Source organism: Paenarthrobacter nitroguajacolicus (assembly GCF_029952445.1).
GTDB lineage: Bacteria > Actinomycetota > Actinomycetes > Actinomycetales > Micrococcaceae > Arthrobacter > Arthrobacter nitroguajacolicus_B.
Genome location: NZ_JAQPPK010000021.1, coordinates 1 through 55,573 on the forward strand (window position 1 = coordinate 1; position 55,573 = coordinate 55,573).

General features: G+C 63.4%; 54 protein-coding genes (1 of these 54 cut by a window edge). 28 read left to right on the top strand and 26 right to left on the bottom strand.

Annotation, left to right across the window (positions count from 1 at the left end; genetic code table 11):
• The first annotated feature begins 641 nt into the window (after nucleotides 1-641).
• Nucleotides 642-2,285 carry an MFS transporter gene (locus tag PJL15_RS15500; protein ID WP_281452037.1) on the top strand — a complete coding sequence of 548 codons (1,644 nt, stop codon included), beginning with the start codon at nucleotides 642-644 and terminating at the stop codon, nucleotides 2,283-2,285.
• A 128-nt stretch (nucleotides 2,286-2,413) separates the two neighbouring features.
• Here PJL15_RS15500 and PJL15_RS15505 read toward each other — a convergent pair whose 3' ends face one another.
• Nucleotides 2,414-2,908, bottom strand: coding sequence for a MarR family transcriptional regulator (locus tag PJL15_RS15505; protein WP_281452038.1), 495 nt, complete (start codon nucleotides 2,906-2,908; stop codon nucleotides 2,414-2,416).
• A gap of 108 nt (nucleotides 2,909-3,016) precedes the next feature.
• Between PJL15_RS15505 and PJL15_RS15510 the strand changes: the two genes are divergently transcribed.
• Nucleotides 3,017-4,294, top strand: a complete 1,278-nt coding sequence (locus PJL15_RS15510; RefSeq protein WP_281452039.1) for an FAD-dependent oxidoreductase — start codon at nucleotides 3,017-3,019, stop codon at nucleotides 4,292-4,294.
• On the opposite strand, the gene PJL15_RS15515 is transcribed toward PJL15_RS15510, so the two are convergent.
• Nucleotides 4,257-5,672 carry a PLP-dependent aminotransferase family protein gene (locus PJL15_RS15515; RefSeq protein ID WP_281452040.1) on the bottom strand — a complete coding sequence of 472 codons (1,416 nt, stop codon included), beginning with the start codon at nucleotides 5,670-5,672 and terminating at the stop codon, nucleotides 4,257-4,259. The genes PJL15_RS15510 and PJL15_RS15515 overlap by 38 nt on opposite strands.
• Between PJL15_RS15515 and PJL15_RS15520 the strand changes: the two genes are divergently transcribed.
• The 3 genes from PJL15_RS15520 to PJL15_RS15530 are packed head-to-tail and all read left to right on the top strand — an operon-like array spanning nucleotide 5,671 to nucleotide 7,660.
• A complete protein-coding gene (locus tag PJL15_RS15520; RefSeq protein WP_281452041.1) occupies nucleotides 5,671-6,603 on the top strand; it encodes a DMT family transporter in 933 nt (310 codons plus the stop codon). The genes PJL15_RS15515 and PJL15_RS15520 overlap by 2 nt on opposite strands.
• Before the next feature lie 22 nt (nucleotides 6,604-6,625).
• Nucleotides 6,626-7,249 (top strand): FMN-binding negative transcriptional regulator, encoded by a 624-nt coding sequence (locus PJL15_RS15525; RefSeq protein ID WP_281452042.1) that lies wholly within the window; start codon nucleotides 6,626-6,628, stop codon nucleotides 7,247-7,249.
• Nucleotides 7,250-7,258: 9 nt separating this feature from the next.
• Nucleotides 7,259-7,660 (top strand): VOC family protein, encoded by a 402-nt coding sequence (locus PJL15_RS15530; protein WP_281452043.1) that lies wholly within the window; start codon nucleotides 7,259-7,261, stop codon nucleotides 7,658-7,660.
• A gap of 32 nt (nucleotides 7,661-7,692) precedes the next feature.
• Here the strand turns inward: PJL15_RS15530 and PJL15_RS15535 are convergent, their stop codons facing one another.
• Nucleotides 7,693-8,208 carry a GNAT family N-acetyltransferase gene (locus tag PJL15_RS15535; protein ID WP_281452044.1) on the bottom strand — a complete coding sequence of 172 codons (516 nt, stop codon included), beginning with the start codon at nucleotides 8,206-8,208 and terminating at the stop codon, nucleotides 7,693-7,695.
• Nucleotides 8,205-8,690, bottom strand: a complete 486-nt coding sequence (locus PJL15_RS15540; protein ID WP_281452045.1) for an SRPBCC family protein — start codon at nucleotides 8,688-8,690, stop codon at nucleotides 8,205-8,207. Before PJL15_RS15540 ends, PJL15_RS15535 begins: the two co-directional genes overlap by 4 nt.
• A 123-nt stretch (nucleotides 8,691-8,813) precedes the next feature.
• On the opposite strand from PJL15_RS15540, the gene PJL15_RS15545 reads away from it, so the two are divergent.
• Together PJL15_RS15545 and PJL15_RS15550 are read left to right on the top strand one after the other, a co-directional pair.
• Complete coding sequence (locus PJL15_RS15545; RefSeq protein WP_281452123.1) at nucleotides 8,814-9,899, top strand: FUSC family protein; 1,086 nt, start codon at nucleotides 8,814-8,816, stop codon at nucleotides 9,897-9,899.
• 14 nt (nucleotides 9,900-9,913) lie between these two features.
• Nucleotides 9,914-10,468 (top strand): TOPRIM nucleotidyl transferase/hydrolase domain-containing protein, encoded by a 555-nt coding sequence (locus PJL15_RS15550; RefSeq protein ID WP_281452046.1) that lies wholly within the window; start codon nucleotides 9,914-9,916, stop codon nucleotides 10,466-10,468.
• On the opposite strand, the gene PJL15_RS15555 is transcribed toward PJL15_RS15550, so the two are convergent.
• Nucleotides 10,465-11,244: an SDR family NAD(P)-dependent oxidoreductase gene (locus PJL15_RS15555; protein WP_281452047.1), complete on the bottom strand. Its 780-nt coding sequence runs from the start codon at nucleotides 11,242-11,244 to the stop codon at nucleotides 10,465-10,467. The two genes, PJL15_RS15550 and PJL15_RS15555, sit on opposite strands and share 4 nt — an antisense overlap.
• 169 nt (nucleotides 11,245-11,413) lie before the next feature.
• Between PJL15_RS15555 and PJL15_RS15560 the strand changes: the two genes are divergently transcribed.
• Complete coding sequence (locus tag PJL15_RS15560) at nucleotides 11,414-12,739, top strand: BNR-4 repeat-containing protein (RefSeq protein WP_281452048.1); 1,326 nt, start codon at nucleotides 11,414-11,416, stop codon at nucleotides 12,737-12,739.
• Between the two features lie 53 nt (nucleotides 12,740-12,792).
• Here PJL15_RS15560 and PJL15_RS15565 read toward each other — a convergent pair whose 3' ends face one another.
• The 4 genes from PJL15_RS15565 to PJL15_RS15580 are packed head-to-tail and all read right to left on the bottom strand — an operon-like array spanning nucleotide 12,793 to nucleotide 18,135.
• The gene (locus PJL15_RS15565; RefSeq protein ID WP_281452049.1) at nucleotides 12,793-14,649 is read right to left on the bottom strand and encodes an IucA/IucC family protein; all 1,857 of its coding nucleotides are present in this window, start codon (nucleotides 14,647-14,649) and stop codon (nucleotides 12,793-12,795) included.
• Entirely contained in the window at nucleotides 14,646-15,236 is a 591-nt protein-coding gene (locus PJL15_RS15570; protein ID WP_281452050.1) for a GNAT family N-acetyltransferase, read from the bottom strand. Before PJL15_RS15570 ends, PJL15_RS15565 begins: the two co-directional genes overlap by 4 nt.
• A complete protein-coding gene (locus tag PJL15_RS15575) occupies nucleotides 15,233-16,576 on the bottom strand; it encodes a lysine N(6)-hydroxylase/L-ornithine N(5)-oxygenase family protein (RefSeq protein WP_281452051.1) in 1,344 nt (447 codons plus the stop codon). The genes PJL15_RS15570 and PJL15_RS15575 overlap by 4 nt, the downstream gene beginning before the upstream one ends.
• Nucleotides 16,573-18,135, bottom strand: a complete 1,563-nt coding sequence (locus PJL15_RS15580; protein WP_281452052.1) for a pyridoxal phosphate-dependent decarboxylase family protein — start codon at nucleotides 18,133-18,135, stop codon at nucleotides 16,573-16,575. The genes PJL15_RS15575 and PJL15_RS15580 overlap by 4 nt, the downstream gene beginning before the upstream one ends.
• A 284-nt stretch (nucleotides 18,136-18,419) precedes the next feature.
• On the opposite strand from PJL15_RS15580, the gene PJL15_RS15585 reads away from it, so the two are divergent.
• A complete protein-coding gene (locus PJL15_RS15585) occupies nucleotides 18,420-18,809 on the top strand; it encodes a hypothetical protein (protein ID WP_281452053.1) in 390 nt (129 codons plus the stop codon).
• A gap of 33 nt (nucleotides 18,810-18,842) precedes the next feature.
• On the opposite strand, the gene PJL15_RS15590 is transcribed toward PJL15_RS15585, so the two are convergent.
• Entirely contained in the window at nucleotides 18,843-21,755 is a 2,913-nt protein-coding gene (locus tag PJL15_RS15590) for a DUF7507 domain-containing protein (protein ID WP_281452054.1), read from the bottom strand.
• Between the two features lie 136 nt (nucleotides 21,756-21,891).
• Nucleotides 21,892-23,502 (bottom strand): sigma-70 family RNA polymerase sigma factor, encoded by a 1,611-nt coding sequence (locus PJL15_RS15595; protein ID WP_281452055.1) that lies wholly within the window; start codon nucleotides 23,500-23,502, stop codon nucleotides 21,892-21,894.
• Nucleotides 23,503-23,940: 438 nt separating this feature from the next.
• On the opposite strand from PJL15_RS15595, the gene PJL15_RS15600 reads away from it, so the two are divergent.
• Entirely contained in the window at nucleotides 23,941-24,276 is a 336-nt protein-coding gene (locus PJL15_RS15600; protein ID WP_281452056.1) for a hypothetical protein, read from the top strand.
• 9 nt (nucleotides 24,277-24,285) lie between these two features.
• Here the strand turns inward: PJL15_RS15600 and PJL15_RS15605 are convergent, their stop codons facing one another.
• The 4 genes from PJL15_RS15605 to PJL15_RS15620 form a co-directional block, all read right to left on the bottom strand.
• Entirely contained in the window at nucleotides 24,286-24,648 is a 363-nt protein-coding gene (locus PJL15_RS15605) for a GNAT family N-acetyltransferase (RefSeq protein WP_281452057.1), read from the bottom strand.
• A complete protein-coding gene (locus tag PJL15_RS15610) occupies nucleotides 24,645-25,988 on the bottom strand; it encodes an acyltransferase family protein (protein WP_281452058.1) in 1,344 nt (447 codons plus the stop codon). The genes PJL15_RS15605 and PJL15_RS15610 overlap by 4 nt, the downstream gene beginning before the upstream one ends.
• A gap of 102 nt (nucleotides 25,989-26,090) precedes the next feature.
• Nucleotides 26,091-27,299: a M20 family metallopeptidase gene (locus PJL15_RS15615; RefSeq protein WP_281452059.1), complete on the bottom strand. Its 1,209-nt coding sequence runs from the start codon at nucleotides 27,297-27,299 to the stop codon at nucleotides 26,091-26,093.
• Nucleotides 27,296-28,714, bottom strand: coding sequence for an MFS transporter (locus PJL15_RS15620; protein WP_281452060.1), 1,419 nt, complete (start codon nucleotides 28,712-28,714; stop codon nucleotides 27,296-27,298). Before PJL15_RS15620 ends, PJL15_RS15615 begins: the two co-directional genes overlap by 4 nt.
• A gap of 129 nt (nucleotides 28,715-28,843) precedes the next feature.
• Here PJL15_RS15620 and PJL15_RS15625 point away from each other — a divergent pair, with 129 nt between their 5' ends.
• On the top strand, nucleotides 28,844-29,854 hold the full coding sequence (locus tag PJL15_RS15625) for an Lrp/AsnC family transcriptional regulator (protein ID WP_281452061.1): 1,011 nt from the start codon (nucleotides 28,844-28,846) through the stop codon (nucleotides 29,852-29,854).
• A gap of 469 nt (nucleotides 29,855-30,323) precedes the next feature.
• A complete protein-coding gene (locus PJL15_RS15630; RefSeq protein ID WP_281452062.1) occupies nucleotides 30,324-30,743 on the top strand; it encodes a VOC family protein in 420 nt (139 codons plus the stop codon).
• A gap of 69 nt (nucleotides 30,744-30,812) precedes the next feature.
• Here PJL15_RS15630 and PJL15_RS15635 read toward each other — a convergent pair whose 3' ends face one another.
• The 5 genes from PJL15_RS15635 to PJL15_RS15655 all read right to left on the bottom strand — a co-directional run bounded on the left by PJL15_RS15635 (nucleotide 30,813) and on the right by PJL15_RS15655 (nucleotide 36,092).
• Entirely contained in the window at nucleotides 30,813-31,199 is a 387-nt protein-coding gene (locus PJL15_RS15635) for a DUF1304 domain-containing protein (RefSeq protein WP_281452063.1), read from the bottom strand.
• A 39-nt stretch (nucleotides 31,200-31,238) separates the two neighbouring features.
• A complete protein-coding gene (locus PJL15_RS15640) occupies nucleotides 31,239-32,108 on the bottom strand; it encodes a class II fructose-bisphosphate aldolase (protein WP_281452064.1) in 870 nt (289 codons plus the stop codon).
• Nucleotides 32,108-33,574, bottom strand: a complete 1,467-nt coding sequence (locus tag PJL15_RS15645) for a GntP family transporter (protein ID WP_281452065.1) — start codon at nucleotides 33,572-33,574, stop codon at nucleotides 32,108-32,110. The genes PJL15_RS15640 and PJL15_RS15645 overlap by 1 nt, the downstream gene beginning before the upstream one ends.
• A 104-nt stretch (nucleotides 33,575-33,678) precedes the next feature.
• Complete coding sequence (locus tag PJL15_RS15650) at nucleotides 33,679-34,581, bottom strand: NAD(P)-dependent oxidoreductase (protein ID WP_281452066.1); 903 nt, start codon at nucleotides 34,579-34,581, stop codon at nucleotides 33,679-33,681.
• Nucleotides 34,582-34,598: 17 nt separating this feature from the next.
• A complete protein-coding gene (locus PJL15_RS15655; protein ID WP_281452067.1) occupies nucleotides 34,599-36,092 on the bottom strand; it encodes a four-carbon acid sugar kinase family protein in 1,494 nt (497 codons plus the stop codon).
• Nucleotides 36,093-36,220: 128 nt separating this feature from the next.
• On the opposite strand from PJL15_RS15655, the gene PJL15_RS15660 reads away from it, so the two are divergent.
• Entirely contained in the window at nucleotides 36,221-37,024 is an 804-nt protein-coding gene (locus tag PJL15_RS15660) for an alpha/beta fold hydrolase (RefSeq protein WP_281452068.1), read from the top strand.
• A gap of 68 nt (nucleotides 37,025-37,092) precedes the next feature.
• A complete protein-coding gene (locus PJL15_RS15665; protein WP_281452069.1) occupies nucleotides 37,093-37,794 on the top strand; it encodes a FadR/GntR family transcriptional regulator in 702 nt (233 codons plus the stop codon).
• Between the two features lie 10 nt (nucleotides 37,795-37,804).
• Here PJL15_RS15665 and PJL15_RS15670 read toward each other — a convergent pair whose 3' ends face one another.
• The gene (locus PJL15_RS15670) at nucleotides 37,805-38,773 is read right to left on the bottom strand and encodes an AraC family transcriptional regulator (protein WP_281452070.1); all 969 of its coding nucleotides are present in this window, start codon (nucleotides 38,771-38,773) and stop codon (nucleotides 37,805-37,807) included.
• Nucleotides 38,774-38,933: 160 nt separating this feature from the next.
• On the opposite strand from PJL15_RS15670, the gene PJL15_RS15675 reads away from it, so the two are divergent.
• The 7 genes from PJL15_RS15675 (at nucleotide 38,934) to PJL15_RS15705 (ending at nucleotide 47,201) form a co-directional block, all read left to right on the top strand.
• Nucleotides 38,934-39,092: a hypothetical protein gene (locus PJL15_RS15675; protein WP_281452071.1), complete on the top strand. Its 159-nt coding sequence runs from the start codon at nucleotides 38,934-38,936 to the stop codon at nucleotides 39,090-39,092.
• A 117-nt stretch (nucleotides 39,093-39,209) separates the two neighbouring features.
• Nucleotides 39,210-39,998 carry an SDR family oxidoreductase gene (locus tag PJL15_RS15680; RefSeq protein ID WP_281452072.1) on the top strand — a complete coding sequence of 263 codons (789 nt, stop codon included), beginning with the start codon at nucleotides 39,210-39,212 and terminating at the stop codon, nucleotides 39,996-39,998.
• A 43-nt stretch (nucleotides 39,999-40,041) separates the two neighbouring features.
• Entirely contained in the window at nucleotides 40,042-41,283 is a 1,242-nt protein-coding gene (locus tag PJL15_RS15685) for a styrene monooxygenase/indole monooxygenase family protein (RefSeq protein ID WP_281452073.1), read from the top strand.
• 53 nt (nucleotides 41,284-41,336) lie between these two features.
• Nucleotides 41,337-43,067 carry a flavin reductase gene (locus PJL15_RS15690; RefSeq protein WP_281452074.1) on the top strand — a complete coding sequence of 577 codons (1,731 nt, stop codon included), beginning with the start codon at nucleotides 41,337-41,339 and terminating at the stop codon, nucleotides 43,065-43,067.
• 15 nt (nucleotides 43,068-43,082) lie between these two features.
• Nucleotides 43,083-44,711, top strand: a complete 1,629-nt coding sequence (locus PJL15_RS15695; RefSeq protein WP_281452075.1) for a phytoene desaturase family protein — start codon at nucleotides 43,083-43,085, stop codon at nucleotides 44,709-44,711.
• Between the two features lie 7 nt (nucleotides 44,712-44,718).
• Nucleotides 44,719-45,510: a cyclase family protein gene (locus PJL15_RS15700; protein ID WP_281452076.1), complete on the top strand. Its 792-nt coding sequence runs from the start codon at nucleotides 44,719-44,721 to the stop codon at nucleotides 45,508-45,510.
• Entirely contained in the window at nucleotides 45,507-47,201 is a 1,695-nt protein-coding gene (locus tag PJL15_RS15705; RefSeq protein ID WP_281452077.1) for a thiamine pyrophosphate-binding protein, read from the top strand. The genes PJL15_RS15700 and PJL15_RS15705 overlap by 4 nt, the downstream gene beginning before the upstream one ends.
• A gap of 78 nt (nucleotides 47,202-47,279) precedes the next feature.
• Here PJL15_RS15705 and PJL15_RS15710 read toward each other — a convergent pair whose 3' ends face one another.
• Nucleotides 47,280-47,711, bottom strand: a complete 432-nt coding sequence (locus PJL15_RS15710) for a universal stress protein (protein WP_281452078.1) — start codon at nucleotides 47,709-47,711, stop codon at nucleotides 47,280-47,282.
• 159 nt (nucleotides 47,712-47,870) lie between these two features.
• Here PJL15_RS15710 and PJL15_RS15715 point away from each other — a divergent pair, with 159 nt between their 5' ends.
• Nucleotides 47,871-48,677 (top strand): SDR family oxidoreductase, encoded by an 807-nt coding sequence (locus tag PJL15_RS15715; protein WP_281452079.1) that lies wholly within the window; start codon nucleotides 47,871-47,873, stop codon nucleotides 48,675-48,677.
• Nucleotides 48,678-48,789: 112 nt separating this feature from the next.
• Nucleotides 48,790-48,999, top strand: coding sequence for a dodecin (locus PJL15_RS15720; protein WP_011773002.1), 210 nt, complete (start codon nucleotides 48,790-48,792; stop codon nucleotides 48,997-48,999).
• Nucleotides 49,000-49,052: 53 nt separating this feature from the next.
• Here the strand turns inward: PJL15_RS15720 and PJL15_RS15725 are convergent, their stop codons facing one another.
• Nucleotides 49,053-49,937, bottom strand: coding sequence for a helix-turn-helix transcriptional regulator (locus PJL15_RS15725; protein WP_281452080.1), 885 nt, complete (start codon nucleotides 49,935-49,937; stop codon nucleotides 49,053-49,055).
• A 218-nt stretch (nucleotides 49,938-50,155) separates the two neighbouring features.
• Here PJL15_RS15725 and PJL15_RS15730 point away from each other — a divergent pair, with 218 nt between their 5' ends.
• Genes PJL15_RS15730 through PJL15_RS15750 form a run of 5 tightly spaced genes read left to right on the top strand, consistent with a single transcriptional unit; the run spans nucleotide 50,156 to nucleotide 54,928 of the window.
• Entirely contained in the window at nucleotides 50,156-50,977 is an 822-nt protein-coding gene (locus PJL15_RS15730; protein ID WP_281452081.1) for an aldo/keto reductase, read from the top strand.
• A 28-nt stretch (nucleotides 50,978-51,005) separates the two neighbouring features.
• Entirely contained in the window at nucleotides 51,006-51,977 is a 972-nt protein-coding gene (locus PJL15_RS15735) for an aldo/keto reductase (RefSeq protein ID WP_281452082.1), read from the top strand.
• Nucleotides 51,974-52,996 (top strand): NAD-dependent epimerase/dehydratase family protein, encoded by a 1,023-nt coding sequence (locus PJL15_RS15740; RefSeq protein ID WP_281452083.1) that lies wholly within the window; start codon nucleotides 51,974-51,976, stop codon nucleotides 52,994-52,996. The genes PJL15_RS15735 and PJL15_RS15740 overlap by 4 nt, the downstream gene beginning before the upstream one ends.
• Before the next feature lie 59 nt (nucleotides 52,997-53,055).
• Nucleotides 53,056-53,886 carry an aldo/keto reductase gene (locus PJL15_RS15745; protein ID WP_281452084.1) on the top strand — a complete coding sequence of 277 codons (831 nt, stop codon included), beginning with the start codon at nucleotides 53,056-53,058 and terminating at the stop codon, nucleotides 53,884-53,886.
• A 1-nt stretch (nucleotide 53,887) separates the two neighbouring features.
• Nucleotides 53,888-54,928: a lactonase family protein gene (locus PJL15_RS15750; protein ID WP_281452085.1), complete on the top strand. Its 1,041-nt coding sequence runs from the start codon at nucleotides 53,888-53,890 to the stop codon at nucleotides 54,926-54,928.
• 73 nt (nucleotides 54,929-55,001) lie between these two features.
• On the opposite strand, the gene PJL15_RS15755 is transcribed toward PJL15_RS15750, so the two are convergent.
• From PJL15_RS15755 to PJL15_RS15765, 3 genes are all read right to left on the bottom strand, one after another.
• Nucleotides 55,002-55,232: a hypothetical protein gene (locus PJL15_RS15755; protein ID WP_281452086.1), complete on the bottom strand. Its 231-nt coding sequence runs from the start codon at nucleotides 55,230-55,232 to the stop codon at nucleotides 55,002-55,004.
• Nucleotides 55,229-55,426, bottom strand: a complete 198-nt coding sequence (locus PJL15_RS15760) for a hypothetical protein (RefSeq protein WP_281452087.1) — start codon at nucleotides 55,424-55,426, stop codon at nucleotides 55,229-55,231. The genes PJL15_RS15755 and PJL15_RS15760 overlap by 4 nt, the downstream gene beginning before the upstream one ends.
• A gap of 144 nt (nucleotides 55,427-55,570) precedes the next feature.
• Nucleotides 55,571-55,573, bottom strand: partial view of a hypothetical protein gene (locus PJL15_RS15765; protein ID WP_281452088.1) — the 3' portion only. The gene runs 312 nt beyond the window's last position; the window shows 3 of its 315 coding nt (coding positions 313-315); its start codon lies beyond the right edge, outside the window; its stop codon occupies nucleotides 55,571-55,573.

Here is a 55,573-nt window from a genome sequence, read left to right on the forward strand (position 1 = left end):
GAACAAGAACCCGGCCCAGATCTCTACAGCACCGGGCTCAGCCCCGAGGAAGGCCTCTGGCACCGCACCGGCTGGGCCGGACGATCATGACACACCCGGGATTTACACACGTTTTGTCCTATAACCCAACGTTTGTTGTGCCCACAGACACGTGCAGGCCGTGCCCTGTTCCTCCGGGAGGAGGTGCCGGCATGGAGTCCAAGCGGAAACGTGGAGAACCATGGGGCGCCTGGAACCTGGCGGTCAACATCATCCGACTAGTCGTTGATGTCGTCCGCCTGTTCTGGCACAACATCCCCTAACCGGGAGCGGTGGCCGCCGGCGTAATGCCGGTGGCCGCCGTCAATGTGCATGGACTCCCCATTCGTCACTTTAAGGCCCAGAATCGCCCCCGTTAAGTGGGCATAGCTAAACAATTTGGTAACAACGCGCTTCGCGGGGCAAAAACCAGCCAACTTCCGCGTCCTTGCAGGGCAAAAGCCGGTAATGAGATGCAACACAGCTAGGCAATTTGCACCCCTGAAGGGCCTAAAAATCGGATCTCAACTCGGGTTTTGGGCCCAAACCGCGTAAAATTGAAACCCTGCCCAGAGCGGGGCAGCAGAAGTCGCAAGCAAATGACCTCCCTAGGAGAAGCCCAAATGCCCACAGACCAAAGCAACACCGTCTCTCCGGATGGCGCAAGGAACGCCGCCGGGAACCAAGCATTGGCAGGCCACACCCCGGCCGCCACAAACGCAGCAACAACTGCAACCGCAACAAAGAACGCAGCCAAGAAAGCAAAGCTCCGCCCGAAGCGCCGGTTGAAGGAATCGGACGTGAACGTGGTGGATAAGCCGATGCTGCGCAAAGCACTCGGCGGAACCATCGTCGGCAACACCATGGAATGGTACGACGTCGGCGTGTTCGGCTACCTCATCACCACCATGGGCCCCGTCTTCCTGCCCGAAGCGGACAAGTCCGTCCAGACCCTCTTCCTTCTGGGCACCTTCGCCGCAACCTTCATCGCCCGCCCCCTCGGCGGCGTCGTGTTCGGTTGGCTCGGCGACAAGGTGGGCCGCCAGAAGGTCCTCGCAGCAACACTGATGCTGATGGCGGCAAGTACCTTCGCCGTCGGACTCCTGCCCGGCTATGCGCAGATCGGCATCTGGGCCGCCGCGCTGCTGGTCATCCTGAAGCTCATCCAAGGCTTCTCCACCGGTGGCGAATACGCCGGTGCCACGACTTTCGTGAGCGAGTACGCCCCGGACAAGCGCCGCGGTTACTTCGCCAGCTTCCTGGATATGGGCAGCTACATTGGCTTCGCCCTTGGTGCCGCCCTGGTGTCTGTCCTGCAGCTCACGCTCGGACAGTCGGCCATGGAGGAATGGGGCTGGAGGCTTCCGTTCCTGATCGCTGGTCCGCTGGGCCTCATCGCCGTGTACTTCCGTAGCAAGATTGAGGAATCCCCCCAATTCCAGGCAACCCTGGACGCCCAGGAAGCCTCTGCCAAGAGCGCTGCGTCACAGGATGCAGCTGTCGCCAAGGGACCTGTGGGCATCATCAAGGCTTACTGGCGCCAGATCATCCTTGCCATGATCCTCGCGGCCGCGGCCAACACTGTTGGATACGCACTGACGTCGTACATGCCTACCTACCTCACGGACTCCAAGGGCTACGACCCCGTCCACGGCACCCTGCTGACCATTCCCGTCCTGGTGATCATGGCCGTGTGCATCCCGCTGACGGGCAAGCTCTCCGACCGTATCGGCCGCCGCCCCGTCCTGTGGATCGGCGCAGGCAGCACCATCGTCTTTGCCATCCCCGCCTTCCTGCTCATCGGCATCGGCGACATCTGGTCCACCTTGGCCGGCCTGGCACTGATCGCCTTCCCCGTGACGTTCTACATCGCCAACCTGGCCTCGGCCCTTCCGGCGCTGTTCCCGACGTCCAGCCGCTACGGCGGAATGGGCATCGCCTACAACTTCTCGGTAGCGATCTTCGGTGGAACCACACCGTTCATCGTGCAGGGCCTCATTGAGGGCACGGGCAACGACATGATGCCGGCGTACTACCTGATGGCAACGTCCATCGTGGGTGCCATCGCCATCTACTTCCTGCGTGAATCCGCCCAGCGCCCGCTGCCTGGCTCCATGCCCAGCGTGGACACCCCGGCTGAAGCACGCGAGCTCGTTGCAACGCAGGACACCAACCCGCTCATCAACCTGGACGAGATGCCGTTCGACGGCCAGCCAATCGATGACTCGGTGTTCAGCACAGGCAATAAGGACCTGACCCCCGCGTAGGAACCTTTTGCCTGCAACTTCTGCACAGCGTCGCTGAGTCGAAGCGACAGAGCCAGTTCGCGGCAGTTTGCCGCCCACCGTAGCCACCAGCCCCAAGGCGCTCTCCTTGATGCTGGTGGCTACGGCTGTTAAGGCCCGACGGCGGTGTCGGCACCCAGCCGCCCGGCGGCTTCCTGTTGGATGCGCGCCGCCTTGTGGGAGTAATCGGCGATGATCTTCAGCTCCTCATCGCTGTAGCCCTCCAGGAGTGCGCCCAAGCCCGCCATGAAGTCAGCGAAGTACGGCGCGGCGGCCGTGACCTGGTCCCCCACGAGTTCCACCAGGACCTTCCGCCTGTCCTCTGCATGCTGGATCCGGCGCGCCACGCCCTTGCTTTCAAGCCTCTGCATCAGCCCGGTGACGGAGGCCGGAGCCAACCCGGATCGCTCGCCGAACTCACCCGCCGTCATGGGACCAAACCGAAGCAGGAGATCGATCGCTTTCCCCTCCGTGGCGGATAATCCCCGCAGTTCCGACAACTTGGTGTGGAACATTATGGCAGCCGTGGATAACTCGCGGCCCGAGGCGTACACGTCGTCCAGAAGGGATTCGCGGGTCTGCTCGGAGTGCTCGGGATTACTCATGCCCCGAGGCTAGCAAATTATTTCGCTGAACCGAAAGGATTGACCGACCCCCCCGGACAGCCATATATTTCTTTTAACCGAAAGAAATATATTGCCAAGGGAGCCATCATGCTGAACTGCCTCATCATCGGGTCCGGAATCGCTGGACTGTCCACCGCCATCTCCCTGCGCAAAGCCGGGCACCAAGCCACTGTCTACGAGGCTTACCAAGGACCATCCGACGGCATAGGCGGCTTCCTCACCGTGGCTGTCAACGGCTTCGACGCACTTCAGACCCTCGGACTCAAGGAGGGCACCGCCGCCCTGGGGTTCAGCACGCCGCAGATGTCCATGTACCTGGGCAGCACCGGGAAGCACCTCATCGACTTCGATTACGGCGGTTCACTCCCGGATGGCACCACCGCACGAACCATGACCCGTTCCGAGCTCTACGCCCTACTCAGGGAGGAGGCGGGCCGTCGCGGGGTCCGGATTGTGTACGGGAAGCGGCTGGCCCGCATGGAGCAAAAGCACGACGCCGTCACGGCGTTCTTCTCCGACGGCACCTCCGCGGAGGGTCACCTGGTGGTCGGGGCGGATGGCCTGCACTCGGCCGTCCGGCCCCTCATCGATCCCGAATCCCCGGCACCGCGGAACATCCCGCTCTTGAACACGGGCGGCATTGTCCAAGCTGGAGCAATCCCCGCCACCCTCGTGGATGTTGCCGTGGGCCGGATGAAGATGGTGTTCGGCAAGCGGTGCTTCTATTGCTACATGCAGGATCCGGAGGGCAAAATCTGGTGGTTCGCCAATCCCCTCCAGATCTCCAAGGAGGACCCCGCCGCCTTTGACGCAGAACGCCGCAGGTCCTGGCTGACGGGACTCGTTGAGGGCGATTGCACACCCATGGCTGCCATCATTGGCGCCACCACAGAGATCATCCGCCCGTACACCACGTCCGACTTCCCCAGCATTCCCCTCTGGCACAGGGGCGCCGCGGTCCTGGTGGGAGATGCCGCCCATGCGGCATCGCCGTCGTCCGGGCAAGGCGCCTCCATGGCCATCGAGGACGCGGTCACGTTGGGGCGCGAGCTGCAGGGCATTTCACCCTCGGGCATCCCCGCCGCCCTTGCGCGATACGAAGAAGAACGCCGCGACAGAGCCGAGCTGGTGGTCGAGTGGGGGCGCCGGAATGCCGCCCCGAAAATCCGTGGACAGTTCAGGCGGGTGGCCGAAGACCTGGTGCTCAAGCTGGTCTTCCGGTCGTTGGCCAGGAAAGCCGCCGACAACTTCGACTGGGTCTACAAACACCACATCGAGTGGGACGCCCCGGAGGCCAGTTACAAAGCCGACGACGATTCTGCCCCGGCTAGCCCCGCTCCTGCCGATTCACCATTTCACCAATAATCCGTGCACCTTCCGGGAATCGGCCAGGGTTGGGGCCGGCATAGTTGAGCCTGATGTGCGGCCCTTCCGGTTCGGCAGGAAACCACTCCGTCCCGGCAGCAATCAGCACGCCGGCCGCCTCGCAATCCTTGGTGAGCCGATCGACGTCGAACCCGTCCGGCATCCGCAGCCACAGATTCAGACCACCTTTGGGCAGGTGGCTCAAGTGCGCCTGCGGAACGTGCTCGCGGAGGCTCGTGACCAGCAGGTCGCGGCGCGATTGCAGTTGGTGGCTAAGGCCACGAAGGTGCGTTTGCCACCCTGGTTGGGTGACGACGTCGAGCGCCGCCGCCTGGAGCACGCCGCTGACATACATCGATTCGGCAGCCTGGGCGCCCATGATCCGCTCCCTGGCAGGTCCACGGGCGATGATTGCGGCGACGCGGATGCTCGGCGAAACGCTCTTGGTCAGCGAGCGGATGTAGACCACGTGCCCGGAATCGTCCTTGGCGGCGATCGGTACGGATGGCGCTGTGATGCCGAAGTCGTGGGCCCAGTCGTCCTCCACAAGGAAAGCGCCATGCCGCTGGACGATCCGCAGCACTTCCTCGCCGCGTTCCGCCGACCATTGGGCGCCGGTGGGATTGGCGAAGTTGGGCTGCCCGTAGAACAGCCGCGCGCCTGATTCCTCGAAGGCCCTGTCCAACTCGTCCGGGTCAGGCCCCTCCGGACCGCTGGGAACAGGGATGACATTCACGCCCGCCTGGCCCGCAGCAAGCAACGCGCCCCAGTAGCTTGGCGACTCCACCAGCAGCGGCTGGCCGTGCCCCACCAGTCCGCGGAAAATCGAGCTGAGTCCGCTTTGGCTCCCTGGAAGAACGACGACGTCGCTCGGCTGGGGCGGCGTGACGCCCACTGGCGTTGAGGTGCTCAGCTCGTGCGCGAACCACGATTGCAGCTCCGGGAGCCCTTGCGCCGGGGGCCGCGACAACGCGGCATCGCCGCGGGCTGCGCGGGTCAGGGCGGCACGGACCAGCCTTTCCGGCAGGAGTTCGCGGTCGGGATAGCCGGAGTGGAAGGCGATGACGTCGTTGGACGCGCTGCGCATGGCGGCGGAATTCAGGGGCCTTGCGGCCTGGGCTAAGCGAAGGGCAGCCGTCTGCCATCCATAGTCGGAGGGCCTTGCCATGCGGTAGGCGCGCACGAAGGTTCCCACACCGGGACGGCTTTCAATGAGCCCTTGGGCGGTGAGGGTCCGCAGCGCCTTCTGCACTGTCACGGGGCTCGCTTGGTACTCGGCCACGAGTTGCCTGGTGGATGGCAGTTTTGCTCCGGGAGCGGCCCCAGCGATCCATTCCTTTACTCGCGAGACGATCCGGGAACTGCTATCGTTATTCATGAGTCACAATAGTAGCGCTACTACGATTTCACGGCCAGTGATACCCGTCAGGACTTCCAGCGGCGTTTGGTGGGGCCTCCTTGGTGTCGTGGCTTTCTCCTTCACTGTCCCCCTCACCCGCGTGGCTGTCGAAGGCATGTCGCCCTTGTTCATCGGAGCAGGAAGGGCGGTGGTTGCTGCCCTTCTTGCGGCCCTTGCACTGGGCCTGACGAAACAACGGTTCCCGCGTGGCCGCCAATGGTTCCGCTTGGCCGTAGTAGCGGGCGGGATCGTGGCAGGGTTTCCCCTACTCACAACCTTCGCCCTCACCAGCACCTCTGCCAGCCACGGAGCTGTCGTGATCGCGCTACTGCCTGCAGCCACGGCTACAGTAGCGGTGATCCGGGGCAGGGAGCGGCCGCGACCGTTGTTCTGGGTCCTGACGGCAGTAGGCGTACTGGCCGCGCTGGTCTTCGCCTTGTTGCAATCAGGCGGTTTCGGCTCGCTGCATTGGGCCGATCTTCTCCTGCTCCTGGCAGTCCTGGCGGCCGCCATAGGCTATGCGGAGGGTGGGTTGCTGGCCCGCGAATTGGGCGCTTGGCAGACCATTTCCTGGGCGCTCGTAGTCGCCTCCCCCGTGATGATCGTGCTGACGCTGGTTTCGTTGGGTTCCGGATTGCCCGCGGCGTCACCTGTCCAGTGGTTGTCCTTCGCCTACCTGGGGGTGGTGAGCATGTTCCTTGGCTTCTTCGCCTGGTACCACGGACTCGCGATCGGTCCCATGGCCCAGGTCAGCCAGATCCAACTGGTCCAGCCCGTCATGAGCATCGCGTGGGCCGGCCTCCTCCTGGGTGAGTCGATGACGTGGACCACCGTTGTGGGTGGCCTGGCGGTGATTCTCTGCGCAGGTGCCGCTGTCCGCGTCAGGCTCAACCCGCCGTCGAAATCCTGAACATTCCAGAAAGGAACAGAACATGTACACCCCAGCGCATTTCGCAGCATCTGACGAAGCCCTGAAATCCCTGCTTAACTACTCGGGGGCCGCCAACCTGGTCACCATGACTCCGGACGGCTTGCTCGCCACGCTTCTGCCCTTCGTCTACGAGCCATCTGTTGGTGAGCACGGTGCCCTGCACGCCCACATGGCCCGGAACAACACCCAGTGGTCCTCCCATGCCACCGCTGAGGCGCTGATGATCGTGCAGGGCGAGGATGCCTACATTTCGCCGTCCTGGTATGCCTCGAAAGCTGAGCACGGCCGCGTTGTCCCCACCTGGAACTACTCGACGGCCCACGTTTACGGGAAGCTTGTTATTCATGACGACGCCGAGTGGTTGGGTCGGCACGTCCGTCGCCTCTCCAACCAGCATGAGGCAGGCAGGCCGCAGCCATGGACCGTCGACGAAGCACCCGAGCGGTTCATTGCGGGGCAGCTGAGGGCGATTGTCGGCGTCGAACTTTTGATTTCCCGTGTGGAGGCGAAGACGAAACTCAGCCAGAACCGTACTCCGGCCGACGTCGACGGAGTTATCGCCGGGCTTCGTGCGTCCGGCGACCCGGCGAGCGCGGCGGATGTGGAACGCGCCCGGACCTCGTAGACTCGGCGCATGCGTGAGGTTCCGGTTGGTTCGATCCACCATCTTGAGATCTGGGTGCCGCTCCTTGACCGGGCCAGGGAAGAATGGGGCTGGCTTTTGGGGCAACTCGGCTATGAACCATTCCAGGAGTGGCCCACGGGGTGCAGTTGGAAGCTCGGCGGGACGTACGTTGTGGTGGAGCAGACCGAAGCAATTACCGGCACTGCCCACCGCCGGACCGACCCCGGCGTCAATCACGTGGCGTTTCATGCAGGCACCCGGGAAAATGTGGACCGGATCCGTGCACTCGGGGCGGACGCCGGCTGGTACGAGATGTTCGAGTCCAAGTACCCGCACGCCGGCGGCCCTGACCACTACGCCGCCTACCTGCTGAACACTGACAGCTACGAGGTTGAACTGGTGGCGGAGTGACGGCCACTCTGCGCTGATTACTCGGAGGCACGCTACTTCGGCGGCACCGCCGGGCGCCACATGGCGACCCTCGGCCAGCGGGTCAGCCCCAACTGGGCCTCGTGCTCCATGAGGTGGGCCAGCTCCGGACCCCAACTGCCGGCGTCGAGCACCTCGAACCCCAGGCGCCGATAGTACGGGGCGTTCCACGGCACGTCCCGGAACGTGCTCAGGGTTTGCCGCTTCATCCCGTGGCCCCGTGTCCAAACACGCGCGGCATGGAGCAGCTCCCGTCCAAGTCCCTGATGCGCTTGATCCGGGTGGACGCTGACCTGCTCCACGTGGCCGTCGCCATCAACGACATCGGCCAACAGGTACGCCACCGGATAGTCGAGCCCGTCCACGGACACCCAGGCGCGACCGGCGGCTGCGTAGGCACCCAGTGTTTCCACGGGAAATGGCTCGTCAATCGCGATCTGGTCCATGCCGAGTTGCCGGAACGTCTCCCCCGCAGCGCGCTCGATGTCCTGCATCATCTGCAGGTCGTCCGCGTGCGCGAGCCTGATCATTGCCGCGTATCCAGGGCTGGGGGCGTTTGGGCTGGAGGTGTTTGGCCCACCAGGAACTCGTTGCGCTTCTCGATCAGGTTCTGCATGTACCGGCCCAGGACCAGCTTCTCCACCAGCCTGCCCAGTGGCCCGAACGGAGCAGCGAATTCGATGGTGTCCACCATGAGCGTCCCACTGCCATCGGGCCGGAACTCGTGCGTGTGGCGGAGGTACTTGAAAGGGCCCTTCACCTGTTCGTCGGAGAACGACGCCGGAGCCTCCATACGCGTGATGCGGCTTGTCATGCGGAAGCGGACTCCAAGGTGCCAGGCCTGCCAGGTGACGGTCTCACCTTGGGATATCAGCCCACTGGTGACCCCGGCCACTGCCTTCTCGCGGCTCTTGGTCATCGATCCCACGTGGGCATCGATGTTCCGTGACAAATCGAACAGTTCCTGCGGCGGCATGCTGGAACGGGTGCGGCAGACGAAAGCGACGGGCATACCTCGATCTTCCCAGAAGTTTCCGTGTCCATGCGGCCGGGTTCACTACGGGTTGTGACCGGGATTATGGCGGCTCCGATAGTGATCCTGATAATTTTCAGGAACAACCCTGGATGATTGGTGGTGTTCCCCGTGCCCGCACTCTTGATGCACGCCCGCGAACTCCACCGACTTGGCCCGGCAAACAACGACCGCCTCTCCGCAGTCCGGGTTGCCCTGAGCGTTGCACTGCCGGGGCTCTTCCTGGTCCTCCTGGGCCGTCCCGACCTCATGTTGTACGCCGTGTTCGGCGCGCTGACAGGGATGTACGGCCGCAACGAAACCCATCAGCTCCGCCTCAAACACCAGGCACAAGCGGCGCTGATCCTGGTGGGCGGACTCACCATTGGCGTTTTCCTTTCCGTCAACCACATCCATTCGTGGTGGCTGGTACTGGTGGCTACCCTGTTCGCCGGGGCTGGATCCTTGTACTCGGACACGGTGCGGCTCAAGCCGATCGGTCCATTTTTCGGCATCCTTGCGTTGGGCGCCTGCGCTTCGGTCCCCACCAGCGTTCCGTTCACGACGGCGGTACTCATCGGAGCTGCGTCCGCCGCCTTCTCCTTGGTGGTTGGGTTCGCCGGCTGGTTCCGGCACCGCAACTGGGTGGCCGGCGCCACCCGAAATGTTCCGTCCCTCCGCGGCCCCCTTCGCCAAGCCGCCCTCGTCCATGCCGTCCGCTACTCCCTCGCGGTGAGCGCCGCCGGGGCCATCGGAGTCCTTAGCGGGAGTGGCCATCCGCACTGGGCCATGGCCGCAGCCGCCGTGCCCCTCGCGGGCGCCGACCTCCCAAGCCGCGTCCACCGCGGTATCCACCGCATCGTGGGAACGTTCCTAGGGTTGGTGGTGGTCGCCGTCGTGCTTTTCCCCACTCCGCTGTCTCCCCTGCAATACTTTCCCGGCCACGGCGTGGTGGTCCTCGCCGTGGTGGTGATGCTGTGCCAGTTCCCCACGGAGCTTTTCATGGCCCGGCACTACGGGTGGGCGATGGTGTTCTTCACACCGGTGGTCCTGCTGATCGCGCAGCTTGCCGCACCGATGGATCCGGGTGTGCTGGTGATGGAACGCGCCATTGAGACTTTCGTGGGAGCCGTGGTGGGAATCGCGGTTGCGGTGCTGGTACGGGCGCCGCGCTCCAAGACGGCGCAGGCTGGGATCCCGCGCGCCTGAGCCATACTGGTTCAATGCAGGCGACAACTGTCTTGGTCGAAGGCGAGAGCGACCGGCTGGCGGTCGAGATGCTCGCGCGTCGCCGCGGCCATGACCTGAACGCCGAGCACGTGTCGGTGGTACCCATGGGAGGCGCCACCAGCATCGTCCGTTTCCTGGAGCGTTATGGTCCGGCCGGTGCCGATCACAGGCTTCTCGGGCTATGCGACGAACGCGAGTCCCATGGCATTGCCCGCGCACTGTGCCGCGCCGGAATCGGTTCGGGGCCCTTGGATGAACTCGGCTTCCACGTCTGCCACGCGGATTTGGAAGACGAACTAATCCGCTCCCTGGGCATCGACGCCGTGCTCAACGTTATTGATGGCCAAGGTGAACTCGCGTCGTTCCGGCTGCTGCAGCGCCAACCCTCGCAGCGCGAACAGCCGGTACCGGCGCAGTTGCGCCGCTTCTTCGGTGGCCGCAGCGGGAACAAGATCCGCTACGCACCCCTGCTGGTGGCCGCGTTGCCAGTAGGGCAGGCACCCGAGCCGCTCGCACGGCTTGTGGAATCCTTCGCGGGTGAAAGTTAGGGCTCCAGTGGCCGGCGTGGTGGCCCGGAGGTCAGCTTTGCCGGAAGAATGCGCGCGAAGGAGCTGACAACTTTGTAGCGTTTGGTAGGGATGGAAACGGCCTTGCCATTGGCGTTGTCTTCCAGGCCTTCACGGACCACGCGCTCGGCTGTCAGCCACAGGAAGCGCGGGGCTACGGTTTTATCCATTCCCATGCGGTCGTGGAATTCGGTGTGCGTGAAGCCCGGGCACACGGCGGTGACCTGCACACCCGACTTCGCGTACGTGAGGTTAGCCCACCTGCTGAAGGTCACCTGCCATGCCTTGGCGGCGGAGTAGGTGCCCCGGTTCGCGAACGCCGCGACGCTGGCCACGTTGATGATCCGGCCCTTTCCCCGGGCCAACATCACTTCCAGCGCAGCGTGGCACAACTCCATGGGTGTCTCGACATGCAACCTCAGATGGCGGCGTTCTTCTTCCAACCCGTTGCGCTCGAAAGACTTCAGGAGTCCGATTCCGGCGTTGTTGACCAGCACGTCGACGGGACGGCCAGCGTCCTTGAGGCGGTCGGCAACTGCTGAAACCCCGACGTCGGTGGTCAGGTCCGCGGACAGCACTTCGACCGAGATGCTGAAGTCGCGTTCGAGTTCCTCGGCTTTTTGCTTGAGTCGCTGTTCGTCGCGGGCCACAAGGACCAGGTGGTGCCCGGATTCGGCCAGTTGACGGGCGAACTCGGCGCCCAGCCCAGCCGTTGCTCCAGTGACCAAGGCGGTGAGTTCGTTGGCTCGAGTCGTCATGCGCCAAGACTAGCCGCCCTCCCCACCTTGCGCCGAGGGGTTAGCTCTCCCCCCTTTGCCTCCGCCGACTTGGCAATAAGTGACAATCCCGGCGCTTGGGATTGTCATCTATTGGCATCTCGGTGCGTAGGATGGATTTTGAAACGATGCAAAGTCGCAAAGGATTTCCATGGTCACCGATGCTCCTTCCCTCCAAGAGCCACTGGTCCTCAACAACAACGGCGCCTGGTGCTGGTTCCAGGACGAACGCGCTGTGATCGACCCCTCCAACAACACGCTGCTGGTTGGCTCAGTCGCTTCTCCTAAAGGGCCGGGCGGACCGGGCCGCGGGGGCAACATCGAGATCTCTGTCCTGGATCTTGTTTCCGGCGAGCGCAGCACCCACCTCCTCCACGAGCGCTTGGAGGCGGACGATCACAACGCCCCCGCACTCCTGATCCGGCCGGACGGTCGCTACGTTGCCATGTACGCCAAGCACAAGACGGACAACTTTTCACGGTGGCGGGTCTCAGTCCGTCCGCACGACGCTTCAGAATGGGAGCCGGAGCGGCAGTTCGATTGGACGGAACTGGCCAATGGTCGTGGTGCGACGTACTCCAACCTTCACGCTTTGGCTGCGGAGGATCGGGTCTACAACTTTGTCCGGGCCATCAACGACGACCCCACGCTGATGGTCTCCGATGACCACGGCAGCACGTGGAACTACGGCGGGAAACTCTTCACGCGCCCCAAGATCGGCTACGTCAACGGGTACACGCGGTACGCCTCCAACGGCGTCGACCGGATCGACCTCATCACCACGGACCACCACCCCCGCGACTTCAACAACAGCATTTACCACGGCTACATCGAAGGCGATGCGCTTCACGACGCCGAGGGCAACGTGGCCAGCAAGCCGGTCATCGGCAGCGCCGGCATCAATCAGGACACCCTCACCACTGTCTTCAAAGCCGGGATGACGCTCGACGGCGACACCCTCACCCACGGCTGGACTACTGACCTTCGCCGGCAGGGCAACGAACTCGCCGCCATCGTCACCTGCCGGGCCAACGACGTGAACGGTCCGCTGCAGCGGGAGCAAATGCTCGACGTCGACGATCACCGCCTGCTGTACGCCCGCTTCGACGGGGTGCGCTGGGAACTGAATCCACTCGCCGTCGCGGGTCCAGGCCTGCTGCCGCACGAGCAGGATTACACAGGGCTGGGTGCTGTGGATCCCAACAACCTTGATCAGGTGTACATCTCGACGCCGGTGGATCCCCGGACCGGCGTTGGCACACCGCATTACGAGATCTATCGGGGCGTCACGGTCGATTCCGGGGCAAGCTGGGCATGGGAAGCCATCACGGAAGGGTCCACCGCGGACAACCTCCGGCCCATGGTGGTCCCGGGCGACCCATCCATCCACGCAGTCTGCTGGTTCCGCGGATCCATGGAGTCCTCACAGGCATACACCACGGAGATCGTGGCGCTCATTGACGCGCCGAGGGGTTAGCTCCCAACCCTTTCGAACCCCCAAAGAGTCGAAAGCCAACCCCTCGCGGTACGCTAGGCGAACTTCGCCAGGGGGTTCCCCAATCGACCCGCCATCTGGAGTCCACCGGAGGGGTCTGAAATGTCGAGCATCTGCTGGTTGTTCCTCAGTTGCAGGCGGTTGAGGCAGGAGAGCTCGAAGTCCGGCGCGAAGAGATCGTGCATGGCGAACTGGTCCGCAAGCTCCGGGTGCCGTTCCTGGTACGCCCGCAACACGGCCGCGGCAGTACCCCAGAACCCGTCTTCGCGGACTGTCCCGTCCTCCACAAGGATTGCGCCCAGGAAGCGGAAGATGCAGTCGAAAACGTCCGTGAAGATGGCCAGGACCATCTCTTCAGCGGGGATCTCTGCCTTGATGCGCGAAACGTCGTCGGGGAGCTCAAGCCTGTCCCCCATGACCACGATCTCCTCAGCGATGTCCTTCATGATCGCCCGCACCGGCACGCCGTTTTCGAGGACCAGGATCACGTTTTCGCCGTGCGGCATGAAGGCGAGTTCGTACTCGTAGAGGCAGTGCACCAATGGGACGAGGTAGGCCTCGAAGTAGCGGCGGAGCCATTCGAGGGGCGCCAGTCCGGAGCGGGAAATCAGCGCCGAAACCACGGACTCGCCGGACGAATCCACATGCAGCAACGATGCCATGGTGGCCAATTGCTGCCCGTCCTTGAGCAACGGCAGCGGACTTTCCCTCCACAGGGCCGAGAGCATCTTCCGGTAGGGCGACCCCTTGGCCGATGCCGCCTCGTAGTAGTGGTTGTGGTAGCCGATGGCAGCAGTTTCACGGATCATGGCCAGGCCCCGGTTCTGGAGCTCCTGGTCATTGCCGATCAATTCCTGCAGCCAGTCGTTGATAGCCGGAGTGGCCTTCATGTACTGCGGCGAGAGCCCACGCATGAAGCCCATGTTCAGCACGGACATGGCAGTCTTGACGTACGCCTTCTCCGGTGAAGTGGTGTTGAAGAACGTACGGATTGACTGCTGCGCCTGATAGGAATCCTCACCGGTTCCCAAGTGGACGATGTGCCGTTGGGCGATTTCTGCCGCGAACGTCACTGTGAGTTTGTTGTCCCACTGCCATAGGTGCACCGGCATGAGGAGGTAGTCCTCGGGGTCCAGGCCGGACGCCGAGAGTTCTGCTTGGAACCATGCCAAGGTGGCCGGTCCGAGTTCGGCTTCGAAATGGGTGCGGTAGTCCAGCCCCGCACTGGAGGTGAACACGGCCTTTGAGCGGTGAACGGCGATCCACTGCAACTGCACGATGGCCCCGGTTTCGGGAGCGAAGGCGTGATAGTCGGCGATCCCGAACCCCAACCGGCCATTGTTGGCAACGAAGCACGGGTGGCCCTCGGTCATGCTGTGTTCGATAGCTTGGAAATCCGCGGCCCGGTCCCGGCCCCGCGTCACCCCCGCCACCAATTCGGCCGAACTGAACGGCTTGCCCTGCTTATAGGCGTGACTCGACAGCGTGCTGCTGACCTCCTCGAGGTATACGGGCAGCATCTCCTGGCGGATGCCCAGTGCCTCATGGAATTCGGTGATGAAGTCCAGCGCGTCCAGCGGCAACTCCTTGCCGTCCCGCAGGCGCACAATGGACTCTGCCGACACCGACCAGTGCTCAAGTTCCAGCAGCCGGGCGCGGAAGCGGTACTCAACCGTGTCGTCGTCGCTAACTACCTTGTAGAGACCGGCACCGTAAAGCCCGGCACCGTCCCCCTCTTCCCGGATCAGTTCCGGGACCAGGATGCGCTCGTGCGAGAATTCGGCGATCGCTTTGCGGACCACGTGCCGGTTGGCGGCGGCCCAACGCTCCGGAGTCAGGTGGGCCACAGAACCTGCAGCCGCGGTGGTCACGTTGTCAACGGTGGTGGTCATTGGAATTCTCCTCTGCTCGCCGTAGCCGGCGCGGCCAGAATCGGGGTCAGCGTGGCGAGGAAATCCTCACGCGTACAGAAACTCAACAGGGCTTGTTTGTGGTCTTCGGCAGGGTCGACGGCGGGAAGGGTCACCACGCCGTGCGGCCTGAAGCCCACCTTCTGGTTCAACACATGGATCTTGTGGTTCCGGGCATCGGGCTCGACGACGACGCGCCGGGTTGCGGGGTCGGCGAAGAGTTCGGTCATCACGGACTGCATGACGGCGGTGGTGTAGCCGGGCCGCGGATCACCGCTGGGTGGGGACACCAAAAGGTGCATGCCGACGTCGCCGGGCTGGACGTCGTAAACGTCTGCCAACGGCGATGACTCCGGGCGGTATCGCTCCATCAGGAAGGCGGGTGCGCCGTCGTCGAGCCCCAGGAAGGCTCGATGATGGGCAGAAGCGGCAATCTTCGAGTATTCCTCCACAACGTCCTGCTCCACGGAACCAACCATTCCCCAGAACCGCGCATACTCCTGGCTTACCCAGCTGTGCAGGACAAGTGCGTCGGCCAGGGGATCTACTGGACGGAACGTGAAGCTCATACTGCTGCTCCAACAGACTCCGGGGCCTCCACAGCGACAGGCGCCGGCGCCCCGAACTGCTGGAACGCGATGCTGCGTTCGATCGGATAGACCTCGCGGCCGGTGATTTCGCGCAGGATGCAGGAATTGCGGTAGGCAGCCATGCCCAGGTCCGGCGTGACGAAGCCGTGGGTGTGCAGCTCGGCGTTCTGCACAAAGATTTCGCCGGGTTCGACGCCGGTCCCATAGTTGCGGTCGACGTCGAAACGGCCCTTGGCGTCGCGGCGGATCCGGTCCTGGATGCCCGTGAGGAACGCCGGTTCCTTGTAGCTGTAACCGGTGGCGAGGACCACGGCGTCGGATTCCAGCTGGTAATCGCGGCCATGCTCTTCGTGATGCAACTGGAGCGTGTGGGTGCCCGTTGCCGGATCCCACTGCGCTGCCGTCAGGGACGAATGTGTGTGCAGCTGCGTGTCCACCATGCCGGAGAGGCTCTTTGTGTAGAGGAGATCGTAGATGTCGTCGATCAGGTCCGAATTGATGCCCTTGTACAGGTTCTTCTGGCTCTTGATCAGGGAGTCGCGCTGCCCGCCCGGGAGTGAGTGGAAGTAGTCAACGTACTCCGGCGAGGTCATTTCAAGGGTGAGCTTGGTGTACTCCAGCGGGAAGAAACGTCCGGAGCGGGTCACCCAGTTGAGTTGGTAGCCGTAGACGTCGATCTCCTGAAGGAGCTCGTAGTACAGCTCAGCCGCACTCTGGCCGCTGCCCACGATCGTGATGCTGCGCTTGGACTGCAGCTCACTCTTCCTCGACAGGTAATCGGCGTTGTGGAGGACAAGCCCACCAGCCTCCACTATTCCTGCACAGGAGTCCGGAACATACGGGGACGTACCAGTGCCAAGGACCAGCCGGCGGGCGCGAAGCACCTCGGCGCCATCCGGGCCCTGCACCGAAAGTCGGTACACGCCGTCGTCGTAAGCCACATCAAGCACATCCGTGCTAAAACGGACGGATTCCAGCTGCCCGGCCACCCACTGGCAATACTGGTTGTACTCGGCACGCAGCGGGTAGAAGTTTTCGCGGATATAGAAGCGGTACAGCCGGCCCGTCTGCTTCAGGAAGTTCAGGAAAGAGAAAGGCGACGTGGGATCTGCCAAGGTCACCAAGTCCGCCATGAAAGGGACCTGCAGGTGCGCCGGCTCCAGCATCATGCCCGGGTGCCAGTCGAAGGACCCGCGGCGATCCACGAACACGCAGTCCAGGTTTTCCAGCGGCTCGCTCAGCGCGGCCAGGCCGAGGTTGAAGGGCCCGACGCCGATGCCCGCGACGTCGTAAATCCTGCCGTTGTCAGGGGTGCTCATGCTGCTGCCTCCGTGGTGTTTGCAAGGAGGCTGGCGCCGGTCCTGCGGATGAATTCGATGATTTCGCGGATGTCCCTCAGGGACGCTTCGGCATTGAGGAGGGTGAATTTGAGGTAGTGCCGCCCAGCCACCTTGGTGCCGGCAACGACTGCTTCACCCGAGGCGAAGATGGCGGCGCGGATGGCCGGATTGAGGGCGTCGGCGGAGTCTTCGTCGAGCTTTACGCCATCAAGCTCCGGGCGGTAGCGGAAGACGAGTGTGCTGAGCTGCGGTGCGGCGGCAAGCTCGAAGTCCGCGTCATCGGCGAGCAACGACCCCACGCGGTCCGTCAGGTCAATCGCCTCGTCGAAGAGTGCTCCAATGGCGTCGGCGCCCATGATGCGCAACGTGAGCCACAGTTTCAGGGCATCGAAGCGGCGGGTGGTCTGGATGCTCTTGTCCACCTGGTTCGGGATCTCGGCCTTCGCGGCGCTCTCCGGGTTCAGGTAGTCGGCGTAGTAGGTGACGTGCCCCATCATGGAGCCATTGCGCACCAGAACTGCGCTGGAACTGACAGGCTGGAAGAACGTCTTGTGGAAGTCAACCGTGACCGAATCGGCCAAGCGGATGCCGTCCAGGAGGTGGCGGTACCGTCCGGAAACCAGCAGGCCTCCCCCGTAGGCTGCGTCCACATGGAGCCAGGAGTCGTAAGCGCGGACCAGCGCGGCGAGCTCGGAGAGCGGGTCAACCGAACCGAAGTCGGTGGTCCCGGCGGTGGCCACCACCGCCATGGGCACCAGGCCGGCGTCGTGCGCTTCAGCCAAAGCAGCCGCGAGGGCGGTGGGGTCCATGCGGTGGTCTTCCGAGGTGGGCACCGCAATTACGGCGTCGAAGCCGAGGCCCAGCATGGATGCCGACTTCTGGATGCTGAAGTGGCTGTCCACGGAGGTGAAGATCCGGAGGCGGTCCAGCAGGTGCGGAAGGCGGGCCTCGCCGTTCGATGCCCGAAGCTTGGCCACCGCATGGTTGCGGGCAATCAACAGCGCCTGGAAGTTGGATTGGCTGCCACCTGAGGTGAACACACCGTCGGCCTCTGCGCCGAAGCCGATACGCTCCGCAGTCCAGTCGATAAGCCGGCGTTCGATCATGGTGGCGCCCGCGCTCTGGTCCCACGTATCCATGGACGAGTTCACGGCGGAAAGCACGGCTTCGCCCACCAGTGCGGGGATCACCACCGGGCAATTCAGGTGTGCGGCATAGCGGGAATCGTGGAAGTAGATCGCATCCCTGAGGTAGAGCTCGTCCAGTTCTTCAAGTGCCGCGGCGGTGTCCGGCAAGGGACGGTCGAGGTCGACGGCGCCAACGCGGGCCTTCAGCTCTGAATGCCCGACGCCGGTGAAAGGTTGGGCGGTCCGCTGGACCTTGGTGGAGACGGCGTTGACTCCCTGGAGGACCTGGGCCACGTAGCTTGGCGAATTGCGGGCGTTGAACAGCTGGTTGGTGGCAGCGAGGGCCAGTTCCACTTTGGAACCAAAATCAGGCTCCTGGGCGATCCGCTCTTCGACACTAGGTGACGTCACGTCAGCTTCCTTCCGTTTGCGTTGGGGCTTCATTAGCAAGGTAAGCCTTACTTAGGTAAGCCTTTCCGTCAAACTTTTGTGACCTAATTCGCTTGGAAGGCGGTATCCGGGGTCTTGGACGGCTCGACAGCCGTCATTGACTTTTCCTCCGGGGGCTTGGAAGGCAAAATACGGCCGCGCTCTTTGCCGGAGACTGAACTTTCCGGCCAGTGCCCAGCCGTCACGGAGCCTTGACCGGGCAGGAGTAGAGTGCAGGAAAAGAACAGTCTGCGGCTGGGGGCCACATGAAAGACCACGTTCACGAGCGGATCGGTTTCCGCGAAATCGACGAGCACGGCAATTCCGTGCAAGCAATCAGCCCGCACGTTCCTGAGGCCATTGACCGGCCCGGTAAGCGCCTGTCGGTGAACCCGTTCATCATTGCCCTCTGGGTCCTGGACGCCGGGCTGTTGTGGGTGGGGTTGTGGGCCGTGGCCACCGCTGCCGGGGCCATGACCTCGCCGATTCCCCATTTGACGCCCGAGAGCGCCCAGTTCACATACATGATGTTGTCGAACGCGCCCTACGCCCTCCTGGCGGCCGTGCTCATCATGGCGGGACTGTTGTTCTGGCACGCCGCACGATGGCAAAGGAAGCGCATGGCTGGAGAACAGTCGCCCCCAGCACGCACTTGATGTCGGTGGCGGTTTTTGTCACTTCGCCACTGGCTACCCAGAACGCTTGCGGCCTCCAGCGAGGAACAGGAACAGACCCGTGCCAACTATCAGAAGGCTTATGGGCAGTACGGTGAGGACAACACCGGTGGTGGCCAATGACCCGCCCGAGTGACCCGTGACCGACGGCATGGCTGGCGGGAAGGTCACAACAGCGGTTGCATGTGGTGTGCCCAGAGGCGGTCCATTGGGAGGAGTGCCGCTTGCAGTAGCCGTGTTCGCCACCTTCCCTGCGCTGATGTCCGCCTGGGTGATCGCGTATGTTGCCGTAGCCGTCACTGTCTGTCCGGGCAGCAGGATCCCTGCAGCACCGGGCCAGGTATAAACCAAGGCCGTCAGTCCGGGCATGGGATCGTTGACCGCAACGCCCTTGAGTGGAACACTCCCGGTGTTCTTGATCGTGAACGCGTAAATGATGGGGTCACCCACCTCGGTGGGGTCGCCTACCGCTGAAGCATCCGCCTTCTTGGTGAACTGAAGTCCTGCTGCCGGGGTCAACGGGGTATCCGTTCTCCCCGGAGGAGGCGTGACCGACGGACCGGTGGGCGGAGTCCCCGTGGTGGTGGCCGAGTTGGCAACGTGACCGGCGTCGATGTCCGCCTGGGTAATCGCGTACGTTGCCGTAGCCGTCACCGCCTGTCCGGGTTGCAGGGTTCCTGCAGCCGCGGGCCAGGTGTAGCTCAGGGCCGAGAGGCCAGTCAGGGGGTCGTCGACGGAGACGTTGGTCAGCGCGACGTTGCCGGTGTTCTTCGCTGTGAACGTGTACGTGATCTTGTCCCCGACCTTGGACGGCGACTGGACAGCGGAAGCGTTGGCCGTCTTGGTGAACTCCATGCCCGGAGCAGGGGTCAACGGAGTATCCGTTTCGCCCGGAGGAGGCGTTACCGGCGGACCGGTGGGCGGGGTACCCGTGGTGGTGGCCGAGTTGGCAACATGACCGGCGTCGATATCTGCCTGCGTAATGGCGTACGTTGCCGTAGCGGTGACGGTCTGGCCGGGGAGCAACTCGCCCGGACTGCCGGGCCAGACGTAGACCAAAGCCGAGAGGCCGGCCAGTGGATCCGTGATGGAAACGTTCCTTAGCGTGACGTTGCCCGTGTTCCTGGCTGAGAAGGTGTACGTGATTTTGTCGCCGGACATGCTGGGGTTCTGAACGGCGGAGGCATCCGCCGTCTTGGTGAACTCCAACCGTGAAACAGGCTTTGCGGTATTGGTCAGAACGCAGCTGATGTCCGCACCGGGAACAGGAGTCAGGGCCAAAGGCTGATCGAGCGCAACTCCCGAAGGAAGCCCGGGCTGCAAACCGTTGGCGTCCGTGCAAGTGATTGATTTGTCATAATCAGCCAGGTTGGCAGCGGATTCCGTCAGGTAGTACGTGCTGGAGGTGTCGGCAATGTACTTACCGGTGACGCCAGTACCTGCCGTAATCGTTGATCCGGTTCCTGCAGTGGTGGAGTTGGCGGTGTTGTTGACCACAGGTCCCGTTGCCGAGCCTGAGCGGATCTCAGTGGTGAACTGGTCCGAATCAACCAGTCGGGGAGCATCCAGGGCCTTGCTCAACTGAATGCGTGGAGCCTTGACCATCAAGGTTGCGTTCGCCGGAGGGTTGAGGTTGCTCACGATGTTCGCTGGACCGTTGACATAACTACCCTCGGTGTCCGAGGTGACATCCACGGTGATGGTGCAGGAGGCCATGCCCTTGGCCAGGTCGCCGCCGGTAACTGATACAACATTGCTGCCCGGAGCTGCGGTGGTGGCCAGCGGATTCCCGGCTGACTGGATGCAAGTGCCACCGATGTTCGGCGTGCCGGCTATTTTCAGTCCGGCAGGCAGGGTGTCAGTGACGGACCAGTCGTTCTTCGCGTTGAGTTCGCTGGTATTGGTAACCGTCAGCGTCAGAGTGGACGCCTGGCCCGGGCCGATCAACGATGGCGAAAACGACTTGTCCAACTGGGGCGTGACATCCACCAGGCGTACGTTGTCGAAAGCTCCATCGTTGCCGTTGGAGGTGCCGTTGTTGTTCCACATCTCAAGTCCCAAAGAGCCGCCCGTTGACTGGAAGGCCTGGTCAGTGAGCATGGAAGTGATGTTGACCGTCTTGGTGATTGTGCCGAAAGAACCACCGACGTTGCTTGTGACCTGCTGCTGGTAGGCCTGGACGTTGGGGTCGGATGTCGGCTGGCAGCCGTTCAGCGGGTCCCCGATGGGAGTCACAGTTCCGCCGGCGTCGATACGCGCGAATTGGTAGGACGGGTCCGACGCTCCCCCGAAGCAGTTCATGTACGCCGCATCCACGCCGAAGGTGTAATAGTGGCCTGCGGTAGTTGCCAGTGGATTGGCCGTCTTGAACATCACACCGTTACTTGGTCCCGCGGGGAGAGTTGCGCAAAAGCCGCCGGCCGTATCGGTGGAAAGGCACTCCGTGTAGGAGCTGGTTACGTGGTTGGTATCGGGCGACGTTGGCGTGAATTGCTGTCCCATGGCCTTGGCCAACATACGCAGGTGCTGATAGCTGCGGCGTGTTCCGACGTCGGCGCAGCGATTCTCGGTACCCGATCCCGCTGCACCTGAAGCGGCCCACGGGGGCGTATCGGTGTTGTCATAGCTCAGGATGACGCCATTGCAGCGGACCCCATCAATCCATAGCGGGGAACCGGTGTACGTTTGCCCCGTAGCACCCTCGTACGTGGTGGAGCCGGGCACCGAGTAGGACTGTGCCCCAAGCGCGGTGTTATCTGTGCCGTTTTCGAAGTCTTCATTGAAAACGACGGTGCCAGGCTGGGTGACGCCTGGCGACCCGGATACGGTTGCCAGGGACTGTGGGGCCGAGGCCGTGCCCACCCCCAAGGAGATTAACGCCGTAGCGAGTAGACCCGCCAACAGTTTCCGTGGACGTGCATGTTTCATTGATTCTCTTGCCTGTGATAGCTGCAATTCGTGAGGGAAAAACGTGGCCGACATTTGAGAATCGACAAAGCACAAAGATCCTCAAAGCCTTAGTGGCGGCAATGCCCGATTCGTGACGCGAAATCAGAAAGAATTTTTAATGGAACGTATTGATGAACGACTTTGGCACGATCCCTTGGCCGGCGAACTGGTAGTCCAACGTTCCACTCTCCATGTCCTCGGGCAGCGTCACCGCCAGGTTGAACGTCAGCTGGCTTTGGTCCATCGCTTCCGTGGCGCAACGGATCTGCTGTGCTTCCGTGGCGCTGCAGTCCCATCCAGCCGGCGCCAGGGTCTTCCCCGGAATGAAGGTAATGCCAGCGGGCAGGCCAAAGATCACCTCGCCCGAAGTGGGGGAACCTTCGCCGCCCAGGGAGAACTGGACCTGAAGGTCGCGCTCAAGGGGACCCTGCCCCTGAGCGGCCGTGAACACTGCCTCAACCGTTTGAGTCAGGGGTGCCGTAGAAGCTGAAGCCTGTGGCGCCGTCGTCGAATAGGTGAAACCAGGGTCAACCACAACGGCGTTTCTTCCTGGGGGCGCTTGCGGCGGAACCACGGCTGCGGGGGTTTGGCTCGCAGGCGGGGCGGGCAGCACCGAAGGGGCAGCCACCGGGAGTGGGGGCGCGGCTGAGGTAGTTGGTTCAGGCGCAGGGCTGGTGGTGGGGACCGGCGGCGCTGTTTCCTTGATAGCCGGGACGCTGGCCGGAGATTCGGCAACCACCACCGAACCTGGAGCGGCGCCCGGCTGCAGGAACAAGGTGAGGGCTCCTGCAAGAGCTCCGACGCCCACCACCAGGGCTGCCACGATTTTCCATGCCTGGCTGATTCCGTGGAGGCCGGCAACGGCAGCCTTGCCTGAAGCAGCTGCGCCTCCCGCGCCCGGCCAGCCAACCACCGCGGCAGCCGCCGGTGTGAAAGTAACTCCCGCGACCAAGGGGAAGAGGATGGCGCGCATGCCGCCTTGGACATCGTTGAGTTCCACCAACAAGGCCATGCACTTGGCGCACGTTGCCAAGTGGGCATCCACTTTTTCCGTGGAGGTGCGCTTGAGGGCATTGCGCACATACTTGCCGAGCTGGCTGGCGTATTCGTCGCAGGCTTGGTCAACGCTGCTGCTGATGTGGTGCTGCAGATACGCCTGGCGCAATCCTTCCCTGGCCCGGATGGCCAAGGAAGAGACACCGTTGGGAGTCAGGCCCACCAAAGGAGCAACAGCGGCCGGCTTCAAGCCTTCGACATCAAGGTGGAACAGCACGGCCTGCCAACGCTCCGGCAACGATTTGAAGGCTTGCGCCATGATGCTCGACTCAAGATCGCCAACCAGGTGGTCGTCATCGTGGACGGCGGCGTCCAGGATGGCGTCGTCGGCCGCGGTCTGAATGAGCCTGGCCTTCCGATTGCGTTCATGCGCTGTACGCCGCACAACGGTCAGGAGGTACGAACGAAAAAACTCCTTGGGCCCCTTGCCGTCCTTCAAGGACTGGAAGATGGATGCAAAGGCTTCGGCAACGACGTCATCGGCATCGCTCGGGTTATCTGACTGTGTGCGCGCAACGTAATAGGCGATCTGCACGTGCCGCTTATAGAGGGTGTCGAAAGCGTCCGTGACACCCTCGCGAACGAGGTTAAGGATATGGGGATCGCTGTCGTTTCCGGCAGCCAAAGTTGGGGACGCCCCACCGGCCCCGGCCACTATTACTTGATCCATAAACAATAGTGTGTCATCAGATTGCGGCTTGACTTGAATCTCAGGGTACTTAGGACTATAAGGGCGAAAAGTTTCGTCGAATTAACGACATAAAACCGCCCCAACCGGCACTAACAATGCATGAGGTTTCACAACTCCGGCCCGGCGCGGGGAATCACGCAATTCAAGGGACGGTCTTCTTTAGTCAGGGTGGCCCGTTCGACGCGCCCCGGGGCCGCAATACGCCTGCGAAGTGCGAAAACACCCGCTTCATCGGCCCGGCTTTATGGTTGCCGTGCGCTGGGCGGGCAACCGAAATGCATCACGTTGATCCATGGCGCGGACAAGTCGACAGCGGTACCCGGGGAAACCGTGATCTTCACGGCATGGGTCGTGAATGAGTCCACGTGCCATCTTCGTAACATTCGTCTTATTCCGCGATCCTTCACCAACGAGGCCATGGAGCCACTGCTTTACACCTCCAGTCCGGACCGTCGCCACCTGTCCGTCGGCTCCCTGGCTCCGGGCGAAGGCGTGATGCGGAGTTTCTCCTATCGCGTCACGGAGGCTGACCATGTCCACGGCGGCAGCCTTGTCAGTGCCATGCAGGTCACCGCTTGGTGCCTGGGCCAGGAAGTCGTCGACGAACACGATGCCATCGTGGCACTCTCAGGGGCACGGCTCGATTGGCCTCCCCGGTCAGCGCGCCCAGGGCTGGGCTTCTGGACCTCGGCAACCGTCACGTCAGTATCGCCGCGTCGAAAACCACATTCACCCGGCGTTCGCGCCGACTGATACCCGTGGCTAGTTGTTGTCCGCTTCCGATTCAACCGCGGGCTGTTCCTTGGGCCAGTCCACGTCCAGCTCGTAGCCTTCGTGTTTTTTCAAATACCCCGCAATGAACGGGCAGTGCGGGATGATGCGCTTGCCCGAAGCCACGACGTCGTCCAGAGCAAAGTGCGCCAATACGTTGGCCAGGCCTTGGCCCTTGAACTGGGACCTCGTCTCGGTGTGAATGAAATCGATGTGGCCGGGCTTGTCCATGAACTGCGAAATCACCGCCAACTCACCGTCCACGTGAAGCTCGTAGCGGTGGAATTTGTCGTTGCGCACTGTAGTAACGCCGGGGCGGAACGACTCGGCCAGTGAATCCGTATTCTCGGTCATGATTCGAGATTGGCACGTAAATCGTGCGCTGGCAACGTGAGTCCCGGCGCCTCCGCGCGTTTCACTTGGGCCGGCGGCAGCACCGGCGTCGGAACCCTGCCCAGCAGCAGGACCGACAGTGCGAAGCAAGCCGCTCCCCCGCCCAGCAGGGCGAGCGTCAGGCCATTGAACGCGGCGTCCGCCACCGGAATAAAGACCACGACGGCGGCCGTCACCACCGCTACCCGCGCTGGGCCCCGTGCGTGGCTGGCCGCCATGGGGCGATCCTCAAGGCGACCGAAAATCAACACCACCGGGACAAGGAGTACCACTACCGCGAGGAAGACGGGTATTCGCGCCCACCACCACTCAGCCGTTTCCGCCATGGACTTGGGGACATCCGTGAGCAACAACAGCCCGGACATGCCAACCAGGACGGGAAGATGCCACAAATACACGGTCATGGAGCGGCGCCCTGCCACGGCAATCACCGCGCGGATCCAGCGGACTTCAGCGAGCCACCGCACGCCGGGGGCCAGAAGCTGCAGTGTCGCCGTCTGCGAGATACCCAGAAGGAGCAGGCACAGATTGGGTGGATTGATGTTGACCACCATGTTGCCCGGGTACACCCCGACGCCAGTGACGAGCCCCAACAGGAGGTTGTTGGAGACAATGGCACCCACCAGCCACGTGCGGCTGCGGTGCTCGAAAAAGCCATCGGCCTTGAAGAAGCCCAGCTGCTGGACCGCGCACCACACGAAGACCATGTTGGTGAAGGCGAGTACCGGAACAGCCCCGCGGAGGGAGTCGATGGAGATGATCGAAACCACCAGCGCCGCGAATGTCAGCAGCGGCGCACGTTCATGGAATCTTGCCATCAACGGGATGCTGAGCTGGGCCGTGAGGTACGCGGCGAGGAACCACAGCGGCATCGCAGCCCCGGCAGTCATCAGTTGGATGACTTGCGGGTGGACGCCCAGGAGCAACGCGATCCACAGCCCTCCCCACATGAAGGCAAGCAGGGCCATAGCCGGGCGTACCAGGCGCAGAAGGCGAAGCTGGGCGAAGTCGAACCCGGTCCCGCCCGCTGCCTTCAAGCGGCGCCACGACTGGAGTCCGGTGACGCCGCCCAGAACAAAGAACAGGGGAACGATCATCAGCAACCAGAGCACAGGCGTGAACCACCCCTGTTCCATGAGCACGTTCCGGGTATCGACTGTCCCGTCCTTGTGCAGGACAGGGCTCACCATCATGCAATGGGCGGCCACCACCAGGAGCAGGCAGGTGAAACGGACAAGGTCGATCGCCGGATCCCTCTGCGCAGCCGTTGGGCTGATCGCAGGAAACGCATCCCGCTCCATGGCTCTCCCTACCAGGCAAGCACCCGGGTACTGACTCCCTGCGTGCTGACTCCATTGTCCGCCCGGGGAAGCAACGGAGCCAGCAGCGGGGCGCCCTGCTCGCTAGGTGCGTGTCTTCCGTAGCAAGCGCTCCCGGTACGCCGGATTCACGGCGGCGGCACACGCAGCCGCAGCGAGCCCGAAGGCGGCGTCGAGGACCGCCTGGTCCGCTCCGGCTGAGGCGCCGAATGACGCGAATTCTGCAGTGTGGTGTGCCGCACCGCGGACGTCGTAGCCAACCATCGGATGGATACTGGGCACCAGCTGCGAAACGTTGCCCATGTCAGTGGAGGCCACAGGATCGGTACTGCAGGCCACGTCCCGGCCCCGCGCGGTCATCGCGTCCCTGTACGCCTGGGAGAGGAAGGCGTCCTGGCGCAGTTCGGCATACGAGTTGCCCGAGGGTGTCACTTGGAGCGTGCATCCGCTGGCGTGGGCGCCGCCTTCGAGGCAGCGCCGCACTTTGTCCTGGATGGTTTTCAGGATGCGGATGTTCGGGGCACGCATTTCAACGTTGGCTCTGGCACGTTCGGGGATGACGTTGACCGCGCTTCCGCCTTCCGTGACGATCAGCGAAACGATGGACCCCGCGGGAAGTTGCTGCCGGGCCAGGGCGATGGCCGTTTGAGCGATGACCATGGCATCCAGGGCGTTGACGCCCTCAGCAGGAGCAGCCGCGGCATGGGCAGGCCTGCCCTCGAACAGCACATCCCACATGCCCATGGCCAACGAAGAACCACCCACGACGTCGGTTGCTGCCGCGTGCGCCATCATGGCCAGGGAGACGTCGTCGAAGAAGCCTTCGTCGATCAAATCCACTTTCCCTCCGGTGGTCTCCTCCGCCGGTGTTCCCAGGACCTTGACGGTGATATCCAGTTGCCCGGCCACGGCCGCGAGCGCAAGCGCCGCCCCCACGGCGCTGGCTGCGTTGATATTGTGCCCGCACGCGTGTCCGATGGCCGGGAGGGCGTCGTACTCAACGCACAGTGCCACCACGAGCTCACCCGAACCGAACCGCGCGCTGAAGGCGGTGGACTGCGACGGCTGCTTTTCGTCCAAGGTGAAGCCGGCTTTCCGCAGCACCCTTTGGACACGTTTGACGGCCCGGAACTCCTCGCCGCCAAGTTCCGGATCCGCGTGGATCGAATGGCTGAGATCCAGGATTTCGGGCTTCCAACGCTGAAGGTGGCTGTCCAGGATGGCGCGGATGTCGTCGCGGGCGGGAAGTACGACGGCGGAACTTGGGCTGCCGTTGATGGGACCTGTCATCATGCGGTCACCTGCCCGGACGGACGCTTGGGATAGCTTGCGCTGGCCGCTGCCGCCACCAGGGCCGCGACGGCCAGCGCACCCCAGATGAAGAACAGGCCGCCCTCAGTGATGTGTCCCGACTCGGCATTGGCGGAAGAGATCAGCTTTACGACGGCCGCACCCACCGCGATGCCAACCGACAGGGCAAGCTCGTTCAGGCCTGCAGCTGTGGAGGTTTCCTCCAAGGGCACCCCTTCAACCGACAATGAGCGCGTGCCTGCCTGGTACATGCCCAGGCTCAGGTTGAACATGGCGAAGCCAACGCAGTACCCGGCCAAGGAGCCGTGGGCCAGCAGCATCACCACGAATCCCCCGGCCAGCAGGACGCCCGCGAAGACCAAGGTGGTGCGTTCGCCGAACTGCCGGAGCGCCTTGGTTGTCAGGAGTGAGGAACCCAGGGACAGCACTGATGCGAGGGCCAGGACAACAGCGATCATAAGCGGGCTTAGGCCGAAGCCGTAGCCCGTCTTGTCCGGGTTGGAATGCAGGAAGATGCCGTTGGTTCCGAAGTAGCTGATGGATGCGAAGCCAAAGAAGAATGTGGCCATCGAGACTGCACGGATCCTGGGAATGGCCAGCATGCGCAGGTCCATGAACCGCTTGCCCGGGGCGGCGCTGGCGTCACGCTTGGCCCAGAACGCCAAGAGGACCAGCCCAAGCAGTCCTGCTGTCAATGTGCGGGCGTCCAGCCAACCCCATTCGGGCGCCATGGAAAGCGCCACGACGAACCCGATGAGCCCCAGGGAGCAAGCCAGCAGCGGCGCAAGGGCCAGGCCCTCACGTGTCGGGACCCCGGCGTCGGGCATCAAGAAGGAGCAGACGAAGGCGACCACCGCGAACGGCACGGCAACCCAGAAGCCGAGCGTCGGATCGGTAACGCCCACGATCCCGGCCAGAAGTCCACCAGCTCCCACCATGATCATGAGCATGCCGATCATGACGCTGACGCCGGTGCGGGTATGGCCCGGGCTGGTGACGCGGAGGATTCCCATCATCAGCGGGATGAACCCCACCACGCAGGTGAGCATGACGACGCCAAGAGTCACTGTCCACAACGATGGCCACAGCGCCATTTGCAGCACGCCGACCGTCACCACCGCGGTGGACCAGCGCAGCACCAGTCTGTAGCCGTAGCTGTCTCCGAGCCTCGAGATGATCGGGGTGAGCACGGCAAAGCTGACGTTGGAGATGAGGAAGATGCCGTTGATGGTGGGATCGTCGATCTCGAAGACCGGCCCCAACGCCGGGAGGATGGGGTTGAGGTACCCCTGCGTGACGCCGCTAAGCGATTCAATCAGTGCCATTGCCAGGATCAATCCTGTGATGGTCCGGCGAGTCACGGCTGACGTCGCCGACGGTGCTGTCTTGCTTGCCATGTGCTTCCTTGGGTGTCGTGTCTTGCGCAGGATCTCTGCCTGCGGTAGGTGGTGATACGAGTCACAACGTTATGACCAGCGTCTACACTGACTACGAAATTGTTCAAAACCCACTCAAAGCAGGCAACAGTGAACGAATCAGCCATGATTTCCGAGTTGGACCTGGAAATCGTGAATGCCCTTCAGATCAACCCACGGGCTGAATGGAGCCGGGTGGCGGATGCCCTTGGGCTGTCCGGGCCCACCGTTGCCCGGCGCTGGAACACGCTTGCAGAGCAAGGCCAGGCCTGGATTACGCCGTCCCCCGGGCAGCGCTACCTCAACACAGGCTGGTCCGCCTTCATCCATTTGTCTTCCACCCCCGGCGAGAGCGAGGACTTGCTTGAGCGCCTGTGCGCGGAGCCTTCGTTCGCCACCGTCTCCCTGGTCACGGGCTCGCACGACATCTTCATGGACTGCTTCGCTTCAAGCCACGCGGAATTGATGGACATCGTCACCGGGACCTTTCCGCGGCTGCCCGGGATAACCCACAGAGAGGTAGTCTTCGTCACCAAGTTGTACCGGCAGGCCTCGGAATGGCGCAGCGGTACTTTGGAACCTGCCCGGGCACGACTCGTCTCGGCCGAACCCCTGCCCGAGCAAGCAGGCTACTCACCCGATCATTTGGACGCGTCGCTGTTGGAGGAGCTCGCAAAGAATGGCCGTGCCACCTGGGCTGAACTGGGCGCCGCCTGTGGCGTGTCACCCCAGACGGCGCGCCGACGCGTGGAGCGGTTCCTCGCTGCGGGCTACATATCGCTTCGGTGCGATACGTCGACGTCGGCCCAGCAGGGCCTGAGGGAGGTCACTTTGGTACTGAACGTCCCGGCCCATTTTGTTGACGACGTCGGCCGCTACTTTGCTGCCTTGCCGAACTGCCGCTTGAGCGCCCAGGTCCTGGGCGCGCAAAACCTGGTGGTCACCCTGTGGGTCCGCGATTACCTGGAGGTCCAGGCTTACGAACGCGAACTGGCCGAGCGCGCTCCGGGCAGTGCAGTCATGTCCCGGCAGGCGGTGGTGCGGACCTACAAGAGGCTTGGCCATGTGCTGGATGAATCGGGCCGGAGCCGCAAAGTGGTGCCGTTGCCGCTGTGGAAGTGAGTCCGTTGCGAGCTTGTCCACAAACAGGGAATTGCGCGTCCGGAAAACGATAGTCTGGTGGCAGATGGGCAACAGCTCATCGCACCGTTAACGAACAAAAGACCCGATAGCAGTCGGGTCTTCGTTCAGCGCGATGCGCTCATTGATGCGGTATGAGGGCCATAGAACCTCAAACGCCACATCTTGAGTCTATGGCCCCCGCACCCACGGCGCAACGCTCCGCTGCTGCCCTGGGTGCGGCCGTGTCCTTTTCCTCCGGGAGGAGGTGCCGGCATGACATTCAAGCGTAGACGCGAGGAGCCATGGGGCGCCTGGAACCTGGCGGTCAACATTCTGCGACTCGTCGTTGATGTGACCCGCTGGTTCTGGCACAACATCCCGTAACAGGGAGCGGAGGCTGTCGGCAAATACGCTGGCAGCCTCCGTCGGGCTCTGGACGGAATGCCCAAACACCGGCAGGATCAGACCCATGACTACGTCCATTTTCGTGAATTTGCCCGTCAGCGACCTCGAGGCATCCAAGGCCTTCTACACAGCGCTTGGTTACACCATCAACCCGAATTTCACCGACGAAACGGCGGCTTGCGTGGTTTTCAGCGACACGATTTACACCATGCTCCTCACCCACGAAAAATTCAGCCAGTTCACCAAGCAGCCCATCGCGGACACCAAAAACTCGACGGCGGCCATCGTCGCCCTTTCAGCCGACAGCCGTGAAGACGTGGATTCGCTGGCAAACAAGGCCCTCGAAGCGGGCGGCTCAGAGACTTACGACCCGCAGGATCTCGGATTCATGTACAGCCGGGCTTTCAGGGACCTCGATGGCCACCACTGGGAAGTGCTGTGGATGGACGCCGCCGCAGCCCAGGCCGGCCCGCCGGAGCACTAAAGGACAACGCGGGGTCACTTATGGCCCATGTTGACGGCAAACATGGGCCATAAGTGACCCCGCGTTGCTTTAAAGGAGGGCGAGGATTCCAAGCACGACGGCGAGCAAAGGCGTTGTGCCCTGGAGGGTGGCTGCGCGGAGGTACTTCCGCCCGCTGGCCGCGAGGACCAAGGCGGCCAGGAGCATGGAGCCGCAACTGCTGAACACGAGGGTCCAGCCCACCTGCGGTGCCCCTGCCCAAACAGCGATGATTCCGATCAGTGCGCCGATGGCCAGGAACAGGTTGTAGAAGCCCTGGTTGTAGGCCAAGGGCTTGGTGGTCTCGGCGTCTGCCTGTGAAGTGAGGCTGAAACGCTTCCACGTAGCCGGCTTGGTCCACGTGATGGACTCCATGGTGAAGATGTAAACGTGAAGCAGCGCGGCAATCAGCGCAAAAATCAGGGAGGCCAGGATCATGGTCTGATCCTAGCCTCCCTGTGTTCTTCGGCCCGGCCGTCAGGTGCTGAGCAGCTCCAGCGTGGCGCCGGCAAATGCCGCAGCTGACCCGTTCCAGCGGGCCAGCAATCCTTGGAGGTTCTCACCATCTGCCCGGTGCGCAGGGGTTTCAGACTCCAGTGTGGCAAGGATCCCGGTCCGCAGCTCGGTGTTGAAGTTCACTTTGCCTACGTTCATGGACGGCGCTTTCGCGAGCTCCTCTGCCGGGATGCCTGAGGCGCCATGCAGAACCAACGGAACGTCCGTGCGGGAAGCAACTTCCTGCAGCACGTCCCACCGGATATTCGGCTCACCCCGGTACTTTCCGTGAACGTTGCCAACAGCAACAGCCAGCAGTTGCGCGCCGGTTCGCTCGACGAAGTCGGCCACCTGCGCAGGGTCGGTGAGACCGGGGACGGAAGTGGCGGCGTCGGGCGCTGTTGCTGAAAACGCCCGGTCCTCGTCGCCCGCCAGACCGCCCAGTTCCGCTTCGATCACGACGTCGGAACGGCCTGCCGCAGCCAGCGCGGCACGGACTTCGCGGACCAAAGCGATGTTCTCCTCCAACGGCAGCGACGAGCCATCGGCCAGAACGGAGTCCGCACCAGCCGCCACGGAGTCGAGGATGACCTGCAGCTCCGAGGCGTGGTCCAGTTGCACTGAAACCGGAACGCCCGCGGAGTCGGCCAAACCACGGAGGGCCGTGATGAGTCGGAGTCCGTTGGCGGTGGAGGCAGTCTTGGGAGCCACCAGGAGGATCACGCCCCGCCCGGATTCCTCGGCTGCCGACACCACGGCCAACGCAGTGGTGAAGTCGTAGCAGGTGAAGGCCGGGACAGCGGAGCCGGAAGCCAGGGCGGAGTTGACCAGCTGATCGAGTGCAGCGCGCATCAGTGGGCCAGGCCTCCAACCAGGATCCAGGCCACGTAGGTGAGGACGAAGCCGGCCAAGCCGAGGATGGTGGTGAGGACGGTCCAGGTCTTGAGTCCGTCGGACACGGTGAGGCCGTAGTAGCGGATCACGGTCCAGAAGCCGGCATCGGTTACGTGGGACAGTCCGAGCGCGCCAAAGCCGATGGCGATCACGATCACGGCGATCTGCGCGGGCGAGTAGCCACCTTCCATGACCGCAGAGGTGAGCAGGCCCGTCGTCGTGACGATTGCCACCGTGGCCGAACCCTGGGCGGCACGCAGGGCCAACGAAATTATGAAGCCGAGCACGATCACCGGCAGGCCGAGGCTGTCCAATGTGTGGGACAGCGCAGCGCCAATGCCGGACGTCCGGAGGACTTCACCGAACACGCCACCGGCAGCAACCACCATCAGGATGGAGGCGATGGGAGGCAGGGCGCCCTCGAAGATCTCGCCTGTTTCCTTGAGCGACCAGTTGCGGCGGACGGCAAGCAGGAAGAAGGAGAGGGCAACAGCCACCAGCAAAGCGAAGAACGGGTTGCCGATGAACGACGCTACGCCGTACCAGTAGTTGTCCTTGGCGATGGTCAGCGTACCGACAGTACCGAGGAGGATCTGGACGATCGGAGCGGCGATCAGAAACATGATCAGGCCCGGACGCGGCGGGGCGATGGCGCGAGCCCCGGGGCCGTCATGGCCAACGTGGACGAGCGAATCGGAGCCGAATTCTTCCACCTGGGCCTTGACGCCCGGAAGCAGTTCGTAATCCTTGCGGTTCATGATGCTGGCCACCCAGTAGGACAGGAAGCCAAGGGGAATGCAGATGATCAGGGAGATCATGGTGATGAGTCCGATGTCGGCACCGAACACACCAGCGCCTGCAACGATGCCCGGGTGCGGCGGAACGGCCACATGGATGGACAGCATGATTCCGGCCATGGGCAGGCCGAACTTGATCGGGTGGACCTTGGCGATCTTGGCGAACGCGTAAACGATTGGGACCAGGACGATCACACCGACCTCGAAGAACACCGGGATCGCCACAAGGAAGCCGACGGCGGTCAAGGCGACGGCGACGCGCTTGGCACCGAGCTTTTCCGTGAAGTGGGTGGCCAGCGACTGAACGCCTCCGGAAACTTCAATCATGCGGCCGAGGATGGCGCCGAGGGCGATAAGCAGTGCCACCTTGCCCATGGTGCTGCCGACGCCGTTGGTCACCACCGTGAAGATGTCCTTGAGCGGAATCTGGGCGGCAACGCCTACCAGGATGCTGACGGCCAGCAGGGCAACAAATGCCTGGATCTTGAACCGGATGATCAGCACCAACAAAAGGGCGATGCCCGCGGCGGCGATGGTCAGCAGAAGCGGTGTTCCCAGCTCCACTGCGGGCTTGATCGCCGGGGCGTCAGCGGCCCCGACCATGAGGGAATTGATGAGGGGATTCATTGGGGCGGTGTCTCCTTTGACAGACCAGTCTAAAGAAGACCGGCGGGAGGTGGCGGCGACGGCGAAGGGGGGATCGCCGTCGTCGCGCGTTCTGGGGTTGGTGCTTAGGCGGTGCGCTTGGCAGGCGCTACGACCTTGATGACGGCGGAGTCGTCTGCGGCGGCGAGGCCCTGGGCCTGGCCGAGGAGGTAAAGCTGTTCTGCAGCAGCGGCAACGGGCGCGGCGAGTCCTGCGGCCCGGGTTGCCTTGCCCACGATGCCCATGTCCTTGACGAAAATGTCCAAGCGGCTGAGGACCTCAGCGCCTTCTTCGTCGTAGGCCTCAAGAATGCGCGGACCGCGGTTGGAGAGCATGAAGGAACCGGCCGCTCCAGCTTCCAGGGCGGCCAGGGTCTTGGCTTGGTCGAGGCCCAGGGCGTCAGCGAGCGCCAAGGCTTCAGCGGCGGCAGCAATGTGGACGCCGCACAACAGCTGGTTGACCGTCTTGAGGGCTTGGCCGTCGCCGGGCTTGTCGCCGACGATCGTCAGCGTGGAGGCCAGCAGTTCCAGTGCAGGCCGGGCCTTTTCGAGGGCTTCGGGCTCGGCACCCACCACGATCAGGAGATCGCCTTCGCCGGCACGCTTGGGGCCGCCGGACAGGGGTGCATCCACCAGGGACACGCCGTATTCGGCCAGTTTGGCCACGGTTGCCGGAATGGCTTCCGTGCCGACCGTGCTGCCCAGGATGACGACGGCGCCCGGCTTCAGGACGGTCGCGACACCGTTCTCACCGAAGAGGACATCGTCGAGTTGCTCGCCGTTGCGGACAGCGAGCAGCAGCGCATCAGCGTCCTGAGAAGCTTCACGGGCCGAAGCGAAGGTCTTGATGCCGGCTGCCGCCGCGAGCTCCAGGCGGGGTTCGGCGATGTCGAAACCGTGCACGGTCAGTTCGGATGCGAGGCGGGTAGCCATCGGCAGGCCCATGGCACCCAGGCCCAGGACGGTGACGGTGTAGTTGCTGCTGGTCATGGTGTTCTCCGTTGAATCTAGAAGGAAGTGCTGAGTTTGCGGGTGACCTGGGTCAGTGATTGGTCATCGCCCACGTTGCCTGCGAAGACGATGTAGGGGATGCCCTTTGCGGGGCCGTCCACCGGCTCCCACAGCGAGACGATGCCCGGAAGCATGGGACCGCGGACGATCCCGTGGCGGATCTCCAGTCCGTGCGCGGCGACGTCCGAGGACGTGATGCCCCCCTTGGCGATGACGAACCGTGGCGGGAAGGTCTTGAGCGTGCGGTTCACCACGGCCACGACGGCGGCGGAGACGGTGCGGGCAATCTTCAGGCTCGCTGCGGCGTCGTCGGTTTTGATGAGGAGGCGGCTGGTGTGGACGATCACGTCGCCTTGGTGGAGGGCGTTCACGACGTCGGACACAATGGTTCCGATATAGGCGTCGGCTTCCGCCTCGCCGGCCAGAAGCTTCTCGACGTCGATTTCGATGATCCGCGCGGAGCTGTGCTGGGAGGTCAGGTCGTTGAGCTGGCGGGTGGTCACGCCAACATGGGAGCCGACCACGATCAGCCCGCCTGCGGTGGAGGGAGTGTTGCCCGCGAAGGCTTCTTCGGCGGTGAGGGCGGCACGGATTTCCTGGCCAATGCGGCCACGGACGAACGGCGGCCCAACGCGGTAAAGGAGCTTCTTGCCGCGGCGCTCGGCTTCTTCGAGACCGAGAGCCAGGGCCCGGAAGTCGTTCTCGGTGACGATGTCGGCAACGATGGGGGTGGAGTTGGTGGCCGGTTCAATGGCGTCCGCAATGGCTTTGGCCGAGATGGCCGGGTCTTGCGCGGAGGCGCCGGCGCGGATGATGTCCAGGTCCAGGACGATGACGCTGCTGGCGGGGAAGCGACCTTGTGACTTCTCCTCCACGTACTTGGCCATCTCGGAGTTGGTGAAGCCAAAGCTCGCGTCCTTGGCGAATTCCGTCTCGGCCACAGGGGTGAGCTTTCCGCCGTCGGCCCGCATGTAGTGGACGCCGCCGATGGTGACGCGGCCGGCGTCGGGAAAGGCGGGAACAATCACGACGCCATCTGTCTTTTCGCCTGTTTCGGCGGCGACGGTTTCGGCTATGGTGTCCGGTTCCACCGGGTAGTGGCCACGGAGGGTGGAGTCGCTGCGGCTGACGAAGCCCAGGCGCAGGCCGTCCCCGGAAGCGGCGGCAGCGGCGAGCGCGTTGCGGACGATTTCCTGGTTGCGGGCAGCGGCTTCGGCCGGGTCCAGGCTACGGGTGTTGGTGAGGACGTACACGGCAGGTTTGGTCTGGTTTTCGCGGATGTGGGTGAAGGCCCACGCGAAGTCCTCCACGTTCCAACTTGTCAGGACAGCCAGATCTGCCACGGACTGCGTGCCTGTGGGGTCGTCATCGAGGACCACCAGGACGCGGGGGCTGCTTGCGGTGGACGCTGCAACGGCGTCGGCCACGAGCTGAGCGGGAATCCGGACTTCCGCCGGAAAGGCGGCAAGAACATCGGCTTCAAGAATCACTGTGCACTCCATCGTGGAAAATCTCTACTGCGATTTGTGTATGTAAGATGTCAGACATCTAACATTTGAATTAGTGTGACATACCGCCCTTCACTGCGCAAGGAGACCAGCGTCACTACGCTGGGTAGATGGCAGAGAACGTGGTTCCGCATCCGTTCGTGGCTATTCGCGAGCCCGCCGTTTCCGCAGGTGGAGGCGTACCTGTGGTCCTTCTCCATGGCTGGGCTTCAAGTTCCGCGTACTGGGATCCGTTGGCCGAAAAGTTGCTCGCCGCTGGAATGAACGTGTGGGTTGTGGACCTTCCCGGCTATCACCCCGGGGAGATTCTGCCCGTTGGATTCGAGTGGACCCTGGACTCAGCGGCTGCTGCCCTTGCGGCCGCCCTCGAAGCCAGGCACAGCGGACAGGTTCACGTGGTGGGCCACTCCCTGGGCGGAAGCGTGGCCCTGACGCTGGCCGCCAATCATCCGGAGCTGGTGGCAACCCTGGCGCTGGTTGGCATGGTCCCGGCACCCCCGAACGAAGGCTTCCGGTCCATGCTGGAGTCTCAATGGAAACAGGGCTTCATTGATCCCGAAACCAAGTCCCGTTGCATGGAAGCCTGGTACGGCCACTTGTCCCCGGAGGACGAAGAGCTGCTCGGGCGCGGATTCAATGTTCCCTTCGAGGTTCTTGGCTCCAGCGGCAAGGCGGCCATGACCGGCGTCGAACCTTCAGTGCCTGGGCGCGTTCACGCGCCGGTGCTGGTGCTGGCTGGAACCGCCGACCGTTTACGCACTTTGGACCAGATGGCCGCGTTTGTGAAGGCCGACCCGCGACGTCGATTGGCACCCATTCCAGAGGCCGGGCACAGCGTGCATTGGGAGCAGCCGGGGCAATGCGCGGAGGCGCTGCGGGAATTTTGGAGCACCAGCTGGCCCGCGCCAGCGTAAGATGTCTGACATCCATCCCGCCCGGCTACGCGGGCACAAGATGGATGGGAAAACAGGAGTGGGGATACATGGCACGCAAGTCGCTGGTTGGCGTCGTAGCTGATGAGTTGCTGGACCGGATCATCGCGGGTGAGTTTCCGCCAGGAACAGTGGTTCCGGGCGAGCTTGAGCTCAGCGCCAGGCACGAGGTGAGCCGGATGACCGTGCGTGAAGCCATGAAAACGCTGGAAGCGCAACGGATCCTCAGCGTAGAACGCGGCCGCGGAACGTTCGTAAACCCCCTGAACCAGTGGGCCTCCCTGGAAGCGGTGCTCCGTGCAGCCTCGGAGGGAACCAAGGACGCTGCGGCTGCGATCCAGTTGATCGAACTTCGCCGGATGCTGGAAACCGGCGCCTGCGAGCTGGCCGCGGAACGCATCTCCGACGACGAACTCATCGCGCTCAAAGAGCATGTGGAAAAGATGCAGTCCTCGCATGAAGTCAATGACCTCGCCGGTTTTGTGGAAGCGGACCTCGCCTTCCACGACGTCATTCTTCACGCGTCCGGCAACGTCTTCGTGGCCGTCCTGTTTGAACCGCTGCACCGGGTCCTTGAGGCACGGCGCGCGGAAACCTCGGCCTTCCCGGAAATCCAGGAGCACGCCATCGGGCACCACCGGAAGATCGCGGCCGCCCTGGAATCGCGGAACCCCAACGAGGCCCGGCTGGCAATGGATGCACACATGCAGCAGACCCTGGACGATCTGAAGACGTACGTGCTGGAGGCGTAGCAGCGGGGAGTCAGCGCCGCAGGCTCTCCGACGGCAGCTCGCCGAACGTCTTGAGATACAGGGCCGAGAACCGCCCTTGGTGAGTGAAGCCGCACAACTCGGCAACCGCCGTCACGCTTTGCTCACGGGGGCTTGCCTCGAGGAGTATCTCACGGGCCCGGTCCAGGCGGATGCTCCTGAGCAGGTCCGACGGCGTCGCTCCGGTTTCGGCCCGAAGAGCGGTTTGCAGGGTGCGCACAGACACCCCCAAACACTCTGCGATGTCTGGCACGGTGAGTTCCTCGAAAGCGTGCCGTTCCAGCAGTTCACGACATTCCCGGACCAGCCGGCTCTCCGTATCCACGTCCCGGGGGAGGCTGGCCGGCGGTTCCATGGCCATCAATAAGCGCGACACCATGCTGTCCGCCAGTAGCCCTTGCAGGAACACCGGCGCAGCGGATTGGGGGCGGCTGATCATATCGTCGTGAAGTTCGACGACGGACCTCAAGAAGGCGCGGCCGGCGGCGGTGGTGAGGTCCATGCCATAGCCGAGGTCAACGTCGCCCTCACCGCGCAGTTGAGTGGAGATCCGTTCCAGAGCGGTGCGGCGAACGTAGACGATCAGGTGGGGACTTCCGCCATCCCAACTCATGGAAAACGGCCGGTCAATCGGCGGCACGCTGGCAAGTGCGGGGCTGGATTCCACGGTACTTTGGCCCACCTGCATGGTGGCATGCCCAGCCAAAGGGATCTGCACCAAATGGAAATCCTGCAGGCCTTCAGGAGCGATCCGGACATCGGCGCCATAGTCCAGGTATTCGATCCCCACGTCGGCCCTGTGCAGGGAGCGCAGCTTCATGTTTACGGACGATGTTCTTGTCCGCGGCGCGAGCTCATGCCCGCAGAACAACTCAGCGATTTTGGCGTGAGCCTCGTCCACGTCGGTGGTGGCCATTGTTGGCCGTCCCCGCAGGACATCCCGGGGAAGGATCCTCACCATCAACCACCTGCTTTACATGGGTTTTCGCAGCTTTTCGCCTTTCGGATGTTCCCCGCGCCATCTGGATATTCCGCCGTGCAGCGGCTGTCTAGAGTCGCTCTTAGGACAAGTATGACGCAGCTCACATCACCATAACAGTGCGGAAGCGAGGTGAGGACAAGTGAAGAACATCAAGCTCGTGCATGAACGCCGGGACGAATGGGACCGAAGCCACTTCGAACTGTGGGCAGCACAACTGCGGGAGAAGGACATCTTGGTGACGCATTCGCCGTGGGCGGGATGGCACCAGGAAGACGAGGACTCTGCGCAAAACGGATAATTTCCGCGCCAAGTGGATATTCCGCACGACGCCTGAATCCCTAGAGTCGCTTCAGAACGAGTATGACGCACGTCATATTTGCGCAACATGACCATCCGCAGTTGAAAGGGTTTGACCATGTCAGGACTTCTCGGCAGGACAGCAATCGTTACCGGCGGCGCCACCAAGGTGGGCCAGGGGGTGGTCACTGCCCTTAGGGACGCCGGCGCCACCGTGGTGGTAGCGGACATAAACCCCGACGGCGGTGCCATCACCGCCGGGCTGGGTGAAGGCGTCATGTTTTCCCACACGGACATCACGGACGACTACGCCGTGAACGCCTTGGTGACCGAAACCGTGGCCCGGCACGGCAGCCTGGACATCCTGGTCAACCTTGCCTGCACCTACAACGACGCCGGCGCCGACTCCGGCCGGGCCGATTGGCTGGACGCACTGAACGTCAACCTGGTGAGCGCAGTGGTGGCAAGCAACGCAGCCCGCCCCCACCTCAAGAACTCCGGCCACGGCGCCATCATCAACTTCACCTCGATCTCCAGCTCAGTAGCCCAGACGGGACGCTGGCTCTATCCAGCCAGCAAAGCAGCCCTGGTGCAGGTCACCCGCAGCATGGCCGTGGACTTCGCCGCCGACGGCATCCGGGTCAATTCGGTCAGCCCCGGTTGGGTGTGGAGCAACATCATGGACTCGCTCACCAACGGAAGCCTTGAGAAAACAGACTCAGTTGCTGCACCATTCCATGCCCTGGGACGCGTCGGACGCCCGCACGAGGTGGGTGACGTCGTCGCCTTCCTTGCCGGCGACCAGGCGAGCTTCGTGACCGGCGCCGATTGGGCGGTCGACGGCGGTTATTCCGCCTTGGGGCCGGAACGGGCAGAAGAAACCATCCCGCTGCTCGCCGCAAACTGACCGTTCGATACCCAAGAACAAGACCCAAAGAAAAGAGACCACAATGACGCAACGCCACATCACAATCGTGGGCGCCGGACAGTCCGGCCTCCAGCTGGGAATCGGCCTGCTAGACGCCGGTTACCAGGTCACCACCATCTCCAACCGGACGCCCGAGGAAATTGCAGAAGGCAAAGTCGCCTCCAGCCAGTGCATCTTCCACAATGCACTGGAACACGAACGGGCGCTCGGGCTGGACTTCTGGCCGGACGCTCCGACAGTCGACGGCATCTCGTTCACCATTCCGCACCCCGAACTCCCGGGCGAGAAGGCCATCAGCTGGGCCTCCCGGCTGGACCACCACGCAAAGTCCATCGACCAGCGGGTCAAATTCCCCCGGTTCATGGAAGAGTTCACCGCCCGGGGAGGCGAGCTGGTCTTTGAGGACGCCGGGGTTGCCGAGCTGGAGAAGTACGCCAGGAACTCGGACTTGGTGATAGTGGCAGCAGGAAAGGGCGAGATCGCCCAGCTGTTTACCCGCGACGCCGAACGCAGTACCTACGATGCCCCGCAGCGGGCATTGGCATTGACCTATGTAAAGGGCTTACGGCCACGCGAAGAGTACTCCGCAGTCTCTTTCAACCTCATTCCCGGCATCGGCGAGTACTTCGTCTTTCCCGCACTGACCACAACCGGCCCCTGCGATATCATGGTGTTCGAGGGCGTTCCCGGCGGCCCCCTTGATTCCTGGAAGGGCCTGTCCCCCGAGGAACACCTGGAGAACTCCCGGAACATCCTCAAGACCTTCCTGCCATGGGAGGCAGAACGCGCCGCCGATGTTGAACTCACCGATCCCAACGGTGTCCTCCAGGGCCGGTTCGCCCCCACGGTCCGGCACCCCATCGCCACCTTGCCGAGCGGGGCGCAGGTACTGGGCCTGGCCGACGTCGTAGTGTTGAACGATCCCATCACCGGCCAGGGTTCCAACAACGCCAGCAAGTGCGCCGCCTCCTACCTGCACAGCATCATCCAGCACGGTGACCGGGCCTACGGGGCAGAGTTCATGCAGGCCACGTTCGAGCGCTATTGGGATTACGCACAGCACGTTGCACACTGGACCAATGCCCTCCTGGCTCCCCCGCCGCCCCACGTCCTTGAACTCCTGGGCGCGGCCAACAGCGAGCCTGACATCGCCCACAGGTTCGCCAACGGCTTCAACCATCCCCCTGAATTCCAGAACTGGTTCATGTACCCGGACAAGGCTGCCAACTACTTGGCAAGCCTGTCTGCCGCCAAGGTTTCCTGACACAAGTTTTCAGACCCAGTTTTCTAGCACAGCCCTGCTAAAAAGGATTCACCATGCGAAAGATAGCAATCATCGGGGCCGGCGAATCCGGCGCCCAACTGGCTTTGGGCCTGCAACGGGAGGGTTACGCGGTAACGCTGCTGTCCGACCGTTCCGCCGCCCAGATCCGCGCCGGGAAAGTCATGTCCAGCCAGTGCATGTTCTCTACGGCGCTGGATGCCGAGGGCCAGATGGGTACCGCCCTGACCGAATACTACGAATCAGGATCCGTCACTGGAATCACCTCCTTCCGGCTCCGCGTGGACGGTGATCAGCCCATCGAATGGGAAGCGCCCTTGGACGGCCCGGCCCGCTCCATCGACCAGCGGATCAAAAGCGCCCTCTGGATAGAAACATTCGTTGCAGCCGGCGGTGATTTCCGCATCGGGAAAGTCACGGCGCGCATGCTCGAGGAACTCGCCCGCGACTACGAGCTTGTCATTGTGAGCACCGGCAAAGGCGAAATCGGCCAGATCTTCCCCCGGGACAAAGCCAAGTCGCCATTCGACCGCCCCAAGCGCGTCCTGGCACTGAACTACGTCAAGCCCGACGCCGGTGCTGTCGCCGGCACCGGTGACGCCATCCGCATGTCCATGGTCCCCGGCGTCGGCGAATTCTTCACGTTCCCGGGCCTTACCGTCTCCGGCCCCTGCCGCATGATGGTGTTCGAAGGCGTGGTGGGCGGCCCCATGGACCGTTGGACCGACGTCGGAAGCCCTGAGGAGCAGCTCGAACGGTCCCTGGAGATCCTGCGCGAGCATTTCCCGCACGAGACCCAAAACTTCGAAGGTGCGGAACTGACCGATGACGGCGCCACGCTGCTGGGCCGCATCACGCCCACGGTGAGGTCCGCGGTAGGGGAACTCGGCAACGGGAAGCTGGTGTTCGGCCTCGGTGACGCCGTGGTCCTCAACGATCCCCTCACCGGGCAGGGTTCCAACAACGCGACCCTGGCGGCCAAGTACTACCTCGACTCGATCATCCGCCGCGGCCAGCAACCGTTCGACCGTCAATGGATGGAGCGCACGTTCGACGAATTCTGGCGCGGATGGGGGCAATGGGCAGTTGAGTGGACCAACGACCTCCTGAAGCCAAGAAGGGACCACCAAAAGACGCTCCTCAGCGAAGCCGCGGAGCACCCGGCGCTGGCGGCGAGCATCGTGAACGGCTTCGATGATCCCCGGACCTCGTACCCGTGGTGGTTCGACTCCGCTGCCGCAACCGACTTCATGCAGGCCAGGAAGGAAGAGGACACGTCCGCGTTCGATGTCCGCGATTTCCGGAGCGCCTTGGGGCAATTCGCCACTGGCGTCACCGTTGTCACCACGGTCTCCGCGGACGGCAGAAAGGTGGGCATGACGGCGAATTCCTTCACCTCGGTGTCCATGGAACCGCCCCTGGTGCTGTGGTGCCCCAGCAAACGCGCACCAAGCCTGGGCGATTTCGAGGAAGCCACGCACTTCGCCATCAACATCCTTGCCAGCGACCAGCACGTCCTGTCACGGCAGTTCGCCACGCCCGCCACAGACAAGTTCGCCGGCGCGGAAACCACCGAAGGCATCGCCGGTGTGCCGCTTCTGGATGGCGCGGTGGCCACCTTCCAATGCCGCACCGTCTCACGACATGACGCCGGCGATCATGTCATCTACGTGGGTGAGGTGGAAAGCTACAAGCACGACGGCGGGGCTCCCCTGGTGTTCCACAGCGGCAAGTACCACGCCACTGCCAGCCATCCTGATTTCTGAGAGGAACAGCACTGCATGGACTCCTTCGACGTCGCAATCATCGGTTCCGGCATCAACTCCCTGGTTGCAGCAGCCGAACTCGCCCTGGACGGAAAGCGGGTGTGCGTTATCGAGCGCTCAGACCGCTTGGGCGGCTTTATCGATTCCTCCGAGCGGACGCTTCCTGGCTTCATCCATGACACGTTTTCCTCCTGGCATCCGCTGTTCGTGTCCGGAGGCGCTTACGGTGCGTTGGGCAAGGAACTGCATGCCCGGGGCTTGGAGTACTGCAACACCTCCGGGCCCGTAACGGCGGCTGTGGCGCTGGATCCGGCGACGGGAGCACAGCGGGTGGTCATCGCGCACCGCGATCCTGCGGAAACGGCGTCGGCGTTCAAGGAGCCCGGCGACCAAGCAGCCTACCTGGCCATGCTGGACGATCTTGGCCGTCACGCAGACACAGTGTTCGGGGCCTTCGGCGCGGAGCTCCGCTCGTTTCCGGACGTCGCCAAGATTGCCGTGGGGGCCGTGCGGCGGGGCCGGCTGGCCGCCAACGAGGTATTCCTGCGGGACTCCGTGATGAGTGGCCGGAACTATGTCCGCAGCCGCTTCGATGGTTGGGAAGCCGACCAGCTGTGGTCTCCTTGGCTCCTGCATGCCGGGCTCGGTCCGGATCAAGCCACAGGCGGCGTGATGCTTCCCGTGATGGCCATGAGCATGCACGGCTTCGGGCTCCCTGTGGTCAAAGGCGGGGCGTCGCGCTTCGTTGCGGCCTTTGAGTCCTTACTGAGGGACAACGGCGTCCGGATCATGCTGGGAGCCGAGGCTGAGGAGATCACTGTGGTGTCCGGTTCCGTGACGGGCGTCCGCACCTCTACCGGGGTCGTTTCGGCGGGTACCGTGCTGGCCAACGTCTCTCCGCAGGCCCTGTACACCAAGCTGCTGAAGCAACCACCGGCAGGTACCGCCGCTGCTGCCGCGCGCTACCAGAACGGCCGTGGGGCCATGCAAATCCACCTCGCCCTGGACAAGCCGGTGGAGTGGCTCGACCCCCGACTGGACCACGTTCCGCTGGTTCACATCAGCAACGGTTCGGACAGCACGGCAATTGCGTGCGCCCAAGCCGAGGCCGGGCTGCTGCCCGTCGAACCAACGGTGGTGGTGGGACAGCAGTACCTCCTGGATCCGTCGCGGGCCCCGGAGGGCAAGGCCACGCTGTGGCTGCAACTCCAGGAAGTGCCGTTCGCACCGGTGGGTGACGCCGCCGGTGAACTGGATGTGGCCAACGGCTGGAATGAAGAACTGAAGCAGGCGTACCTGGAGAGGGTCCTGGCCCGGCTGGAACAGTTCGCCCCGGGGACGCGAGCGAGAGTCCTGGCCTCCGACATCCTGGCTCCGACGGACCTTTCCGCGGCCAACCCCAACGCGGTGAAGGGGGACCCCTACGGTGGCTCCGCCGAACTCTTCCAAAACCTCTTGTGGCGCCCCTTCCCCGGGGCCGCGGGACACCGCACGGCCATACAGGGACTCTGGCACATCGGAGCTTCAACGCACCCGGGCCCCGGACTCTCGGGCGGTTCCGGGCACTTGGTGGCCCGGAAGCTGATCCCCAAGCCCTCAAGATTTTCCCGTATTCAAGCAGCACTGAAACCACGTAAGCGATAGGAGAACAATGTCTGTTCTGGCCGGGCTCACTGCAGCCCTTTCGAATGGTTCGGTGGAGATCATCGACCTCACCACCCCCCTGAGCTCCGAGACACCCATCCTGAACCTGCCGCAGCCCTTCGCGAACACGGTCGGTTTGTCGGTTTCTCCGGTGAGCAATTTTGACGACGCCGGTCCGGCGTGGGCGTGGAACGACGTCACGGTGGGCGAGCATGCCGGCACGCACCTGGACGCCCCGGTGCACTGGATTACCGGCAAGGACGGCAAGTCCGTGGACCAGATCGAACCGCACCGGTTGGTGGGGCCGCTGGTTGTCATTGATAAGACCGCCGAGGCAGCTGCCCACGCCGATTTCCTGCTGGAACCGGAACACTTTGAGCAGTGGCAGGAAGAGCACGGTTCCTTCCCGGAGAACTGCTGGATCATCTTCCGGACCGGTTGGGCGGCCCGCGGCGCGGACGCTGCCGCTTTCGTTAACGCGGACGACGCCGGTCCCCACACTCCCGGCGTCTCAGCAGCAGGTGCCAAATGGCTTGCGGGCAACTCCTCAATCAGCGGTTTCGGCGTGGAAACCGTGGGCATCGACGCCGGACAGGCAGGGGCGCTTGATCCGATGTTCCCCGTGCACTCCTTCCTCCTCGGAGCGGACAAGTACGGCGTCACCTCGCTGCGGAACGTGGACCGCCTCCCCATCACGGGTGCCACCCTGGTGGTTGCTCCGCTGCCGATCGTGGGCGGTACGGGCAGCCCCAGCCGCGTGTACGCCCTGGTGGAAAAGGGCGCGGAGGAGCGCTCATGAGCGGGGAGCCGAACGTGACAGTGCAGATGCGGGTTTCCACGCTTGTAGGCCGGACGCTGGCCCAGCTCGGAGTCGGGCACGTCTTCGGGGTGGTGGGCTCAGGTAACTTCGATGTCACCAGCACCCTCATGGCCGAAGGGATTCCTTTCACTGCCGCCCGGCATGAGGGTGGCGCGGCCACCATGGCCGACGCTTACGGGCGGATGTCCGGAAAGGTCGGAGTGGTCACCACGCACCAAGGCTGCGGCCTAAGCAACGCCATCACGGGCATCGGTGAGGCCGCGAAGAGCCGGACACCCATGGTCGTGCTGACCGCCGACACCCAGGCTGCAGCGACCAGGTCCAACTTCAAGATCGACCAGGATGCTTTGGCGCGCAGCGTCGGTGCCGTGGCAGAACGGATCCACTCCCCCGCCACCGCGGTCGCTGACACCATCCGGGCTTTCCGGACAGCACTGAACGAGCGCCGCACCGTTGTCCTGAGCCTGCCGCTGGACGTCCAAAGTGCCACCGCCGCAGACGAGGTGGGTGCCGTCGTCGTGCCTGAACCGCTCAAGGTGCGCCCGGACGCTGACGCCGTGCAGAAACTGGTGGGGTTGATCGCCGCGGCCGAACGACCCGTGTTTGTTGCTGGACGCGGCGGCCGGGGCGCGCGCGAAGAAATCCTTGCCTTGGCACGGCACGCCGGCGCTCTGGTAGCGACCTCTGCCGTGGCGAGCGGGCTGTTCAACGGCGACCCGCACAACCTCGGAATTTCAGGTGGCTTCTCGTCGCCGACTACGGCGGAACTGATCAGCGGTGCCGACCTGATCGTGGGCTGGGGGTGCGCCCTGAACATGTGGACCATGCGCCACGGAAGGCTGATTTCGACCGGCACCACGGTGGTCCAGATCGACGTCGAAGACGCAGCCTTGGGCGCCAACCGGCCCATTTCGCTGGGGGTGCTGGGTGATACGGCGCTGACCGCGGCTGATGCCCTGTCGGCGTTGGCGGACGCGCAGCCGGACCCTGCGGAGAAGTACCGCACAGAGGCCAACGCCCTGGCCATCAAGGAAGGCTCGCGCTGGCGGGACGTCCAAACACCGGACCTGTCCACCGGCTCCCGGATCGACCCCCGCGTCCTGACCCGCGAACTCGACACCCTGCTTCCGTCGGAGCGGATCGTGTCCGTGGATTCGGGCAACTTCATGGGCTATCCCAGCCAGTACCTCGCCATTCCGGACGAGTTCGGGTTCTGCTTCACACAGGCTTTCCAGGCCATCGGGCTGGGGCTGTACACGGCCATCGGCGCAGCCGTGGCCCAGCCTGCCCGGCTCCCCGTTCTCGGCGCCGGCGACGGCGGGTTCCTGATGGGCATCAGCGAACTCGAAACCGCCGTCCGGCTGAAGCTGCCGCTGGTCTGCATCGTCTACAACGACGCCGCCTACGGGGCCGAGGTGCACCACTTTGCGCCCGAACACCCCGAAGCCGATCTGGCGAGCGTGGTGTTCCCGGATACAGATATCGCGGCGATCGCCCGCGGGTTCGGCGCCGAAGGCGTGACGGTCAGAACGGTAGCCGACCTCGCCGCCGTCGAACCTTGGCTCGCCGCCTACCAGTCCGGTACCCAAACCCGGCCCCTGGTGATCGACGCGAAAATCGCCTCCGACGGTGGCTCGTGGTGGCTGGCTGAAGCCTTCCAGGGCCACTAAGTGCCGCCCCCCAACTGAGTAACAGCAAACGTCGCTATGAGTGGTCATAGCGACGTTTGCTGTTACCTACATGGGTGCTTACGCGTCGACTTCGGTGTTCACGATGTACACGTCGCACGGAGCGCCGTGGGCCACGCTGTTGGCGATGCTGCCAAGAACACGGCCGAGGCCCTTCATGCGCTTGTTGCCCACCACGATCAGGGAAGCGTTGTTGGTCTCCGCGTAGTTGATCAGGGCGTTGGCTGGGTTGCCGCGGGCAGCGAAGTACTTAATGTTGCCGGCCGGAACGTCGAGTTCCTCTGAGACCTTTCGGGCAACGTATTCGGCGGAGTCAGCCGAGGAAACAGTGATGCGGTCGCTGCCGCTGCCGAATTCTTCGATCCGGTCATCGGAGAAACCGCTGATGACGTGCAGTTCGGCACCGAGGGCGGTAGCGAGCTTCGCTGCTGCCATTGCTGCGCGCTTGGCTGTTTCACTGTTGTCAACGCCGACGACAATAACTTCTGACATGGGGACTCCTGGTTCTGGGGATTCGCTGGGTGCTGCTCCAAGAAATCTACACTCCATAGCCACCGCCCGGGATGACCCTTTTGTGCCGGAGTGTTTACCGCCGCTGCCAGGGGGTAGGGATAAAACATCGAAACCCTCACATCACTGAAAGGCAGGACCATGAGCGACGCACCATTTGCCCCGCAGACCGCCATCGTCACAGGCTCGGATTCAGGGATCGGACGGGCCACGGCGGTGGCCCTGGCCAAAGCCGGGATGGATGTGGGAATCACCTGGCACTCGGACCAGAAGGGCGCCGAGGAGACTGCCGAGGAGGTCCGCGGCCTGGGTCGCAAGGCGGTGGTCCACCAACTGGACACTACCGATGTCCGGGGCACGTCCGCGGCAGTGGACGAGCTCGCCGAAGAACTCGGCGGCGTGGATGTCTTCGTAAACAACTCCGGAACCGGTGACGGCACCAAGTTCCTGGACCTCGACTACGAAACCTGGATGTCCACCCTGGACACCAACCTCAACGGCGCTTTCGTGGCTATGCAAACGGCTGCGAGGCGGATGGTGAAGGCCGGGCGCGGTGGCCGGATCATCGCCGTCACGAGCGTCCACGAATTCCAGCCGCGGGTCGGTGCCTCGGCTTACGACGCTTCCAAGCACGGACTTGGCGGGCTCATCAAGACCATGGCTTTGGAGCTTGCGGAGCACGGCATCACCGCGAACAACGTGGCTCCGGGCGAGATCGCCACCCCGATGACCGGCCAGGAAGACGAGGACCCCACTACCAAGGACAGGCCCGGCGTGCCGCTGGGCCGCCCCGGTGATGCGCGGGAGATCGCCGCCGTGATCGCTTTCCTGGCGTCCCCGGCGTCGAGCTACGTCAATGGCGCGTCCTGGCCGGTGGACGGCGGAATGCTGCAGATGGGACCCCAGGCGGGCTCGCACATCACCAGCAACGACTGGCGCGAAAGCTAAGCCGCGGGACCTCTGGCCGCGCGGAGTTCCGTGGGCTAGTCTGCATGGACGGCCTGCCCTGCGGGTCAGATTTTCTTTTCCAAAGATTCGTAAGACGTTGATGAGGAGCACCATGGCTGGCCACACGTATAGCGTTTCCGAAATTGTAGGAACTTCCACAGAGGGCGTTGACGACGCCATCAAGAACGGCATCGCCACCGCATCGCAAACCCTGCGGAATCTCGACTGGTTTGAGGTCAAGGAAATCCGCGGCCACCTCGAGGACGGCGCGGTAGCCGACTGGCAGGTCACCATCAAGCTCGGTTTCCGCCTGGAGCGCTGACTCCAACTCCGCGAGTTACCAGTTAATGCCAATGTTCCGCGCGAACATTGGCATTAACTGTCATCCCGGCGGGCGGGTTCGGGTTCGGGGACCTCGGCTTGGGTGCCCAGGTCACCAAAGTTCAGCAGCGTCAACGCGTCCGACGACGGCGAACCGGCCTTGGCGGAATAGATCCTTAGGTGCTGGTCGGCGTCGTCCGGGAGACCCAGCGTCTCGAAGTTCAGTTCGAGGTCCCCCACCACTGGGTGGTGCAGCCTGACGGCGCCCGCGGCGCGGGTGGCGACCCTGTGCCCGGCCCACCACTGGCGGAAGTGCTCGCTGTGGACGGCGAGTTCGCCCACCAGCTGGTTTGTCTCGGGGTCGTTCGGGTGCCGGCCTACGTCCATGCGCAGCGCACCCACGGCCTCAGCGGCAACAGTTTTCCAGTCGCGGAACAACGCTCCTGCCGCAGGATCCAGGATGAGCCACCGCGTGAGGTTGCGCTCCGCGGCCGGCAAAAGGGTGAAATCGGTGAAGAGCAAATGTGCCATCCGGTTTCCCGCCAGGACATCCGCACGCCGGCCAAGGACCATGGCTGGAACGTCACCCACGGCATCAAGCAACTGCTGCAAGGCTGGTCGGACCTTTTGGACGGGTCCTGGGTTGCCGGCAGAACTCGCACAATGCTCCAGCAGGTCCATCATGTGTGCCTGCTCCCCCGCATCCAGCCTCAGGGCGCGGGCAACTGCGTCAAGGACCGCCCTGGAAGGGTGGATGTTTCGGCCCTGTTCGAGGCGGGTGTAATAGTCCGTGCTCACACCGGAGAGCCGGGCCACCTCTTCACGGCGAAGCCCGGGCACTCTGCGCGAACCACTGGACTCCAGTGCCCCGGCGTCCTCAGGCTGGAGGCGGGCACGCATGACTTTGAGGAATTTACCGAACTCGGCGCTTTGACCCATCCATCCATTCTGCCGGTCGCGGTGTGTGAAAGGCCACCGTTGTGGGTAGGACTACCAGACCTAGGAAAAACAGGATCAGGCTCTACTGCTGACTCTGCCGCAAAAACTGAATAGGCTCATCACAGAGCCTCCGAAAACGCTTTCTGAAAACCGCCCGGCGGTTGCAGCCACGAAGCCGGAGTGCCACGGCCATAACCATCCCGTCGAAGGAGACCGTCATGCCAGAGCTGACACTGAACAACGGCGTCACCATCCCGCAGCTGGGATTTGGTGTCTTCCAAGTGCCTGCCGACGAAACGCAGAAGGTGGTGGAGGATGCCCTCGAAGCCGGGTACCGCCACATCGACACCGCAGCCGCCTACCGGAACGAAGCCGGGGTTGGTGCCGCCATCAACGCCTCGGGCATTCCCCGGGAAGAAATTTTCGTCACCACCAAGCTTCGCAACGGCGAGCAAGGAGAGGCCTACGATGCCTTCCAGCGGAGCAGGGATGCCTTGGACCTGGAGGTCGTGGACCTTTACCTGATCCACTGGCCCGTCCCGTCGCAGGGGCTCTTTACGCAGGCCTGGAAGGAGATGGAAAAGCTCTATCAGGACAAGCAGATCCGGGCCATCGGCATTTCCAACTTCCTTTCGGATCATGTGGACACCTTGCTGCGGGAAGCCGAGGTAGTGCCTGCCGTGAACCAGATCGAGCTCCACCCCACGTACCAGCAGGGTGAACTGGCCAATAAATGCCGCGATCTTGGCATCGCTGTTGAGGCATACAGCCCACTGGGTCAGGGCCGGGACTTGAACGCAGAGCAGGTTGCGCTCATCGCCGCGGCCCACGGCACTACCCCTGCACAGGTGATCCTGGCTTGGCACCTCGCCCAGGGCACCATAGTGATCCCCAAGTCCGCGGACTCCACCAGGATGCGGGAGAACTTCGGCGCGGCCGATCTCACCCTCACCGAATCCGAACTCGCGGCCGTCACCGCCTTGGAAGCGGGCGCCCGCATCGGTTCCGATCCCGCCGTCGCCGCTTTCACCCAGTTCTAAGACCAACAAACACAAAGGACCAACAGACATGCAGTACACCCACCTGGGCCGTTCCGGCCTGAAAGTCTCGCGCCTCTGCCTTGGAACCATGAACTTCGGCCCTCAAACGGACGAGGCAACCGCCCATTCGATCATGGATTCGGCGTTGGACTCCGGTATCAACTTCTTCGACACCGCCAACGTCTACGGCGGGGTGGAGCACCGAGGCTGGACCGAGGAAATCATCGGCCGCTGGTTCGCCAAGGGCGGCGAGCGCCGCGAACGGACCGTGCTTGCCACCAAGCTCTACGGCACCATGACGGACCGGCCCAACGAATCCAAGTTGTCCGCCCTGAACATCCGCCGGGCGCTGGACGCGAGCCTGAAGCGGCTGCAGACGGATTACATCGACATTTACCAGTTCCACCACATCGACCGGGATACTCCGTGGGACGAGATCTGGCAGGCCATCGAGGTAGCCGTCCAGCAGGGCAAGATCCTCTACTCGGGCAGCAGCAACTTTGCGGGTTGGCACATAGCCCAGGCACAGGAAGCCGCGCGCCGGCGGAACTACACGGGCCTGGTGAGCGAGCAGTCCATCTACAACCTCTTCAAGCGGGAACTGGAGCTTGAGGTGATCCCGGCAGCGCAACAGTACGGCCTTGGCCTGATCCCGTGGTCGCCACTGCAGGGCGGCTTGTTGGGTGGCGTTCTCAAGAAGGAGGAGCAGGGCGTACGGCGCACGGAAGGCCGGGCGCTTGAGACCCTCAAGAAGCACGAAGACCAGATTCGACAGTACGAGGATTTCGCTGACGAACTGGGCCAAAAGCCCGGCGACGTGGCATTAGCCTGGCTTTTGCATCAGCCCGCCGTGACCGCGCCGATTGTTGGTCCGCGTACGCAGGAGCAGCTGGACGCAGCCATCCGCGCACTGGACGTTTCCCTGAATGAGGACGCCCTGAAGCGTCTGGACGATATCTTCCCGGGGCACCGGCCGGCTCCCGAAGACTACGCCTGGTGAGCAGTCTCTTACCCCAAGCGGACACCGTATCGCCGCGGAACATCCTGTTTATCGGCGGGACCGGGGTCATCAGTGCGGCGGCGGCTGAACGCGTCGTCGCACTGGGCCACCGGCTGACCATCCTCAACAGGGGACGGTCGGCCGGTCGGCCGGTTCCCGACGGCGCGGAGGTGCTCCATGCGGACGTCAGGAACCCGTACGCCGTGCGCGAGGTCCTTCAGGGAAGGGAGTACGACGCCGTTGCGGACTTCATCTCGTTCACGCCGGATCATGCTCGGGCCAGCTTGGATTTGTTCCGTGGCCGGACCGGTCAGTACGTTTTCATCAGTTCCGCTTCGGCGTACCAAAAGCCGCCCACCACGCTGCCTATCCGCGAGTCCACACCGCTGAAGAACCCGTTCTGGAAGTACTCGCAGGACAAGATCGCGTGCGAGGAATTACTGTTCGAGGCTTACCGTGATGTGGATTTCCCGCTGACCGTGGTGCGGCCTTCGCACACCTATGACCGGACCAAGATCGCCATGGTGGGCGGGTGGACGGACATCCACAGGATGCGCGCGGGCATGCCTGTGATGGTCCACGGCGACGGGACCTCTCTTTGGACGCTGACGCACAGCCGTGATTTCGCCAAGGCTTTTGTGGGGCTTCTGGGCCGGCCACAGGCGGTGGGCGAGAGCTACACCATAACCTCGGACGAGTTCCTGCCCTGGAACCAGATCTACCGCTTGTTCGCACGCGCAGCGGGAGTGGATGAACCGGAACTGTTCCATGTTTCCTCCGACACCATCGCCGCCCACAGCCCGGAGCTCGGCCCCAACCTGTTGGGCGACCGCTCGCACTCCGTGGTGTTCGACAACTCCAAGATCAAGGCGCTGGTTCCCGATTACCGGGCAACAATCCCGTTCGCGGATGGGGCCAGGGAAATTGTTGAGTGGCACGATCAGCACCCCGAATTGCAGGTGGTGGGCGAGGACTACATGGAGCTAAGCGACAGGCTCTTTGATTGGAGCCGGCGATAGTTGTTGCCAAGCACCAAGCGGCCAGCGTAGAAACGTAGAAACCCGGAGGAGAGCAGCCCATGGAACTTGCCCCACTTATCGAACTCAACGATCACCATAAGATCCCACAACTTGGCCTTGGCACGTGGCCGCTGAATGACGCCGAGGTCGCCGACGCCGTGGTGGAAGCTGTTTCTTGCGGCTACAGGCACATCGATACTGCCGTGAAGTATGGCAATGAAAAGGGCGTGGGCAATGGGATCCGGTCTTGCGGGGTGAACCGCGCAGAGCTGTTCATCACCACCAAGCTGGACGGTGCATTCCAGGGTTCCGGCAAGGCGGTGGACGGCCTGGAGGGCTCACTGGAGCGCTTGGGACTGGAATACGTGGACCTGCTCCTCATCCACTGGCCCCTCCCCCGCCGCGGCGAATTCGTTTCCACCTGGAAAACGTTTGAGGAGCTCCAGGCTTCGGGCAAAGTCCGCTCGATCGGAGTGTCCAATTTCAAACCGGCGCACTTGGACCAGTTGTTCCAGGAGACCAACGTAGTGCCGGCGGTGAACCAGATCCAGGTCAGTCCTTCGATTCCCCGCCCTGCCGCGCGGGCTTACAACGAACGGCATGGCATCATCACGGAGTCCTACAGCCCGTTGGGTGCCAGCAGTGACTTGTTGAACGCCCCGGTTTTGGCCTCCGTTGGCGATAAGTACGGAAAGACTCCGGGCCAGGTCGTACTCCGCTGGCACGTCCAGCAGGGGCTCGTCGCCATCCCCAAAACCGCCAATCCCCAGCGAATGAGGGAGAACCTGGACGTCTTCGACTTCGAACTGGACCAGGACGACCTCAGCAAACTGCAAACGCTCGACGCCGGACCGGACGCGGGCGTCGACTCGGACGTTCAGGGGCACTGACATGGAACATGAAACGCTGATCTGGGCCGGTTCCTACACGGCAGACAGGAACGGTCACGGCAAGGGCATCACCGCGCTCTCGGCAGACGGAGAGGGGCAACTGACATCCGTCGGCCTGGCCATTGCCGCCAACTCGCCGTCGTTCCTTGCACTGCACCCGACGTTGCCGGTGGTGTACGCCGTCGCCGAGGAAGGCAAGACCGTACGCGCTTATCGCCGGACGGGCGAGGCCAAACTCGAGGCCTTCGGCGAACCCTGGCCTGCCGGCGAGGCAACCTGTCACGTCGCCGCCGATCCGCAGGGCCGCTTCATCGTGGCCACGTGTTGGGGCGACGGCCAGGTTATTCTGTACGGTCTGGACGACGACGGCGCCATCACCTCGCGCGCCAGTGCGGCAGCCGCCGTCGACCCCCACACTGCGACGTCCCCTGACGGGGAGCGGCCCAGCCGGGCGCATTCAAGCCTGATGCTTCCTGACGGCAGGGTGATGACCACGGATCTCGGACACGACCTGGTCCGCGTATGGCAGTACGTACCTGGCGAGGGGCTGCAGCCGGACCACCAGGTCATCCTGCCCATGGGCTCAGGGCCGCGGCACATGGCACGACACCATAGCGGCACGGTCTTCGTGGACACGGAGTACTCGGTGGAAGTAGCCACCATAAGGATGGAACCAGATGGTACGTACGAGCTGAAGTCCGTGGTTCCAGCGAGCGCCACCGGAGCCAAGGACGGAGACGCCGGCGCTGAGATCGCGTTGTCGCCTGATGGCCGCTTCGCCTATGTGGGCGTACGTGGGACCAACCGGATCTGCGTGCTGCAGGTTTCGGGCGATGGCACTGGGGTTGAGCCCACCGGCGAGGTTCCCTGCGGCGGTGACTGGCCACGCCACCACTTGGTCCGCGAGGGCTGGCTGTACGTCGCCAACGAAGGCTCGGACGACGTCGTAAGCTTCAGGCTGGACCGGGAAACGGGGCTTCCGGACGGTCCTGTAGCCCGCGTTGAAACAGGCTCACCCAGCATGTTGCTTCCGGCCGGTTAACTGACGCCGAGATGGCACTTAATGACAATCATCCGCTCAGAAATTGTCATTATTTGCCATCTCGGCGAGCTTTTCAGGCGGCCCAGACCTCGACGTCGTCCGTGCCGCAAATGAGTTTGCGGCCGGTCGGTTCAAGGATTACCCAGAGCAGTTCCTGGTGCTTGGAGACATCGTCCACGCGGCCCTTGCCGGCGCCCCACGCGACGTCGTAAATCCACACAGGATCGCCGGTGCTGAGTTCGGCCCAGGCGCTGGCGGGAACGTGGCGGTAGTCGGCAGGCCTGTTCAGGATGGAGTTGGTCATGCCGAAACTTCAGCGGAAGTCCGCCGCCTCCAGAGAGTCGGGACTCCGTCGTAGGCCGGAAGAACGTGACCCTCAGCGAAAACCTGGACGGCGTCCGGTTGGGACTCCGGGCTCCACAGACCCGACGCCGGGCAGTGGGAACCGGTGGGCATAACGCGGGTGGCTCGTTCGCGCAGGAGGGCGATGCTCTTCATCTTTGAAACTCATCCTTGGGGTATTCGGGAACTTTGTGAAGCAGATCTCTTCAACCCTATGTAAGCCGCGCGAGCTTCGTTATGGACAGTTGCACAGCGTTTTCACTTTGACACATGCAAGGGCACAGCGATGGAAGTCCAGCCCTA

What these genes read in the sequence shown, in the direction of transcription:
- PJL15_RS15500 (WP_281452037.1), top strand. Translation starts at nt 642, where the DNA reads ATGCCCACAGACCAAAGCAACACCGTCTCTCCGGATGGCGCAAGGAAC.
- PJL15_RS15505 (WP_281452038.1), bottom strand. Translation starts at nt 2,908, where the DNA reads ATGAGTAATCCCGAGCACTCCGAGCAGACCCGCGAATCCCTTCTGGAC.
- PJL15_RS15510 (WP_281452039.1), top strand. Translation starts at nt 3,017, where the DNA reads ATGCTGAACTGCCTCATCATCGGGTCCGGAATCGCTGGACTGTCCACC.
- PJL15_RS15520 (WP_281452041.1), top strand. Translation starts at nt 5,671, where the DNA reads ATGAGTCACAATAGTAGCGCTACTACGATTTCACGGCCAGTGATACCC.
- PJL15_RS15515 (WP_281452040.1), bottom strand. Translation starts at nt 5,672, where the DNA reads ATGAATAACGATAGCAGTTCCCGGATCGTCTCGCGAGTAAAGGAATGG.
- PJL15_RS15525 (WP_281452042.1), top strand. Translation starts at nt 6,626, where the DNA reads ATGTACACCCCAGCGCATTTCGCAGCATCTGACGAAGCCCTGAAATCC.
- PJL15_RS15530 (WP_281452043.1), top strand. Translation starts at nt 7,259, where the DNA reads ATGCGTGAGGTTCCGGTTGGTTCGATCCACCATCTTGAGATCTGGGTG.
- PJL15_RS15535 (WP_281452044.1), bottom strand. Translation starts at nt 8,208, where the DNA reads ATGATCAGGCTCGCGCACGCGGACGACCTGCAGATGATGCAGGACATC.
- PJL15_RS15540 (WP_281452045.1), bottom strand. Translation starts at nt 8,690, where the DNA reads ATGCCCGTCGCTTTCGTCTGCCGCACCCGTTCCAGCATGCCGCCGCAG.
- PJL15_RS15550 (WP_281452046.1), top strand. Translation starts at nt 9,914, where the DNA reads ATGCAGGCGACAACTGTCTTGGTCGAAGGCGAGAGCGACCGGCTGGCG.
- PJL15_RS15555 (WP_281452047.1), bottom strand. Translation starts at nt 11,244, where the DNA reads ATGACGACTCGAGCCAACGAACTCACCGCCTTGGTCACTGGAGCAACG.
- PJL15_RS15560 (WP_281452048.1), top strand. Translation starts at nt 11,414, where the DNA reads ATGGTCACCGATGCTCCTTCCCTCCAAGAGCCACTGGTCCTCAACAAC.
- PJL15_RS15565 (WP_281452049.1), bottom strand. Translation starts at nt 14,649, where the DNA reads ATGACCACCACCGTTGACAACGTGACCACCGCGGCTGCAGGTTCTGTG.
- PJL15_RS15570 (WP_281452050.1), bottom strand. Translation starts at nt 15,236, where the DNA reads ATGAGCTTCACGTTCCGTCCAGTAGATCCCCTGGCCGACGCACTTGTC.
- PJL15_RS15575 (WP_281452051.1), bottom strand. Translation starts at nt 16,576, where the DNA reads ATGAGCACCCCTGACAACGGCAGGATTTACGACGTCGCGGGCATCGGC.
- PJL15_RS15585 (WP_281452053.1), top strand. Translation starts at nt 18,420, where the DNA reads ATGAAAGACCACGTTCACGAGCGGATCGGTTTCCGCGAAATCGACGAG.
- PJL15_RS15590 (WP_281452054.1), bottom strand. Translation starts at nt 21,755, where the DNA reads ATGAAACATGCACGTCCACGGAAACTGTTGGCGGGTCTACTCGCTACG.
- PJL15_RS15595 (WP_281452055.1), bottom strand. Translation starts at nt 23,502, where the DNA reads ATGGATCAAGTAATAGTGGCCGGGGCCGGTGGGGCGTCCCCAACTTTG.
- PJL15_RS15600 (WP_281452056.1), top strand. Translation starts at nt 23,941, where the DNA reads ATGGAGCCACTGCTTTACACCTCCAGTCCGGACCGTCGCCACCTGTCC.
- PJL15_RS15605 (WP_281452057.1), bottom strand. Translation starts at nt 24,648, where the DNA reads ATGACCGAGAATACGGATTCACTGGCCGAGTCGTTCCGCCCCGGCGTT.
- PJL15_RS15610 (WP_281452058.1), bottom strand. Translation starts at nt 25,988, where the DNA reads ATGGAGCGGGATGCGTTTCCTGCGATCAGCCCAACGGCTGCGCAGAGG.
- PJL15_RS15615 (WP_281452059.1), bottom strand. Translation starts at nt 27,299, where the DNA reads ATGATGACAGGTCCCATCAACGGCAGCCCAAGTTCCGCCGTCGTACTT.
- PJL15_RS15620 (WP_281452060.1), bottom strand. Translation starts at nt 28,714, where the DNA reads ATGGCAAGCAAGACAGCACCGTCGGCGACGTCAGCCGTGACTCGCCGG.
- PJL15_RS15630 (WP_281452062.1), top strand. Translation starts at nt 30,324, where the DNA reads ATGACTACGTCCATTTTCGTGAATTTGCCCGTCAGCGACCTCGAGGCA.
- PJL15_RS15635 (WP_281452063.1), bottom strand. Translation starts at nt 31,199, where the DNA reads ATGATCCTGGCCTCCCTGATTTTTGCGCTGATTGCCGCGCTGCTTCAC.
- PJL15_RS15640 (WP_281452064.1), bottom strand. Translation starts at nt 32,108, where the DNA reads ATGCGCGCTGCACTCGATCAGCTGGTCAACTCCGCCCTGGCTTCCGGC.
- PJL15_RS15645 (WP_281452065.1), bottom strand. Translation starts at nt 33,574, where the DNA reads ATGAATCCCCTCATCAATTCCCTCATGGTCGGGGCCGCTGACGCCCCG.
- PJL15_RS15650 (WP_281452066.1), bottom strand. Translation starts at nt 34,581, where the DNA reads ATGACCAGCAGCAACTACACCGTCACCGTCCTGGGCCTGGGTGCCATG.
- PJL15_RS15660 (WP_281452068.1), top strand. Translation starts at nt 36,221, where the DNA reads ATGGCAGAGAACGTGGTTCCGCATCCGTTCGTGGCTATTCGCGAGCCC.
- PJL15_RS15665 (WP_281452069.1), top strand. Translation starts at nt 37,093, where the DNA reads ATGGCACGCAAGTCGCTGGTTGGCGTCGTAGCTGATGAGTTGCTGGAC.
- PJL15_RS15670 (WP_281452070.1), bottom strand. Translation starts at nt 38,773, where the DNA reads ATGGTGAGGATCCTTCCCCGGGATGTCCTGCGGGGACGGCCAACAATG.
- PJL15_RS15680 (WP_281452072.1), top strand. Translation starts at nt 39,210, where the DNA reads ATGTCAGGACTTCTCGGCAGGACAGCAATCGTTACCGGCGGCGCCACC.
- PJL15_RS15685 (WP_281452073.1), top strand. Translation starts at nt 40,042, where the DNA reads ATGACGCAACGCCACATCACAATCGTGGGCGCCGGACAGTCCGGCCTC.
- PJL15_RS15690 (WP_281452074.1), top strand. Translation starts at nt 41,337, where the DNA reads ATGCGAAAGATAGCAATCATCGGGGCCGGCGAATCCGGCGCCCAACTG.
- PJL15_RS15695 (WP_281452075.1), top strand. Translation starts at nt 43,083, where the DNA reads ATGGACTCCTTCGACGTCGCAATCATCGGTTCCGGCATCAACTCCCTG.
- PJL15_RS15700 (WP_281452076.1), top strand. Translation starts at nt 44,719, where the DNA reads ATGTCTGTTCTGGCCGGGCTCACTGCAGCCCTTTCGAATGGTTCGGTG.
- PJL15_RS15705 (WP_281452077.1), top strand. Translation starts at nt 45,507, where the DNA reads ATGAGCGGGGAGCCGAACGTGACAGTGCAGATGCGGGTTTCCACGCTT.
- PJL15_RS15710 (WP_281452078.1), bottom strand. Translation starts at nt 47,711, where the DNA reads ATGTCAGAAGTTATTGTCGTCGGCGTTGACAACAGTGAAACAGCCAAG.
- PJL15_RS15715 (WP_281452079.1), top strand. Translation starts at nt 47,871, where the DNA reads ATGAGCGACGCACCATTTGCCCCGCAGACCGCCATCGTCACAGGCTCG.
- PJL15_RS15720 (WP_011773002.1), top strand. Translation starts at nt 48,790, where the DNA reads ATGGCTGGCCACACGTATAGCGTTTCCGAAATTGTAGGAACTTCCACA.
- PJL15_RS15725 (WP_281452080.1), bottom strand. Translation starts at nt 49,937, where the DNA reads ATGGGTCAAAGCGCCGAGTTCGGTAAATTCCTCAAAGTCATGCGTGCC.
- PJL15_RS15730 (WP_281452081.1), top strand. Translation starts at nt 50,156, where the DNA reads ATGCCAGAGCTGACACTGAACAACGGCGTCACCATCCCGCAGCTGGGA.
- PJL15_RS15735 (WP_281452082.1), top strand. Translation starts at nt 51,006, where the DNA reads ATGCAGTACACCCACCTGGGCCGTTCCGGCCTGAAAGTCTCGCGCCTC.
- PJL15_RS15745 (WP_281452084.1), top strand. Translation starts at nt 53,056, where the DNA reads ATGGAACTTGCCCCACTTATCGAACTCAACGATCACCATAAGATCCCA.
- PJL15_RS15750 (WP_281452085.1), top strand. Translation starts at nt 53,888, where the DNA reads ATGGAACATGAAACGCTGATCTGGGCCGGTTCCTACACGGCAGACAGG.
- PJL15_RS15755 (WP_281452086.1), bottom strand. Translation starts at nt 55,232, where the DNA reads ATGACCAACTCCATCCTGAACAGGCCTGCCGACTACCGCCACGTTCCC.
- PJL15_RS15760 (WP_281452087.1), bottom strand. Translation starts at nt 55,426, where the DNA reads ATGAAGAGCATCGCCCTCCTGCGCGAACGAGCCACCCGCGTTATGCCC.